This is a genomic window from Methylobacterium aquaticum (assembly GCF_016804325.1).
Lineage (GTDB): Bacteria > Pseudomonadota > Alphaproteobacteria > Rhizobiales > Beijerinckiaceae > Methylobacterium > Methylobacterium aquaticum_C.
This window is the reverse complement of sequence record NZ_CP043627.1, coordinates 6918406-6974980: the sequence shown is the minus strand read 5'-3', so window position 1 is coordinate 6974980 and position 56575 is coordinate 6918406. Positions and strand designations below refer to the sequence as shown.

Here is a 56575-nt window from a genome sequence, read left to right as displayed (position 1 = left end):
GGAGGGCTCCAGAAGTCTTCGCGATCGCTGAAGCCCTCCTTCGAGGTCAGTCGATTTTCAATCGACTGACACCTCAGGATGAGGTCGTGTGTGGGAGTAATACCAACGGTCGTTGGAAACGACCTTTGGTTCCGTTCTCGAATTTTCGTCAAGCCTCTGGGTTGGCATAGAAAATTCGAGATGGCTCAATGGCCCGATGCGTCAGCATCTTGGGCCATTGGTATAAGTGCTTGAGTCAATCAAACAGGCTCTCAGGTGTAGGGGCGGTGTCGCTTAAAGCTGGACGGTGCCTCCTGTCCCACCTCCGACTCCTCCCCGCACGGGCTTACGGCCGTCACGGACATGATTCTGTCTGCGTGAGCTGGGCGTCGTTGCGGATGGGCGGGGACGGCCGATGCGGGGTCGGGCTCGGGCGACGTCCGATCGGAGTCGCGTGGCCGTTCGAGCGGATGGCTGCCACGGGCAGCGCAGGGCCGAGCGCGGCGAGGCGGCAGCGAGGCCGGCATGGCGGCCGCCCACCGCGGCCGGTTCTCGCCCTGCATACGCCGCGCACTAGACCGCCCCCTCCTCCCCCGGCGGCGTCACCCGCGGACGCTCGTGGTAGAGCAGGTACAGCCCCGAGGCCGCCACGATCCCGCCGCCGATCACCGTCCAACGGTCCGGCAGATGGCCGAAGATCAGGAAACCCAGCAGCACCGCCCAGAGCAGGTGGGCATAGGCGAAGGGGGCCAGCGTCGAGGCTGGGGCCCGGCGGTGCGCCAGGATCAGGAGCCAGTGCCCGAGCGCGCCGAAGAAGCCGACCGAGGCGATGCCGATCCAGGTCGAGGGTTCGCCCGGCGTCTCCCACAGGAACGGCAGGACCGGCGCCGTCAGCACTGAGCCGACGAGGCCGGTATAGAACATCGTGGTCTCGGGCGGATCGTGGGCGGCGAGCATCCGCGTCACCACGATGTAGACGCCGTTGACGAGTGCCGTCACCACGGCGAGCAACGCCGCCGGATGCATCCCCGACACGCCGGGCCGGCTCACCACCAGCACGCCCGAGAAGCCGACCAGCACCGCGACCGTGCGCCGCCAGCCGACCCGCTCGCCGAGCAAGGGACCGGCGATCAGCGCCACCACGAGCGGCGAGGCGAAGGTGATCGAGGTCACCTGGGCCAGCGGCAGGTAGCGGAGCGCCACGAACGAGCACATCGTCGCCGTCACGAGGCAGAGCGAGCGCAGGACCTGCAGGCCCGGCCGGCGGGTGCGCATCAGCCCGACGATGTCGCGCCGCGCGGCGAGGAACGCCGCCACGATCACGAAGCTGACGAGGTAGCGCACGGCGACGATCAGCATCGGGCTCATCGTCCCGCTCAGGAACTTCGCCGAGGCGTCGATCGAGGCGAAGCCCGCCACCGCGCTCACCATCAGGGCGATGCCGATCAGGGTCTCGTGCTGGCCCGCGCCGCGCATGCCCGCTTCCTCTCCCGTCCACTCCCTTGACTTAGAACGGAACCGAGTTCAAATCCAGAACCGCGTTCCAGATTTACGAACGTGAATGCGAGCACGACAGATGGCCGGCTCCCTGCTGCGGCGCGTCCTGGACCTGGTGGAACTCCTCGCGAACCATCCGCGCGGGCTGCCCCTCCAGACCATCGCCGAGACGCTGGATATCCCCAAGAGCGGCGCGCACCGGCTGCTCGCCGAGCTCGCCGAGCATCATTACGTCGTGCAGGACGGCGAGACCGGCCGCTACCTCCTCACCACCAAATTCGCGACGCTCGGCCTCAAGCATCTCTCGCGCACCGGCGTCGTCGACATCGCCCAGTCGGTGCTCGACCGCCTGGCGGGGCTGAGCGGCGAGCTGGCGCGCCTCGCCGTGGTCGACTACCCGCGCCTGGTCTGGGTGGCGAAGGCGCAAGGCGCCCGCACGGGCCTGCGCTACGACGGCGACATGGGCACCGAGGCCCGGCTCTCCACCACCTCGACCGGCATCGCATGGCTCGCCAGCCTCTCGGACGAGGAGGGCTTGAGCCTCGTCATGCGCCAGGGTCTCGGCGCGCCGGAGGAATGCGGCCCCAACGCGCCGCGCACGGTCGCCGCCCTGATGGCCCTGGTGAACGAGGCCCGCGCCCGGGGCTATGCCTGGGTGCAGGACACCAACACGCCGGGCGCCGCCGCGATGGCGGCCAACATCGTGCATCCGCAGACCGGCCGGGCGATCGGCAATCTCAGCGTCGCCGGCCCGAGCCTGCGCCTCGGCGAGGCGCAACGCGACGCGATCGCGCCCGAGCTCATCGCGGCCGCCGCCGACCTGTCCTCGGTCGGCGCCTTCTCCGAGTATCTCGGGGCGCTCGGCGGCCGGGCCGCCGTCACGCCCGGATGACCGCCCGACATGGCTCGGCTCCCGGGACGATGGTAAGTCCCGTGGGCGCGTCGAACGACCGGGCCGCCCGAGCCACCGAGGATCAACCCTCGCACGACCCGCACGCTCCGAAAAGGAGCGCCCAGGAGGAGACGATGACCCACGCCGACAGCGAGTTCCTGCAACGGGACCGCTCGATCCACCCACCGGCCTTCACGCCGGACTACAAGACCAGCGTGCTGCGCTCGCCGCGTCGCGCCATGCTGTCGCTGCAATCCTCCCTGTCGGAGGTGACCGGCCCGACCTTCGGCCATTCCGAGCTCGGGGCCCTCGATAACGACCTGATCCTCAACTACGCCCGCGAGGGCGAGCCGATCGGCGAGCGGATCTTCGTCCACGGCCATGTCCGCGACGAGAACGGGCGCGGCATCCCCCACACCCTGGTCGAGTTCTGGCAGGCCAATGCGGGCGGGCGCTACCGCCACCGCAACGACCGCTACCTCGCGCCGATCGACCCGAATTTCGGCGGCTGCGGCCGCACGATCACCGACGAGCACGGCTTCTACTACTTCCGCACGATCAAGCCCGGGCCCTATCCCTGGCGCAACAACCTCAATTCCTGGCGCCCGGCGCATATCCACTTCTCGGTGTTCGGCTCGGGCTTCGCCCAGCGCCTCATCACCCAGATGTATTTCGAGGGCGACCCGCTGATCTGGCGCGACCCGATGGTGCTCGGCATCCCCGACCGCTCGGCCGCCGAGCGCCTGATCGCCCCCCTCGACCTCGGCGCCGCGGTGCCGCTCGACATGCTCGCCTACAAGTTCGACATCGTGCTGCGCGGCCGCCAGCAGACGCTGTTCGAGAACAAGCTTCAGGGGAACTGAGACCATGGTCCAGCCGCTTCCCGTCCGTCTCCAGGAGACGCCGTCCCAGACCGCCGGGCCCTACGTCCATATCGGGCTGATCCCGCACCAGGCCGGGTTCGACATCTTCGAGACCAACTTCACCAACGTTCTCGCCGGGCCCGACACCAAGGGCGAGCGCATCCGGATCGAGGGCCGGGTCTTCGACGGCGCCGGCTCGCTGGTGCGCGACGCCTTCCTGGAGATCTGGCAGGCCAATTCCGTGGGCCGCTACAACCACCCGGCCGACCGGCAGGAGGGCAAGCCTCTCGACGAGACGTTCCGAGGCTGGGGCCGCACCGGCTCGGACTTCGACACCGGTGTCTGGTTCTTCGACACGGTGAAGCCCGGCCCGGTCGAGGGCCGGAAGGGGCATCGCGCGATGGCGCCGCACGTCAACCTGTGGATCGCCGCCCGCGGCATCAATATCGGCCTCCAGACCCGGCTCTACTTCGCCGACGAGGCCGAGGCCAACGCCAACGACCCGGTCCTGAACCTCGTCGAGCGCGGGCCGTTGCGCGACACCCTGCTGGCGAAGCGCGAGGAGCGGGACGGCAAGGCGGTCTACGTCTTCGACATCCATCTGCAGGGGCCGAACGAGACCGTGTTCTTCGACGTGTGAGGCGTTCGGAAATACGAGAACGAAGCGCCAGGGTTTGAAGCCCTCCGGGTCATTCCGGGGCTCGCCGCAGGCGAGAGCCCGGAATCCCGAGCCGCGGGACGTTCAGGATGGAGCGGTGATCGTTCCGCTTTCTTCTGAAACACCTGAGTGTCTGGATTCCGGGCTCCGCTGCGCGGCCCCGGAATGACCCGGAGGGTGGAACGTCACGACAAGCAAATTCGAACAACCAAGGAGACCCCCATGAACCCCGTCGTCATCGCGGTCGCGATCACCGGCTCGGTCCCGCGCAAGAAGGACAACCCGGCGGTGCCTACCGCCGTCGCCGAGCAGATCGAATCGACGCACCAGGCCTTCGAGGCCGGCGCGACCCTCGTCCACATCCACGTCCGCAACGACGACGAGTCGCCCTCCTCCGACCCCGACAAGTTCGCGGCGGTGCAGGAGGGGGTTCGCAAGCACTGCCCCGGCATGATCGTGCAGTTCTCGACCGGCGGCCGCGGCCGTGACCCGAGCGCGCGCGGGCTGTCGCTGGTCCACAAGCCCGACATGGCCTCGCTCTCGACCGGCTCGGTCAATTTCCCGACCATCGTCTACGAGAACCACGCGACGCTCGTGAACGACCTCGCCGGCTCGATGCGCACGCACGGCATCCGGCCCGAGATCGAGATCTTCGACCTGTCGCACATCCACGGTGCCAAGCGGCTGATCGAGGAGGGGCTGATGGACGCCCATCCCCACGTGCAGTTCGTGATGGGCGTGAAGAACGCGATGCCGGCCGACGAGCACCTGCTCGACATCCTGCTCGCCGAGACCCGCCGGGTGATCCCGGGCGCGACCTGGACCGCCGCCGGCATCGGCCGCGAGCAGGCCCGCGTGATGGGCTGGGCGCTCGCCCGCGGGGCCGACGCGGTCCGCACCGGGCTCGAGGACAACGTCCGGGTGACCAAGGACCGGCTGGCGGCGAGCAATGCCGAGCTGGTCTCGCTGGCCGCCGAGATGGTGACCCGCCACAACCGCAAGGTCGCGACCCCGGCGGAGGCCCGCGCCGCGCTCCACCTGAAGCCCGTGGCCTGATCCGATGACACTCTCGGCCCTCGACTCCGCCCTGCTCGGGCCCCTCTTCGCCACGGACGCGATGCGCGCCGTCTTCGCCGACGAGGCCCGGGTGGCGGCGATGCTGCGGGCCGAGGCGGCCCTGGCGCGGGCGCAAGGCCAGGCCGGCCTTGTGCCGGCCTCGCTCAGCCCTGCCATCGAAGCGATCCCCCCGAAGGCGCTCGATCCGGCGGCTCTGGGCCGGCGCACCGCCGTGTCCGGCGTGCCGGTGATCCCGTTCGTCAAGGCGGTGCAGGGCGCGCTGCCCCCCGAACTGGAGCCCGCCTTCCACAAGGCGACCACCACCCAGGACATCGCCGATACCGCCCTGGTGCTCCAGGTCCGCGACGCCCTCGACCTCGTGGCGGCCGACCTGAAGGCGATCCTCGACGGGCTGTCCGCCATCGCCCGCCAGCACCGCGAGACGCCGTGCGTCGGCCGCACCTACGGCCAGCACGCCGCCCCCGTCACCTTCGGCTTCAAGGCGGCGATCTGGGCGCTCGGCATCGCCGAGGTGGCGGCCCTGCTGCCTTCCTTGCGCGATCGGGTGCTCACCGCCTCGCTCGGCGGTCCCGTCGGCACGCTTGCCGGCCTCGGCGAGACGGCAGAAGCGGTCGGCGACGGTTTCGCGGCGGCCCTCGGCCTCCATCCCGACCTCGCCCCCTGGCACACGCGCCGCGCCCGCATCGCCGAGACCGGCTCGTGGCTCGCCCTGCTGATGGGGGCGCTCGCCAAGTTCGCCACCGACGTCGCGCATCTCGCCACCACGGAAGTCGGTGAGGTGGCCGAGCCCTACGTGCCGGGCCGCGGCGGCTCCTCGGCGATGCCGCACAAGCGCAACCCCGTCTCCTCGACGGTGATCCTCTCCGCCTTCGGCGCCGCCAAGGGCACGAGCCTCACCCTGCTCGACGGGATGGCGGCGGCCCACGAGCGCCCGGCCGGCGCCTGGCACGCCGAGTGGCACGCCCTGCCGACCCTGTTCGGCCTCGCCTCCGGCGCGTTGCGCGAGGCCCGCGGCCTCGCCCAGGGGCTGGTGCCCGATCCCGATCGGATGCGCCGCAACCTCGACGTGACGCAAGGCCTCCTCTTCGCCGACGCCGCCGCGAGCCGGTTGAGCCCGGTGACCGGCGCCAAGGCCGCCCACGCCCTGGTGGAGGAGGCCGCCGGCGCGGTGCGCGACGGGCAGGGTTCGCTCCGGGAGGTCTTGCGTGCCCGGCCCGAGACGGCGGGCGCCGATCTCGACGCCGCCTTCGATCTAGGCCCCGCCATCCGCGCCGGAGCCCGCACCGCCGACCGGGCGCTGGCGGAAGTCTCGCGCCTCACCGCCTTTCTCCATTCCGCATAACCTGAGGTTTCCATGCCCCGGATCGAGGCCAACGGTACCCTTCTGAACTACGAGCTCTCCGGCCCGAGCGGTGCGCCGGTGGTGGTCTTTTCCAACTCGCTCGGCACGTCGCTGGCGATGTGGGACCCGCTGGTGCCGTACTTGCGCGGCCGCTACCGCGTGCTGCGCTACGACACACGCGGCCACGGCGCCTCGCAGGTGCGCGATGAGCGCATCGAGGTCGAGGACCTGGCCGAGGACCTGATCGGGCTCCTCGATGCGCTCGGCCTCCCCGCGCCCACGTCGTCGGCCTGTCGCTCGGCGGCATGACCGGCCAGGCGGCGGCGAGCCGTCACCCGGACCGGGTGATCAGCCTGACCCTGATGGCGACCGCCGCCTTCATGCCGAGCGAGGCGTCGTGGAACGAGCGCGCCGCTCTGGTGCGCGAGAAGGGCACGGCGGCGATCGTCGAGGCGACGATGACCCGCTGGTTCACGCCCGACTTCCCGTCCAGGGCCTCCGACGCGGTGGCGCCGGTGCGCGGGCAGTTCACGGGGACGGATTCCGCCGGCTACGCGGTGTGCTGCAACGCCATCGGCCGCATGGACCTGCGCCCGGTGCTCGACCGCATCACCGCGCCGACCCTGGTGATCGCCGGGCGCGACGACCCGGCGACGCCGCCCGCCATGGCGCAGGAGATCTGCGACGGCATCCGCCACGCCGAACTGGTGGTTTTGCCCAATGCCGCCCATCTCCTCTCCGTCGAGCAGCCGGCGGCCACCGCCGCCCATCTCCTCGGCTTCCTCGACCGGCACCGGGAGGCGCCCGAGGCGGCGACCGGCGCGGTGGCGTTCGAGACGGGACTTGCCAACCGCAAGAGCGTGCTCGGAGAGGCCCATGTCGAGCGCTCGCTCGCGGCGGCCGGGGGCTTCGCCGGGCCGTGGCAGGACTTCATCACCCGCACCGCCTGGGGCGAGGTCTGGGGCGACCCGCGCATCCCGTGGAAGACCCGCTCCTTCGTGACGCTCGCCATGATGGTGGCGCTCGGCCGCGAGGAGGAGTTCAAGCTCCACATCCGCCCGGCCTTGCGCAACGGCGTCACCGTGTCCGAGTTGCAGGCCCTGCTGATCCAGACCGCGATCTATGCCGGCGTGCCGGCGGCGAACGGGGCCTTCCGCTGGGCCCGCGAGGTGCTGGGCGACGAGTTGACCTAATACCAACGGTCGTTGGAAACGACCTTTGGTTTCGTTCTCGAATTTTCGTCAAGCCTCTGGCTTGGCGTAGACAATTCGAGATGGCTCAATGGCCCGATGCGTCAGCATCTTGGGCCATTGGTATAAGTCGGCGCGAAGACCTGTCTCGAGTCGATGCGCCGGGGCGGCCGGGATGGTAGATCACCGTACCGGCCGCCTCGGCCTTGCCCGCCGAACCGTTGGATCATGGACGCCGTCACGCCCCGCGCCTCTCCCCGCACCAAGGATCCCGAGCGGACCAAGGCCGACATCCTGGCGGTCGCGACCGAGGAATTCTCGGCCTTCGGGCTCAGCGGCGCGCGGGTCGATGCCATCGCCGAGCGCACCCGCACCTCGAAGCGGATGATCTACTATTACTTCGGCAGCAAGGAGGGCCTGTACCTCGCGGTGCTGGAGAAGGCCTATGCCGACATCCGGCAGGTCGAGGCCGATCTCGACCTCGGCAACCTGAGCCCGGCCGAGGCGATCCGCCGCCTCGTCGAGTTTACCTTCGAGTACGACGAGGCCCATCCGGATTTCATCCGCCTCGTCGCCATCGAGAACATCCACCGGGCCGAGCACCTGTCGGGATCGGAGACGATCCGCGGGCTCAATCTTGGGGTGATCCGCACCATCACCGACATCATCGTCCGCGGGCAGGCCGACGGCGTCTTCCGCGCCGACGTCGATCCCCTCGACGTCCACCTGATGATCAGCGCGCTCTGCTTCTTCCGGGTCTCGAACCGCCACACCTTCGGGGCGATCTTCTCCGTCGACCTCGACGCGCCGGCCCTGCGGGCCCGCCACAAGCGGATGGCCGGCGACGCGGTGATCGGCATGCTGTCGCTGCGCTGAGGCCTGACCGGGAACCGGATCAGAGGCCGGGCCATTACTCCGGCAAGACTGCCCGCCATCTTGTCGAGGAGAGCCCGATGACCAGGGGCACCAGCCGCCTCGTCCTGCTCGCCGTCCTGGCCGCCACGCCTGTCCTGGCGCAGGTCACGGACACGCCGCAACGCAGCCGTGAGCAGACCCCCAACATGCCCCCGCCCCACGAGACCCTGCCCGAGCGCGTCCGCCCCGGCGACACCGACGCGACCGGCACCGTGCGGTCGACCCCGCCGGCCCCGGATCCGAAGACCAGCGACGGGGTGCTGCGGCCGCAGAAGGGGTGAGGTGGCCGAAGGCTGGCGGCCTGCGAAACTGAAACACAGCAAGCGATACAATAGGTCGAGAAGTGCGGGAGCGACGGCTGCCGTGCCTGACCCCTCCCCCCTCTGCGGGGGAGGGTGGCCTGCGGCGAGTGCGCAGCACTCGTGCCAGGCCGGGAGAGGGGACGCCGCTTCCGGAGATGTCGCGACCGTGGTGACGGGCGCGAAATGAATCAGCGTCGCGCTGCCCCTCTCCCGGCCCCGGCTGACGCAGGGTCCACCCTCCCCCGCGGAGGGCAGGGCTGTCCGGGGAAAATTTGGGTCTGGGTGCATGCCCTGCCACGCCGGAGGTGATCCGGGAGTTGTCCGGTTGTCGAGACACGAACATCCGGGCAGGACATGCACCCCAGCGATACCCGCTTCGCCCAGCTGCTGGAAGGCCTCGATCGCCAGCAGATCGCCCAAAGCGTCGCGCGCCACGGCGCCGACGCCTACGACAAGTGCTTCTCCTCCTGGGATCACCTGCTGGCCCTGATCTTCGCCCAGCTCAGCCCCGCCGCCAGCTTGCGCGCCCTGGAGGTCGCCTGGAACGCTCACGCCGCGGCCCATCCCCAGCTCGGCACCGGGCGGCTGCATCGCTCGACCCTCTCGGATGCCAACCAGCGCCGCCCCCTGGCGGTGTTCACCGAGACCTTCGCCCGCCTGGTCGGCCAACTCGACCGTCGCCTGCGCCGCGACGGACGCACCTTGCTGCGCCTGATCGATGCCACCCCGATCCCGCTCGGCGCCCTGCACGGCTGGGCCCGCTCGAACGGCCGCATCCGCGGGATGAAGCTGCACCTGGCCTACACACCCGAAACCCACCAGCCCCGCCTGCTCGACCTCACCCCCGCCACCCGCAACGATGCCGAGATCGGCCGCCGGATCCCGCTGGAGCGCGGCGCCACATACGTCTTCGACAAGGGCTATTGCCACTACGGCTGGTGGAGCGCCATCGCCGAGGCCCAGGCGACGTTCGTCACCCGACCCAAGACCAACATGCGCCTGCGCGTGCGCACCGGCCGTCCCCTGCCGCCCGAGCCCGAGCGGGAGGGCGACGGCTTCACGCTGCTGGCCGATCACGAGGTCGCCCTGGCCAGCAAGGGCGACTCGCGCCTGGGCATGGGCCTGCGCCGGATCCAGTTGCGCCGCCACGAGGGCGGAGCACGCCTGACGCTGGTGACCAACGACCTGACCCGTCCCGCCACCCAGATCGCCGCCCTCTACAAGACGCGCTGGCAGATCGAGCTGTTGTTCCGCTGGCTCAAGCAGCACCTGGCGATCCGCCGCTTCCTGGGCCACAGCGAGGAAGCCGTGCGCCTGCAGTTGGTGGCGGCGATGATCACCTTCGCGCTGCTGCGCCTGGCGCTGCGCCGCCACTGCCCGCGCGTGCCGATCCTGCGCTTCGTCGACCTGCTGCGACAGGGCTTGTTCGAGCCGCAGACCTGGGCCGAGGTCCGGGCCCTGCTATCGCCAAGACCGACCGCAACCAGGCGCAGAAGGAGGACGGCCCATGCCTCCTAACTTCCCCGGACAGCCCTGCCTTGTGGGGAGGGGCTAGGGGTGGGGGTGGTGCCGGATAAACCTCGGCGGTGCCTCCTGCACCACCCCCACCCCCTTACCCCTCCCCACAAGGGGGAGGGGAGGCGCATCACCTTGAAAGGAGACATCGCTCAGACCGAGATGTGTGCATGCGATAGCCCGTCCAGGCGAGAGGGGGGGGACACCCGCGCGTCCCTGCTTTTCCGGCCAGCCCCCCCTGCGGGAGGATCCACCGCGCAAGCTCCGCACAATCCAGCGGGGGCACCGTCCATTCCTGCCGGCAGGAGGGACGAACGCATGCGCGACGACGCGCCGACGGAGGCGCGGGCGGCCGAGCGCTTGGCCCATCACCTCCTGGAGGAAGCCTATCGCGACCTCGCCGCCGTGCTGCGCGGCGTCGATGCCAGGGCGGCCGCGGGCCTGTTCCACGCCATCGAGGCGCGGACCGCGGACGCGCTTCGGGCGATCGTCGCGGAGGGGAGCGAGGGTACCGCCTCGACCCGCATCGCCCGCGATGCCGGCAACGCGCTCAGCGACCTGTTCGAGGACGCCCATCGCCAGGCCGGGATTCCGGCGCCGCGGCGGGTGGCCTGACGCTCGACAGCGCCGAATCGTTGCCTTACGCAAGGATAGAACGACGAAGGCAAGTCCCGGCGGTGCGGAATGCGCAGGCTCTCGAGCAGATTTCGCGACATCCGCAGCCGGTTTCGCAATGAAGCTCCGAAACGCGGCAGAAACATCAGCCGATCGAAGGTCGGCCTGCCGGCTCGCCTCTGCCTCGTCGTGGCGCTCCTCCTGTGCGCTGCAGAAGGCCGGGCCGCCGAGCGGCCGCTCTGGCTGCGGGAACCGGCCCTGTCGCCGGATGGCAGCCGGATCGCCTTCCGGTTCCGCGGCCGGCTCTGGACCGTGCCGGCGGGCGGCGGCGAGGCGCGGGCGCTGACCCCTGCCGGCCTCCATGCCGAGACGCCGCTCTGGTCGCCCGACGGGCAGACCATCGCCTTCGCCGCCGACCGGTCCGGCGCCCTCAACCTGTACAGCACCCCGACCGAGGGCGGCGAGGCGCGGCGCCTGACCTGGTCCTCCCTCGACGAGCGGCCGATGAGCGTCACGCCCGACGGGCGGGCGGTGTTGTTCGCCTCACGCCTCCTCGGCGACGCGACCCGCACCTTCGCGCCGCCGGGCCTCTCCGAATACGCGGCCCAGGTCTATGCCGTGCCGCTGGCGGGCGGGCGCGAGACCCTGGTCCTGCCGAATGCCGCCCGCGACGCCACCTGGGATCCGGAGGGGCGCCGCCTCCTCTATACCAGCCCCAACATCGAGCAGCGCTTCCGCCAGCACCAGGTCTCGCGGGCGGTGCGCCAGGTCTGGCTCTACGACGCCGCCACCGGCCGCCACGAGCGCCTGACCGAGGGCACCCGCGAGAACCGCGGCGCGGTCTGGCTGCCCGGCGGCGAGATCGCCTATCTCGGCGAGGCGTCCGGCTCGCTCAACGTCTGGCGCCTGTCCCTGGCGGACAGGGTGCCGCGCCAGGTCACGCATTTCGACGGCGCGCCCGTGCGCTTCCTCTCCGCCTCCCGCGACGGCGACCTCGCCTTCGCGCGAGAGGGGCGGATCTACCGCCTGCGCCGGGGCGCTGCGGCGCCGGAGCCCGTGCCGGTCGCGGTGACGGAGGCGACCTTTTCCGGCGAGGTGCCGGCCCGCATCTCCGACTTCTCCGACCTCGCCGCCTCGCCGGGCGGCCAGGAGATCGCCCTGGTGGCGCAGGGCGAGATCTACGTCGCCTCCCGGGACGGGAAGTCGGTCAAGCGGATCACCCGCACGGCCGGCGAGGAGCGCAGCCCCGTCTTCTCGCCCGACGGCCGCCGCCTCGTCTACGCGGCCGAGCGCGACGGGCATTGGGGCCTCTACGAGGCCACACCGGCGCAAGCCGACGAGCGCGGCTTCGCCCAGGCGACCCGGATCGTCGAGCGCGCGCTGCCGACCCCGCCGGGCGACGCCCTCCAGCCGACATGGTCGCCGGACGGACGCCGCATCGCCTATCTCCACGACCGTAGCGCGGTCCACGTCCTCGACCCGGCGACCGGCGCCGACCGCGAGGTGGTGCCCCCGGGCCTGTTCTATTCCTCCCACGACTGGTCGTGGTGGCTGTCCTGGTCGCCGGACGGGCGCTGGCTGGCGCTGCCGGTCCAGATCGACCGGGGCTTCGTCCGCAACGTCGCGGTGGTGCCGGCGGACGGCTCGCGGCCGCCTGAGCGGGTGGCGCCGGCCGGCGAGGGCCAGAGCGAGGCGCAGTGGAGCCCGGATGGCGGGATGCTGATCTGGCGCAGCGAGCCGGAGGACCTGCACTCGGCCTCCGGCGCCGCCGAGCCCGCCGACATCGACGCGGTCTTCGCCTCGCGCCGGGCCCGGGACGCCTTCGAGGCCCGCCTGCGCGCCCCGGTCCTGCCCGAGGCCCCCGGCGAGGCCGCCCGCGCGCCGGGATCGCCCGAGGCCGGATCCGCGCCGGCCCGGGCCGCGCCCGCCCACCCGGCCCCCGAGCCGCAGGCCTTCGATCCCGAGGGGCTGGAGGACCGCCGGCACCGGCTGTCCCAGGGCCATGTCGACGTGGTCCAGGCCCTGATGCTCCGCGACGGGACGAGCCTGCTCGTCGTCGAGCAGCGAGAGCGGCCGAAGGGTGAGGGCTCCGCGCTGACAGGCACGATCCGCGACCTGCGCCAGGGTACCCGCCGCACGGTCTTCTCGGACCTGCCCGCCTACCGCTACTCCCCGGTGCGGCTGAGCCGCGACCAGCGCACCCTGTCGTTCCTCTCCGCCAACGGCTTCACCGAGGTCGACCTGGCCAAGGGCACCTCGCGCCATGTCCGGGTCGAGGCGGAGGCCGGCCACGATCCGGCGGCGCGCCTCGCGGCCGGCTTCGCGCAGTACTGGCGCCTGACGCGGGAAAAATTCCTCGATCCGGGATGCACGGGGTCGATTGGGACGCGGTGCGGACCCGCTACGCCCGGTTCCTGCCGGCGCTCGCCGACGCCCGCGACCTCGCCGAGCTCCTGTCCGAGATGGCGGGCGAGCTCGACGCCTCGCATACCGGTGCGTCCCTCGGCCCCGGCGTTCCGCCGGGCGAGCAGACCGCCTCCCTCGGGCTCTACTACGACGAGACCTATCCCGGCCCGGGCATGCGGGTGGCGGCCATCCTGCCCGCCGGCCCGTTCGATGCCGGCGACATGCGGCTTTCCCCCGGCGACGTGATCACGGCGATCGACGGGGAGGCGGTGCCCGAGGCGGGCGGCCTCCGCCGCCTGCTGCGCGGCACCAGGGACCGGCGGATCGAGGTGGCGTTCGTCAAGCCGGACGGGACGGCGCTGCGCGAGCGGCGGGTGCCGGTGAGCCTGGAGCGCGAGCGCGACCTCGCCTTCGAGCGCTGGCGCCGGCAGCGCCGGGACGCGGTGGCGGCCCGCTCCTGCGGCCGCCTCGGCTACGTGCATGTGCGGGCGATGAACGCGGCCTCCTACCGCACCACCTTCGCGGACATCTTCGGGCGCTTCGGCCGGGCCGAAGGGCTGGTGGTCGACGTGCGCTTCAACGGCGGCGGCAACCTGCACAACCAGCTGCTGACGCTGCTGTCGGGCCGGCCCTACCTCACCTTCGCGCCCCGCTCCGGCCCGGTCCAGAGCGACCCGCGCGACCGCTGGATCCGCGCTTCGGCGGTGCTGATGAACGGCGCGAGCTATTCCGACGCCTCGATCTTCCCGCAGGGCTACCACGACCTCGGCATCGGCCCGCTCGTCGGCGAGCCGGCGGCCGGCACCGGCACCTTCGTCTGGTGGGTGCCCTCGCAGATCGTACCGCGCCTCACCTACGGGCTGCCGCAGGTCCCGCTCCATCGCACCGACGGCACGCGGCTCGAGAACACCGACGTGCTGCCGGACCTCGCGGTCCCGGCCGACCCCGCCGCCTGGGCCGAGGGCCGCGACCCGCAGCTCGACGCGGCGGTGGACCGGCTGCTCGGCGGGGCCTGCCGGCCGGAAGGGGCGTCGCCGCGGTGATCCGGCGGAAACCGGCTTTGCTCGAGCGTGCGACGCCTGCGGCTTCGCCGTGCGGGCCGGTGAGGTGACGTCCGGAATTCGTATCACGCCCTCGCCGGGATCGTCCGGCGATCAGGGCGCCTGCCGCCCGATCGCCACCGGATCCACCGACACCTCCTGCTTCAAGGTCCGCAGCGCGAAGACCGAGCGCGACTGGCGGATGCCGCGGATGCGGTAGAGCTTCTCTCGCAGGAAACGCTCGTAATGCGCGGTGCCGCTGACCGCGACCTTGATCATGTAATCGTACTCGCCGGTCACCAGGTGGACCTCGAGCACTTCGGGGATGCGCAGGATCTCGGTGCCGAAGGCCTCCAGCACCGCATCGTCGTGCTTGTCGAGGGTGACCTCGATGAAGACCACGTCTGGGATGCCGAGCGCCCGGTGGTCGAGGACCGCGACGTAGTCGCGGATCAGGCCCGCTTCCTCCAGGCGCCGCAGCCGGGTCCAGCACGGCGATTGCGACAGCCCGACCCGCTCGGCGAGGGCCGCGATCGTCAGCCGTCCGTCGGCCCGCAGGGCGCCGAGAATCTTGCGGTCGAGATCGTCGAGCCGGTGCGGCTCCGCGCCTTTCTGCGGCGCTTGCGCCCGCGCGGAACGTCTGTTCGGCGTTTCGCCCTTCAAGGCCATGCTGCGTTCTCCGGTCTCACGCTTTAGCCGCGAAAAACGGCGAGGACCATCCGGCCGGGCCGGGCTACAGTCGGGGGAAATCAAGCGTCGCGGGAGGGCGCAGATGGCTCTTGACCAAGGGCACGCGGTGGAGGTCCGGGCGCAGGTCCGCTCCGTCTTCGACGGCGTCGCGCGCCGGCTCGGCGAGGTCGAACGCGCGGGCGACAGTCTGCGACATCTCGCCCCCGCCGCCCCCTCCGCCGCCGTCACCCTGTCGATCCCGGTCCCCGACGGGACGGACCTCCCCGTCCTCGCCGCCCGCCTCTCACGCCATCCGTCCGCGATCGAGGCGCAGGTCGGCGCGCCGTCCTGACGCCCCCTCCCGCATCGTCCGCGACATCCTCCCCCGCGAAGGGCTTAACCCATGCCGCCAGACGCCCCGAGCCCCCACGCTCCCTTGAGCCTGCACGTCCCCGAGCCCGCCGTCCGCCCCGGCGGCAACCCGAGCTTTTCCGATCTCGACATTCCGGAGGCCGGCGCCGTCCGCCGGCCGGAGGTCGACGTGTCGGCCGCGGACATCCGCGACTTGGCCTACACGCTGATCCGGGTGCTCGATTCGGACGGGCGTGCGGTCGGTCCCTGGGCCGGCTCGCTCACCGACGACGAGTTGCTCGCCGGCCTTCGCGACATGATGAAGCTGCGCGCCTTCGATGCCCGCATGCTGATGGCCCAGCGCCAGGGCAAGACCTCGTTCTACATGCAGCATCTCGGCGAGGAGGCGGTGAGCACCGCCTTCCGCCGGGCGCTCGAACCCGGCGACATGAACTTCCCGACCTACCGCCAGGCGGGCCTGCTGATCGCCGGCGGCTATCCGCTGGTCGACATGATGTGCCAGATCTACTCGAACGAGAACGATCCGCTGCACGGCCGGCAGCTGCCGGTGATGTACTCCTCGAAGGACCACGGCTTCTTCTCGATCTCCGGCAACCTTGCGACGCAATACGTCCAGGCGGTCGGCTGGGCGATGGCCTCGGCGATCAAGAACGACACCAGGATCGCCGCCGCCTGGATTGGCGACGGCTCGACGGCCGAATCCGATTTCCACGCCGCCCTCGTCTTCGCCTCGACCTACCGGGCGCCGGTGGTGCTCAACGTCGTCAACAATCAGTGGGCAATCTCGACCTTCCAGGGCTTTGCGCGGGGCGGCTCCTCGACCTTCGCGGCCCGCGGCCACGGCTTCGGCATTCCGGCCTTGCGCGTCGACGGCAACGACTACCTCGCCGTCCACGCGGTGGCGAAATGGGCGACGGAGCGGGCCCGGCGCAATCTCGGGCCGACGATCGTCGAATACGTCACCTACCGGGCCGGCGCCCATTCGACCTCCGACGACCCCTCCGCCTACCGGCCGAAGACCGAGTTCGACGCCTGGCCGCTCGGCGACCCGGTCAGGCGGCTGAAGGATCATCTCATCGCCCGCGGCGCCTGGTCGGAGGAGCGCCACCGCCAGGGCGAGGCCGAGATCCTCGACGAGGTCGTGGCGGCGCAGCGCGAGGCCGAGACCCACGGCACCCTGCATGCCGGCGGCAAGCCGTCCCCGCGCGACATGTTCGAAGGAGTGTTTTCCGAGATGCCTCCTCACTTGCGCCGCCAGCGCCAGCAGGCGGGGTACTGACATGCCGCGCCGCACGATGATCGAGGCCATCCGCGACGCGATGGCCGTTTCGATGGAACGCGACGACGACGTGGTCGTGTTCGGGGAGGATGTCGGCTATTTCGGCGGCGTCTTCCGCTGTACCCAGGGGCTCCAGGCCCGCTTCGGCAAGAGCCGCTGCTTCGATGCGCCGATCAGCGAACTCGGCATCGTCGGCGCCGCCGTCGGCATGGCGGCCTACGGCCTGAAGCCCTGCATCGAGATCCAGTTCGCCGACTACATGTACCCGGCCTACGACCAGATCGTGTCCGAGGCCGCGCGCCTGCGCTACCGCTCGGGCGGCCAGTTCACCGCCCCGATGGTGGTGCGGATGCCCACCGGCGGCGGCATCTTCGGCGGCCAGACCCACAGCCAGAGCCCCGAGGCCCTGTTCACGCACGTGGCGGGCTTGAAGACCGTGGTGCCGTCGAACCCCTACGACGCCAAGGGCCTGCTGATCGCCGCGATCGAGGACCCCGACCCGGTGATTTTTTTGGAGCCCAAGCGCCTCTATAACGGCCCGTTCGACGGCCACCACGACCGGCCGGTGACGCCCTGGGCCCGCCACGACCTCGGCGAGGTGCCGGACGGGCACTACACCGTGCCCCTCGGCAAGGCGGCGATCCGGCGCGAGGGATCCGCCGTGACGGTGCTGGCCTACGGCACCATCGTGCACGTGGCGGAAGCCGCCGCCGCCGAGACGGGAATCGACGCGGAAATCATCGACCTGCGCACGCTGCTCCCCCTCGACATGGAGACGATCGAGGCCTCGGTGCGCAAGACCGGGCGCTGCGTCATCGCCCACGAGGCGACGCTGACCTCGGGCTTCGGCGCCGAACTCGCGGCTTTGGTGCAGGAATCCTGCTTCTACCATCTGGAGGCGCCGATCGTCCGGGTCGCCGGCTGGGACACGCCCTACCCGCACGCCCAGGAATGGGCCTATTTCCCGGGCCCGGAGCGCGTCGGCCGGGCCCTTCGCGCCGCGATGGAGGGCTGACCCATGGGCTTTCGCATCGTCAAGCTCCCGGATATCGGCGAGGGCGTGGCCGAGGCCGAGGTCTCGGCCTGGCACGTCAAGGTCGGCGACGTGGTCCGCGAGGACCAGCCGCTCGCCGACGTGATGACCGACAAGGCCACTGTCGAGATCCCCTCGCCGGTGAGCGGCACGGTCGCGGCGCTCGGCGCGGAGGCCGGCCAGATGCTGGCGGTCGGCGCCGAATTGGTGCGCCTGGAGGTCGAGGGCGGCGAGGCCGCTCCCGATGCCGGGATCGCGGTGGCACCCGAGGTGGCCAAGGCGCAGGACGCGGCCTCCGGCAAGCCCGCCGCCGCCCTGGTGCCGGCCGCGGACGGCCTGGAGCCGGCGCAGCCCGCCCCTCCCCCCGCAGCGGCACCCAAGCCCGCCCAGCCAACAAAGCCCGCCGAGCCGACAAAATCCGCAGAGCCACCGAAGCCAGTTCCAGCAAAACCCGCTTCCCCTGCCCCGCGCCCCGCGGCGGCAGCGCCCTCCTCCGGCCCGCCGCGCCCTCCCGGCGAGAAGCCGGTCGCGTCGCCGGCCGTGCGCCGGCGGGCGCTGGAGGCCGGCCTCGACCTGCGCCAGGTCCGCGGCTCCGGTCCGGCCGGCCGGATCGGCCATGACGACCTCGACGCCTTCCTGAACGCCCCGCCCGAGGACGCGGCCCCCGCTCCGGCCGGCCGCGTCGCCCGGACGGCGGTGGAGGCGATCAAGGTCATCGGCTTGCGCCGGCGCATCGCCCAGCGGATGGCCGATGCCAAGCGCCGCGTCGCCCACTTCTCCTATGTCGAGGAGGTGGACGTGACGGCGGTCGAGGAGCTGCGCGCCGCCCTCAACCAGCGCCACGGCGCGAGCCGGCCGAAGCTGACCCTAATCCCGTTCCTGGTCCAGGCCCTGGTGCGCGCCCTGCCGGACTTCCCGCAGATGAACGCGCATTACGACGACGAGGCGGAGGTGATCCACCGCCATGCCGGTATCCATGTCGGCATCGCCACCCAGACACCGTCGGGCCTGATGGTGCCGGTGCTTCGCCACGCCGAGACCCGCGACGTGTGGAACTCGGCGGCCGAGGTCCGCCGCCTGGCGGAGGCCGCCCGCAACGGGCTGGCCGCCCGCGACGAGCTCTCGGGCTCGACCATCACCATCACGTCGCTGGGCGCGCTCGGCGGCATCGTGACGACGCCGGTGATCAACCGGCCGGAAGTCGCGATCATCGGCGTCAACAAGCAGGTGATGCGGCCGGTCTGGCGCGATGGCGCCTTCGTGCCGCGCCTGACGATGAACCTCTCGGCATCCTTCGACCACCGGGTGGTCGACGGCTACGACGCCGCCCTGTTCGTGCAGGCGCTCAAAGGCCTGCTCGAGACGCCCGCGACCCTGTTCATGGAGGCCTGATGTGGGCGAGATCACCACCAAGCTCCTGGTGCTCGGCGGCGGCCCGGGCGGCTACGTCGCGGCGATCCGCGCCGGCCAGCACGGCATCGACACCGTGCTGGTCGAGGAGAACCGGTTGGGCGGCACCTGCCTCAACGTCGGGTGCATCCCCTCGAAGGCGATGATCCACGCGGCGGAGGCCTATCACGCGGCCGTGCTGCAATCCGCGGACGCCTCGCCCTTCGGCCTCTCGGCCGGTGCCCCGAGCCTCGACTTTGCCCGGACGGTCGCCTGGAAGGACGGTATCGTCGGCCGGCTCAATACCGGCGTGGCGTCCCTGCTCAAGCGCGGCGGGGTCAAGATCCTGCGCGGGCGCGGGACCATGGTCGACGGCAAGACCTGTGTCGTCGAGACCGATACCGGCCCCGAGCGGGTGCGCGCCGAGCACGTGGTGCTCAGCACCGGCTCGGTCCCGGCGGCGCTCCCCCACCTGCCCTTCGGCGGGCGGGTGATCTCCTCGACCGAGGCCCTGTCGCTGCCCGGCGTTCCGGCCACGATGGCGGTGGTGGGGGCGGGCTATATCGGCCTCGAACTCGGCACCGCCTTCGCCAAGCTCGGCGCCAAGGTCACGGTGGTCGAGATGGCCGCGCGGATCCTGCCGGCCTACGATGCCGAGCTGACCCGGCCGGTGGCGCGGCGCCTTTCGGCGCTCGGGATCGAGGTGCTGCTCGGCGCCAGGGCGACCGGGCTCTCGGGCGACGCGCTCGCCGTCGAGGTCGGCGGCGAATCCCGACGGATTCCCGCCGAGGTGATTCTCGTGGCGGTCGGCCGCAAGGCCCGCACGCACGATCTCGGGTTGGAGCGGCTCGACCTCGACATGAGCGGGCCGTTCATCCGCATCGACGAGCGCTGCGCCACCTCGATGCGCAACGTCTGGGCGGTCGGCGACGTCACCGGCGAGCCGATGCTGGCCCACCGCGCCATGGCGCAGGGCGAGATGGTGGCCGACCTCGTGGCGGGCCGCCGCCGCGCCTTCCACAAGGTGGGGATCCCCGCCGTCTGCTTCACCGACCCGGAGGTGGTCTCGGCCGGCCTCTCGCCGGACGAGGCCCGCGCGGCCGGCCACGAGATCCGCACCGGCCTGTTTCCCTTCGCCGCCAACGGCCGCGCCATGACGCTCGGGGCCGAGGACGGCTTCGTGCGGGTGACGGCGCGGGCCGACAACCACCTCATCCTCGGCATTCAGGCGGTCGGCGCGGGAGTCTCGGAACTGGCGGCGGGGTTCGGCCTGGCACTTGAGATGGGCGCCCGGCTGGAGGACATCGCCGGCACGATCCACGCCCACCCGACCCTCGGCGAGGCCTTCCACGAGGCGAATCTCCGGGCGCTCGGCGAGGCCCTGCACATCTGACGCGCGACCGCCGGGTAACGACGGTCAGGCGTGAGAGCCTGTTCGAGCTGCCCGACCGCGTTGACACCCTCGATCGCATCCCGGGGCCGCGAAGCGGAACCCGGGATCCATGACCGCCGACGACGCAGGATGAGGCGGAACGCCGGCCGCCTTGTCCGGACTCGTCAGCGGCCATGGATTCCGGGTTCTCGTCTTCGACGAGCTCCGGGATGACGCCGAAAGATGTCGGTGCATGTGCCGAACAGTCCGTCAGCGTGCCCTCGGCTTCGTCTCCGCGTTCTTCATGGCGATCGTGTCCGTGCAGCGGAGAAAAGCGCTGTAAGTCTTGCCCGATACCCGCCTTTTGATCCAGCTGTTCTTCCCGTTATGGCGCGTCTGGATCCCGACCGATTCAGCACATCTCTCGCGCTCTGCCATCGACTGCGCCCGAGCCGGCTGCGCGAAAAAACCAGACAATGACGCTGCCACCCCACAGAGCAGAACAAAGGCAGTCATGCTCGCTTTGTTTCTGATTTTATCCATGATTTCCGCTCCATTTCGGACTTGACTGCCTCAGCGTAAAAAATATCGGACATTGCCGTAGACTTCGTCAAGCGCAGACCGCGCACCTTCCTGGCGGTCGCGCGCGGTGAGACGGCATGTGCGTCCCGTCCTGGCCGAGGCACGACGGCCTCCGCTTGGACCGCACGGTGCGATCCCGGCTCGGTGGAGTCGGCAAAGCGTGGCAGGATATGCGAGAGGATCGCTCGTCCGGGCCGCGGAGGGACGAGGAGTGAGCGAGAAGAGGCGCCGGGCCACGGCCGCGGAGATCCGCGACCGGGCCTTCGGCGACGTGATCGAATGGCTGGAATACCGCGTCGCGGTGTGTCGCGACGGGCTGGAGCGCCACACCGCCGCCCACGGCGCCGACAGCCGCGCCGTGGCGATGGAGCGCGCCGCGGCGTTCGAGGCCGAGCTGATCCTGCGCGAGATCGGCAAGCTCGCCGGCGGGGCGCCGCGCTCGAAGGCGTTTCGCGAGGCCGCCGCGGCGCGCCGCCGCTTCGTCGCCGCGCAACGCGAGCGGGGGGACGTGCCGGACGAGGCCTAAGAGCAGGCTCCCGCAGTGCCATCCCGGATGCGAAGAATTTTCGTGGCCCGCATTGAATAGAACCGAGCTTGCGTGAAATACTCCGAAGTCGGTTCGCACCAGACGGGCCGGGATCCGGGGAGAATCGCCATGACGGGCCGAGGCCGCTTGCGCCTGGAGAGACTCGTTTCCGTGCTCGCCCTCTGCCTCGCGGCGCAAGGCGCGCGGGCCGAGGTGAAGACCGGGCCGGTGCTGATGCATTGGGGGCCATGCGAGGCCTCCGGCGCCGTCCCCTATCCGGCCGGCAGCTTCGGCGACCGCTTCCTGGTCGTCGACGACGAGGACAACACCCTGCGCCTCTACAAGGCCGACGAATCCGGCCCACCGCTCGCCCTGAAGGGCGGCGACCTCGACGCCGCGCTCGCGACCGGCGGCCGGGAGGAGCCCGCCAAGGCCGATCTCGAATCCCTCGCCTGGCTCGGCAACGACCTGGTTCTGATGGGCTCCCACGCCCGGGACAAGAACGGCCGCACCCGCGAGGCCTCGCGCCAGATGCTCGCCCTGTCGGTGGGCGGCGATGCCAAGGCGCCCCAAGTCAAGGCGCCGGAAGTGACGCCGAAGGGCAAGGCGTTCACCGGCCTCGCCAAGGCGATCGCCGACCTCGACCCGCGCCTGTCGGAGCGCATCGCCGTCGATCTCGCCGAGAAGGCGAGCCTGAGCCCGAAGCGGCGCGGCCTCGCCATCGAGGGCCTGAGCCCAATGCCCGATGGGCGCGGCCTGTTCGTCGGCCTGCGCAACCCGCTCAACGCCGACAACGACGCCCTGGTGGTGCCGTTCGAGAACGCCGCCGAGGCGCTGGCGAGCGGGGCCGCGCCGAAGCTGGCCAAGCCCATCGCCCTCGACCTCAAGGGCCGGGGCATCCGCGACATCGCCTACGTGCCGGGGATCAAGGCCTATTTCCTGATCGCCGGCGGCTCCGGCAGCGGCGGCGAGGCCGCCGATCTCTACCGCTGGTCTGGCACGGCCGGCGAGGCACCGACCCGGGTCGCCGGGGTGGCCGAGGCGCTGGCGGCGCTCCCCGATTTCCAGCCCGAAGGGCTGATCGTCTCCGCTGACGGCAAGACGGTGCAGGTGATCAGCGACGATGGCGATGTCTGCCCGGCGCGCAAGCCGCAAGGGTTCCGGAGCGTGGTGCTGGACCTCGAGTGAAGGGCGGTTCGACGGGCCGTCCCTTCGGATGATCCTGCGTTTCCGGCGTCGTCCCGTACTCGTCGATGACGGACGCTCGGGGCGACAGGGACGATGGCGTCGGACGGAGGGCCGCCCGCGTAAAGTCGAACGGGCGTCACATTGAACCTGGAGTGCGTCTCAGCGAAGCGGAAGCCGGCTCGTCGCGGACGACGCGAAGACGTCGAAAATCCTGGGCGGCATCCGATCGCAGCGCGATCGGCGGCTGCTCCCGCGTGACGGCTGGCGCGTTGTCGGGCGTGATTCCCTCCGCGACGCAACGAGGCTCCGCCATGCCCCTCCCCGCCCCGCTCGACCGAACCGAGGCCGTCGTCTTCGACGCCTACGGCACCCTGCTCGACGTCCATTCCGCCGTGCAGCGCCACGCCGCCGCGATCGGGCCGGAGGCGCAGAGGCTGTCCGAGACCTGGCGTCAGAAGCAGCTCGAATATTCCTGGGTCCTGTCGCTGTGCGGGCGCTACGAGCCGTTCTGGACGCTGACCGAGCGGGCCCTCGATCATGCGCTCGCCCGGCATCCGGGGGTCGATCGGGCGTTGCGGGCGGGCCTGCTCGATGCCTATCGCGCGCTCGACGCCTATCCGGAGGTGCCCGGCACGCTGGAGACCCTGCGCCGGGAGGGCCTGAAGACCGCGATCCTGTCGAACGGCGATCCCGCCATGCTCGACGCGGCGGTACGGGCGGCGGGGCTCGAAGGCCACCTCGATGCGGTGCTGTCGGTCGATCCGGCCGGCCTCTTCAAGACCTCGCCCCGCGCCTACGCCCTGGCGCCGGAGCGCCTCGGGGTCGCGCGGGAGCGGACCGTGTTCGTGTCCTCGAACCGCTGGGACATCGCCGGGGCGGCGGCCTACGGCTTCGCCCCGGTCTGGGTCAATCGGACCGATCTGCCCGACGAATACCCGGACCTCGCGCCGGTCCGGGTGATCCGTGCCCTCGACGGGCTCCTGGCCTGAAAGGCAGGGCCCGAGGAGGGTCTTGGCCCGACTACTCGCCGGCCACCGGGCGGACGCTGCCCGGGACCTCGGCGGCGGGCGCCCCGCGGCGGTAGATCAGCAGGGTCGCGACGAGGCCGCAGGCCCCCGCGAAGGCCATCCACAGGCCCGGCGCCGCCTTGTTGCCGAGCGCCTCGATCAGCCAGGTCGAGACGACTGGGGTGAAGCCGCCGAAGAGCGCGGTGGCGAGCGAGTAGGCGAGCGAGAAGCCGGTGGTGCGGACCTTGGCCGGGACGATCTCGGTCAGCGCCACCACCATCGCGCCGTTGTAGCTGCCATACAGGAAGGACAGCCACAGCAGCGTGATCAGCATGTTGGTGAACGAGATGTTGGAGGTCAGCCAGGCCAGGGCCGGGTAGGCGGTGAGCAGGGTCAGCGCCGAGAAGGCCAGCAGGATCGGCTTGCGGCCGATCTTGTCGGAGAGCGCGCCCATCACCGGCAGCCAGAACAGGTTCGACAGGGCGGTGAGGAAGGTGACGATCAGGCTGTCGGTCTCGGACAGCTTGAGCACGGTCTTGCCGAAGGTCGGGGTGTAGACCGTGATGGTGTAGAACGACACCGTGGTCATCACCACCAGCAACATGCCGAGCAGCACGATCTTCCAGTTCTGGCCGAGCGACGCGAAGACCTCGCTCAGCGACGGGCGCTCCTTGCGGTGCAGGAATTCCTGGGTCTCCTCCAGCGAGCGCCGGATGTAGAACAGGAACGGCACGATCAGGCAGCCGATGAAGAACGGGATGCGCCAGCCCCACTCGGACATCTGGGCCGGCATCAGGGCGCGGCTCAAGCCGAAGCCGATCAGCGCCGCCACCATCACGGCGACCTGCTGGCTGCCGGATTGCCAGGAGACGTAGAAGCCCTTGCGGCCGGGCGTCGCCATCTCGGCGAGGTAGACCGACACGCCGCCGAGCTCGACGCCGGCCGAGAAGCCCTGGAGCAGGCGGCCGATCAGCACCAGGAACGGCGCCGCGAGGCCGATGGTCTGGTAGGACGGAACGAAGGCGATCAGCACCGTGCCCGCCGCCATGATGCCGAGCGTCACGATGAGGCCCTGGCGCCGGCCGATCCGGTCGACATAGGCGCCGAGGAAGATCGCCCCGAGCGGCCGCATCAGGAAGCCGGCGCCGAAGGCCATGAAGGTGAACATCAGCGAGGCGAACTCGTTCTCGGCCGGGAAGAAGGCCTTCGAGATGTGGCTCGCGTAGATGCCGAACAGGAAGAAGTCGAACATTTCCAGGAAGTTGCCGCTCGTGACGCGCAGCACCGTGGCGACCTTCGACCCCTGCGGACCGTGGACCGGACCTGCCATGCTCATCCCCCTACCTTGGGCTCCCTTGACTGGGCCCTCTCTACAGCCATCGCCGACACGTTTGATACAAAAATTTCATCCCTCGGGATGTGGTGGAGCTTGCGCGGCGGCCGGGTTACCAACAGGGAAGGCGGCCTGGACATCTCCGTAAGGCAGTCCGGGGTGGAACCATGACGAGGAGCGGATCCATGACCACGACGACATCGCGCCCCTATTGCGGAGCACGCCGCCGCCTCGCTCGCATCGCCGCCGGGGTGGTGGCGGGGCTCGTCCTCGCCGCCCCGGCGAAGGCGGCGGATGTGCACGTGATGATCTCCGGCGGCTTCACCGCCGCCTACGAGGCCCTGGTGCCGGGCTTCGAGAAGAAAACCGGCGACAAGGTCGTCACCGCCTTCGGGCCTTCGATGGGCACGGCACCGGAGGCGATCCCCGTGCGCCTCGCCCGCGGCGAGCCGGCCGACGTGGTCATCATGGTCGGCTACGCCCTCGATACCCTCGACAAGGAGGGCAAGATCGAGCCGGGCAGCAAGGTGGCGCTCGCCGATTCCCGCATCGCGCTGGCGGTGAAGGCCGGGGCCAAGGTGCCGGATATCGCCACCCTCGACGCCTTCAAGAAGGCGCTGCTCGGCGCCACCTCGATCGCCTATTCGGACAGCGCCAGCGGCGTCTACATCGAGAAGGAGATGTACAAGAAGCTGGGGCTGGAGGGTGAACTGGCGCCGAAGAGCAAGATGATCGTCGCCGAGCGCGTCGGCAACGTCGTCGCCCGGGGCGATGCCGAGTTCGGCTTTCAGCAGATCGCCGAGCTGAAGCCGATCAAGGGCATCACCATCGTCGGGCCGATCCCGCCGGAGGTGCAGAAGGTCACGGTGTTCTCGGCCGGCATCCCGAAGGGCGCCAAGCACCCGGAGGCGGCCCGGGCCCTCATCGCCTGGCTGTCCTCGCCGGAGCACGCCGCCGCGATCGCCGAGACCGGCCTCGACCCGATCAAGGCCCGCTAACCCCCGATTCACGACAAGGGAGAATCCGAGGGATCGGATTCACCACCTCTTCACGCCGCCCAGGCCCTGATGGGACCCACACAACAGGTCTCGCGCCGCTCCCGACGGGGGCGGCCAAGCGGGCGGGGACGGCATCATGCGACAGGGTTGGACGCCCGGAGCAGCGGCGCGTGGTTCGGCGCCGCTGCTCCGGCAGGAAAAGAACGCGCATCAGCGCTACCTCGCGGCGCCGGGCTATCATCCGGGCGCCCTGGTGATCGCGACCGTCGGCCCGGCCCTGGGCGCGGCGATCGTGGCGGTGGTCGCGCTGGGCTTGCGGGTGGTGTCGTAGGCGGGGCCGGGGCGACCCGGTTCGACCCTCGCGGCGTGATGCCTCCCTCTGCGTCACGGCGTGTTCCCGGCCTGGTCGATCCGGGGTCGAGGACGGGAGCGGAACGGCTGCTCTCGGCGAGAGGCAAGCGGACATCGATCAGGCGGCCCGGGTCGGATCGGCGAAAGCGCAGCCTTCCCGCCCCGAGGCGCACGAGGCGGACGTGACGATGGACGACGAGAGCCAGGCCTGTCGGTGCGGGGACGGCTTCAGTCCGAAGGTCGGGCCGGGTGTGCTCGCCCGTCCCGGCGATATCGCGTCATAGACCGGAAAACCACGAGACACGGCGCCCCGCTTCCGTACAATCCCCCCGTCCGGCACGAAGACCGGACGGGAGGAGACGAGCGATGAACCGACGCGACATCCTCGCGGGCGCCGCTGCGCTTACGGCAAGCACGGTCGCGGCGCGGGCCGACAGGCTGCCCCTCGGCGACCTGCCGGGCACCCGCTATCCCGACCCGCGGGTCGAGGCGCTGGACAAGCGCTTCCGCTACAAGGTCGGCAACGCCGCCATCGAGCGCATCGCCACCGGCTTCCGCTGGGCGGAAGGCCCGGTCTATTTCCGGGATGGCGGCTACCTGTTGTGGAGCGACATTCCCAACAACCGGATCATGCGCTGGCTCGAGAACGGCCATGTCAGCGTCTACCGGGCGAACGCCAACTACTCGAACGGCAACACCCGCGACCGCCAGGGCCGGCTGATCACCTGCGAGCACGATACCCGGCGGGTCACCCGCACCGAGCCTGACGGCAAGATCACGGTGCTGATCGACAAGTTCGACGGCAAGCCACTCAACGCCCCCAACGACGTGGTGGTGGCCGCCGACAACGCGATCTGGTTCACCGATCCGGGCTACGGCATCGACGGGTTCTACGAGGGCCACAAGGACAGGGCGGAACTCCCGACCCGGGTCTATCGCCTCGATCCCTCGACCGGCCAGGCCAAGGTGGCCGCCGAGGGCATCGACCGGCCGAACGGGCTCGCCTTCTCGCCCGACGAAAAGATCCTCTACGTCGTCGATTCCGGTGCCACCCATGGCGGGCGGGCCAACATCCGGGCCTTCACCGTCGATGGCGACAAGCTCACCGGAGACCGGGTCTTCGCGGAGGGTTTCTCGCCGGGCTTCACCGACGGGGTGCGCACCGACGTCGACGGCAACGTCTGGTGCTCGATGGGCTGGGCCGACCCGAAGGAGGACGGGGTACGCTGCTATACGCCGTCCGGCGACCTGATCGGCAAGATCCACCTGCCGGAGACCTGCGCCAACCTGTGCTTCGGCGGGCCGAAGAAGAACCGGTTGTTCATGGCGGCGAGCACGTCGATCTACGCGGTGTATGTGGAGACGCAAGGGGCGATGGTGCCGTAGGGATACGGGTTCATCATCGGTACGACGCTGCCGCGCGTGAACCCTCCCCCCTTTGCGGGCTATCGGATTCACACTTCTCCTCTGAGAGCTAACCCTTTGTAAATGTGCGCGCTTTCCCCTCCCCCTTGTGGGGAGGGGTTAGGGGTGGGGGTGGTGCAGGAGGGACCGCTGCGCTCTATCCGGCACCACCCCCACCTCCAACTCCTCCCCACAAGCTTGAGCGATCTCGGGCAAGCCCGAGATCGCCTGGGGAGGAGAGGCGCGCTACCTTTGAATGGGAAAGAACTCGGGCTGAGATGTGTGAATGCGCTAACCTCTGCGGGGGAGGGTCGAGCGCGCGGTTCCCGAAGTCTCTCTCGCAAGAACCTCTAGAAATTCACCCGATCGCCGCCCTTCAGCGCAAGAATCTCCCGCGCATCGTCCGGCGTCGCCACGTCGAGGCCTAGCCCCTCGATGATCTGGCGCACCTTCAGGACCTGCTGCGCGTTCGACTCGGCCATCCTACCCGCCCCGATCCACAGCGAATCCTCCAGGCCGACCCGGACGTTGCCGCCGAGCGCGATCGCCTGGGCGGCGATGGTCATCTGGTTGCGGCCCGCCCCCAGCACCGACCAGCGGTAATCGTCGCCGAACAGCCGGTCGGCGGTGCGCTTCATGTGCTGCACGTCCTCCGGGTGCTGGCCGATGCCGCCGAGGATGCCGAACACGCTCTGCACGAAGAAGGGCGGCTTGATCACGCCGCGATCGGCGAAGTGCGACAGCGTGTAGAGATGGCCGATATCGTAGCACTCGACCTCGAACCGGGTTCCGTTCTCGGCGCAGGTCGTCAGGATGTGCTCGATGTCCGCGAACGTGTTCTTGAAGATCCGGTCCCGCGAGCCCTCCAGGTAGGGCTGCTCCCAGTCGTGCTGGAAGGTCTTGAACCGCGACAGCATCGGGTAGAGGCCGAAATTCATCGACCCCATGTTGAGCGAGGCGACCTCCGGCTTGAAGTGGGCTGCCGGGCCCAACCGCTCGTCGATCCCCATCGTCGGGGCGCCGCCGGTGGTGAGGTTCACCACGCAGTTCGAGCGCTGCTTGATGACCTTCAGGAACGGCTCGAAGGCTTCCGGCGACTGGTCGGGCTTGCCGGTCTTCGGATCGCGGGCGTGCAGGTGGACGATCGCCGCGCCGGCTTCCGCCGCGCCGATCGCGGCCTCGGCGATCTCGTCGGGCGTCACCGGCAGGTGCGGCGACATCGAGGGGGTGTGGATCGCCCCGGTGACGGCGCAGGTGATGACGACTTTTCTCTTGGCCATGGGACTGTCCTCCTGAACTCTTACGATTGGGCGCGCTTGTGCGCCATCAGCGCCGAAAGGCGCGCGTCGCGCCGGCGGCTGCGCTCGGCCGGCGGGGCGGTGTCGGGCCCGCCATCCCAGGCGGCGACGATGCGGGCGGTGCTCTCCGGCGACCAGACCGAGGCGGGAGCCGGATCGGCGGCGAGCCGGCCGTAGAAGCCGCCGTAGCGCGTGGCGTAATCGGCCACGCCCCCCGGCGCGTTGAGGTCGATGGTGGCGAAGGGCCCGAGGAACGACCAGCGCAGGCCCAACCCCTCGGCCACGGTCTTGTCGAGGTCGGCCGGGCTCACCACGCCGTCGGCGACGAGGCGGAAGGCCTCCGACAGCAGGGCGCCCTGGAGACGGTTGAGCACGAAGCCCTCGACCTCGCGGTTAACGGTCACCGGCGCCTGGCCGGCCGCCTCGTAGAGGGCGCGGGCGCGCTCCACCACCGCCGGATCGGTCCAGGGCGCGCCGCAGAGTTCGACCACCGGCACCAGATGGGGCGGGTTGACTGGGTGGCCGACGAGGCAGCGGGCCCGCCCCGCGAGGTCTTCGGTGAACAGCGAGGCGACGATGGCCGAGGTCGAGGAGGCGAGGATCGTATCCGGCTCGCACAGGGCGTCGAGTTCGGCAAACAGCGCGCGCTTGGCCTCGACGGTCTCCGGCCCGTTCTCCTGGACGAGATCGACGCCGTCCACCGCCTCGGCGAGGGTCGGGCGGGTCCGGATCCGGGCGAGGATCGCCGGGATGTCCGCCACGAGGCCGTGGGCCTCGAGCTGGCGCAGGGCCTCGGCGATGTGCCCCGGCGCGGCGTCGAGCGCCGCTACGTGGATGTCGGTGAGGCGGACGTCGAACCCGGACCGGGCGAAGACCACGGCCCAGGACCGGCCGATCAGCCCGGCCCCGACGACGGCGACTTTTGGCATCGGTGGCGAATCTCCCCCGGAGTGGATCATACTGTAAGAACTCACAGCCACAGCACCTGACGGCGCAAGGCGAGGTCGTCGCGCAGGGCCTGCGAGGGCCCGGCATGCATCACCCGCCCGCGCTCCAGCGCCACGGTACGGTCGGACAGTGCCAGCGCGAGATCGAGGTTGTGGTCGACGATGACGATCGAGACCTCGCGGCGAAGGGCGTCGAAGGTCTCGAACAGGCTCTCGACCACCGCCGGCGCCAGGCCCTCGAACGGCTCGTCGAGGAGCAGCACCCTCACGTCGCCCGACAGCGCGCGGGCCACCGCCACCATCTGCTGCTCGCCGCCCGACAGGTAATCGGCGGGCGTCCGCCAGCGCTCGCGCAGGCGCGGGAAGTAGGACAGCACCCGCTCCTCGTCCCAATGCACGCCGTTGCCGGTGCGGCGCTTGAGCCGGCCGAGTTCCAGGTTCTCGGCGACGCTCATCCCGGCGAAGAGCCCGCGCCCCTGCGGCACGTAGCCGATGCCGGCGCGCGCGATGGACGCCGCCGAGCGGCCGTCGAGCACCTCGTCGCCGAGGCGGATATGGCCGGCGGCGTGGGGCGCGAGCCCGGTGATGGTCTTGAGGCAGGTCGACTTGCCGGCGCCGTTGCGGCCGAGCAGCGCCACGATCTCGTGGGCATGCACGTCGAAGGTGACGCCCGAGAGGATGTGGCTCTTGCCGTAGTAGGTGTCGACACCTTGCAGCGAGAGCAGGACCTGCGTCTCGGCGGCGCTCGGGCGGGGACGCGCCGCCATCGCGGCGGTGCCGGAGCCGATATAGACCTCCTGCACCTTGGCGCTGGTGCGGGCATCCTCGACCGTGCCGTTGACCAGCACCGTGCCCTCGTTCATCACCGTCACGGCGTCGGCGATCTGGAACACCCGGTCGATGTCGTGCTCGACCATCAGCACCGGCACCTCGGTCGAGACCCGCTTGATGATGTCGCCGATGCGGGTGCGCTCGGCCGCCGCCAGGCCCGCCAGCGGCTCGTCGAGGAGCAGCACCCGGGGCTTGGTCGCCAGCGCCACCCCCATGTCGAGGAGTCGCTGGCCGCCATAGGAGAGCGAGCCGGCTTCCGCCCGCTCGAGTCCGGCGAGGCCGAGCCAGCGCAGGATCTCGGCGGTCTCGGCCGCGGCCTCCCGGTCGCGGCTCGCCTTGCGCCACGGGTCGAACCGGCCGGGGCGGCGTCCCTGCACGGCCAGCCGGATGTTGTCCTCGACGGTCAGCGCCGGAAACAGGTTGGTGATCTGGAACGAGCGGCCGATGCCGGCCTCGCAGATCCGCTCCGGCGCGAATCCGGCGATCGAGCGGTCGGCCAGGGTCACGGTGCCGGTATCGGGCTTGTACATCCCGGAGATCAGGTTGAAGGCGGTGGTCTTGCCCGCACCGTTGGGGCCGATCAGGGCATGCAGCGTCCGGTCTCGCACCGCGATGGTGACGCCGTCGACCGCCTTCAGCCCGCCGAAGCGCTTGGCGATGCCGCGGGCCGCCAGGATCACCCCGTCGACCACGCCGTCGGGCCGCAGGAAGGCGGGCAGGTTTTCAGGCGCGCCGGCCCGGCGGCCGGCCATGGCGGCGTCCTCGGTCGCGGGCGGGCGTACCATGCGCCACACGCGCCGGCCGATGCCGACGAGCCCGTCCGGCGAGAACAGGATGAAGCCGACGAAGAGCAGGCCGAACCAGAACAGCCAGTTGGCGGTCCAGATCGACAGCATCTCGCGGAACAGGATAAAGAACAAAGCCCCGATCGCCGGCCCGGCAAAGCCCCGCATCCCGCCGATCACCACCATGGCGAGCAATTCGCCCGAGAAGGCGGTGCCGAGCGGCTCGGCCGAGGCGAAGCGGTGGGTGAAGACGCTCAAGGTTCCGGCGAGCCCGGTCACGGTGGCCGAGACCGTGAAGGCCAGGAGCTTGTAGCGGTTGGTCGGATAGCCGAGGAAGCGCGCCCGCTGCTCGTTCTCGCGGATCGCCTCCAGTACCGTGCCGACCGGCGAGCGGCGGAAGCGCGCGAGCCCGACCACGACCGCGAAGCCGATGACGGCAACGAGCCCGTACCAGGTCCAGGCGGCGTCGAGGTCGAGCCCGAGGAAGCGCGTGCGCTCGACGCCGCCATAGCCGCTCTCGCCGCCGGTGAGTGCCGTCCAGCGGAAGGCGACCGTGAAGGAGAGGGCCGAGAGAGCGAGCGTCAGCAGCGAAAAATAGACCCCGCGGCGCCGCAGGATCAGCAGGCCGAGGAGCAGGGCGACCCCAGCCACGACGGCGAGGGCGAACAGGATCGGCGGCAGCAGGGTGCCGGGGAAGAACGTCCGCTGGCCGATCGCCGCCGCATAGGCGCCGATCCCGAAGAAGGCGCCGTGGCCGAAGGAGACGAGGCCGGTCTGCCCGACCAGGATGTTGAGCCCCATGCAGGCCACCGCGAACACCACGACATCGGTGGCCGAGGTGAGGGTGAGCCCGAGGGCCGACAGGCCGAACGGCAGGGCCACGAGGGCCAGGCCCATGAACGGCAGGGTGAATCTCTCGCTGCGGTCGGTCATGGTCGTCACTCGAACCGCAGGATGCGCTCGCCGAGCAGGCCGCGGGGCCGCACGAGCAGGATGATCGCCATCAGGGCGTAGATCGCGGCCTCGGCGAAGCCCGGATAGACCAGCACCATCAGGCCGCGGACGATTCCGACGATGAGGGCGGCGAGCACCACGCCCCAGAACGAGCCGAGCCCGCCGATCACCACCACCACGAAGGCGCCGGTGAGCACTTCCGCGCCCATGGCCGGATGGACGCCGGAGATCGGCGCCAGCATCACGCCGGCGAGCGCCGCGAGGCCGACGCTCAGGCCCACCACGGTCGCCATGTAGGGTTTCAGCGAGATGCCCAAAGCCGCGACCATGTCGGGATTCTGGACGCCGGCCCGGACTACGCGCCCGAAGGTGGTGCGCTGGAGGAGGAACCAGACCCCGGCCACCGCCACGACCACCGCCGCCAGGATGGTGAGCCGGTAGCGCGACAGCACGAAATCGCCGACGAAGATCTGCCCGCGTAGGCCCTGCGGGATCGCATAGGGCAAGGGCGGGGCCCCGAAGAGCATCCGCAAGGCCTGCTCGGCCACCATGGCGAGGCCGAAGGTGAGGAGCAGCGAGAGGATCGGGTCGGCGCGGTAGAAGCGGCGAAACAGGAACCGCTCGACCACGAGGCCGATCGCCGCGACGAGGACGGGAGCTGCGACGAGGGAGCCGCCGAAGCCGAGGGCGGGCGAGAGCTGTATCGTCAGGTAGGCACCGATCGCGTAGAACGCGCCGTGGGCCAGGTTGACGATGCCGCCCAAGCTGAAGATCAGCGACAGGCCGAGCGCGATCAGGAGATAGATCGCACCGAGGAACAGGCCGTTCACGACCTGCTCGACGGCAAGGGTGAGGAAGAGCACGGGTTAGTTCCGATTCAAAAGGACTAGAGCACTTCACGATCGCGTTGCAATCGCGAAGCTCTCTAGGTCGTTGATTTTGCCGCATTTTCTGCGACGAACCGGTATCCACTTCGTCGGAAAATGCTCTAGCGTCATTTTCAGATCGCCACCCGCTTCAATAGAAATCGCGGGATCCCCTCTCCCGTGTGGGAGAGGGGTAGGGGTGAGGGTGACACGCTTCAGGATCAAGCACTGGGCATTACGCTGCCAGCACCACACTCAGCGTCTCACACGGAAGCGTGTCACCCTCACCCCCGACCCCTCTCCCACACGGGAGAGGGGAGGCATGCCCCACGTTCCGGGGCCGGAGCACCGGTGACGGCTACCCCTCCATCCGGCACGCCGCCTCCTCCGCCGTCGGCGCCAGCACCTCCATGTCCTCGTTCGGACCGGGAATCGCCGGGGTCGAGGTGAAGAGGTCCCATTTGTCCTTGACCTTGTCGGCCGGGAGCGCCGTGATCGCGTACATCTCGCTGATGAACTGGTGGTCGCGGGCGCGGAAATAGCCCGGACGGGGCTTCTGCACGTCGAACTTCGCGCCGCCCTCCAGATACGAGACCAGCTTCGGCCCCTCGGTCGATTTCGTGTCGGCCATCGCCTTGGCGACGATCTTGACCGCGTTGTAGTCGCCCCAGGCCTGGTTCTCCGGCGGCTTGCCGTATTTCTTGGTGAAGGCGGCGACGAAGGCCTTGGACGACGGCGTGTCGACCTTGTGGTGCCACAGGCACGGCCAGGTGCCGGCGAAGTTGCCGGGTCCGGCACCCCAGGCGAGCGCGGTGTCGAAGCCGAAGCCGGCGACCGGGAAGGGCAAGCCGTATTCGGCGTATTGCTTGAGGAAGTTGGTGATCTGGTTGCCGGCGAGGTTCGAGATCACGAGATCCGGCTTCGCCTGCCGAATCTTGATCAGGTAGGCCGAGAAGTCGGTGGCGTCGGTCGGCACCAGTTCGTCGGCCGCGAAGGTGCCGCCCTGCCCCTGCATGAACCCCTTGGCGACCCGCAGGAGGTCGTGGCCGAAGGCGTAGTCGGCGGTCAGCGAGTACCAGCGCTTGCCCTTGACCAGCCCCTGCTCGGTCAGGGAGCGGCCGACCGCCTTGACGTACATCGAGTTCGCGCCCTCGACGTGGAACATGTAGCGCTTGCAATCCTGGCCGCGCAGGGCATCGGAATTGGCGCCGGTATTGAGGAAGATCGTCTTTCCTCTTTGCGCCACCTGCCCGATGGCGAGCGCCGAGGCGGAAGAAATCTCGCCGACGATCGCCGCGACCTTGTCGCGCTCGATGTAGCGCTCGGCCTTGCCCGACGCGGTCTGCGGGTTGACCGAATCCTCGGTCAGAAGCTCGACCTTGCGGCCGTCGATGCCGCCGGCGGCGTTGATCTCCTCGGCGGCGAGCTGGGCCGCCATCACGGCGTATTCGCCGAGCGGCCCGAGGAAGCCGGTGCGCGGCGTGAGGTGGCCGATGCGGATGGGGTGCGTGCCTTGAGCCCGTACGAGGCCCGGCATCGCGAGCGCGGCGCCGGCCGCGAGACCGCCCTGCACGAGGCGGCGGCGCGTGAAGGGGTGGCGCGTGGGGGTGAAGCCCTGCGTCATGGTGCGTATCCTGCCCGAGATCGCATCACGGTCGTTCGGGTTGCCGTGATCTGTGATCACACTTAGGCTGGCATCAAACGGCGCGCCTGTCGAGACGGTCCAAACCGTCCGTCCGTGCTGAGGGGGAAACGTGAGGGGAGGTCCGTCGCTTGGAGAGGCGGGACTTGCATGCGCCTGGGCGCAAGCCGCCGGCAGGCAGCCGGGAGCCGCCGGCAGGCAACAGCGGGCCGCCGGCAGGCAACGGCGAGCCGCCGGCGGGCGACCGGCCGGAGCCGGCGGGCGCGCTCGCACGGATCACCCTCGGCACCCAGGTCTACGATGCCCTGCGCGACCTGCTGATCGCCGGCGAGCTGGCGCCCGGGGAGCGGCTGTCCCTGCGCACCGTGGCGGAGCGGCTCGGCACCTCGATGATGCCGGCGCGGGAGGCGGTGTCGCGCCTCGTCGCCGACGAGGCCCTGGAGGTGCTGCCCAACCGCGCCGTCCGGGTGCCGGTCATCACGCTGGGCAAGTTCCGCGAGCTGACCCGGGTGCGGATCGCGGTCGAGGGATTCGCGGCGGCGGAGGCCGCGCGGGCGGCGACGCCGGGCGCCCTGGCGACCATCGCCGAGCACGATGCGGTCTTCCGGAACGAGGTGCGGGCGCCCGAGCCCGACCTGGAACGGGCGATGCGGGCCAACCGCGACCTACATTTCGCGGTCTACGAGGCCGCCGGCCTGCCCTCGCTGATCGCGATCATCGAGGGCCTGTGGCTGCGCATCGGCCCGGTGCTCAACCTCGACATGCGCTCCTCGCCGCGCCGCCTCGCCGAGGGCGGGGCCGAGGCGCATCACGCCGCCCTGGTGGCGGCGCTCCGATCCGGCGATGCCGAGGGCGCCCGCGCGGCGCTCGGTGCCGACATCGCCGGCAGCGCCGCCTTCATCGAGACGACGGGGCGGCTCGCGCCCTGAAACAGGAGTGACGTCATGGATATGGGATTGAGCGGCCTGAAGGTTCTGGTCACCGCGGGCGCGGGCGGCATCGGCCTCGAAGTGGCCCGGGCCTTCACGGAAGAAGGCGCGCGCGTCCATGTCTGCGACGTCGACCGCGAGGCGCTGGCCGCCCTCCCCGCCGGGATCACCGGCACCCATGCCGACGTGGCTTCGCGCGACGACGTCGCCCGGCTGTTCGCGGAGGCGGACCGCGCGCTCGGCGGGCTCGATTGCCTGATCAACAACGCGGGCATCGCCGGGCCGACGGGCCGCGTCGAGGAGATCAACCCGGAGGACTGGGACCGCACGCTCGACATCTGCATCACCGGCCAGTTCAACTGCGTGCGCCTGGCGGTGCCGCTTTTGCGCGGGAGCGCCAACCCGTCGATCGTCAACCTGTCTTCGGCGGCGGGCCGCTTCGGCTTCCCGCTGCGCACGCCCTACGCGGCGGCGAAGTGGGCGGTGATCGGCTTCACCAAGTCGTTGTCGCGGGAGCTCGGGCCGGACGGCATCCGGGTCAACGCGGTGCTCCCCGGCATCGTCGCCGGCGACCGGCAGCGCCGGGTGCTGGAGGCCAAGGCGCAGCAGCGCGGAATCGGCTTCTCGGAGATGGAGCAGGCGGCCTTCGCGGCGGCCTCGATCAAGGACTACGTCACCGCCCGCCAGCTGGCGGACCAGATTCTCTTCCTGGCGTCGGAGCGGGGCAAGACCATCTCGGGCCAGGCGCTGGCGGTGGACGGCGACCTGCAGATGCTGACGTAGGACATTCTCCGAACGGCCTTCGGCCCCATCGTCGTCCCGGGGCCGCGAAAGCGGAACCCGGGACGGCTTCGAGGATGTCAGGGCGATCGGCGACCCGGGCCAATCAATCGGGGATTTGCCCGCTCACCCCCGATACGTCTCGCCATCCAACCCGTATGGGCGCCCCGCCGCCAGCAGGGTCTCCCAGACCGGATCGGGCAGCGGCACGCCCTCCGCGAGGCGCTTTTCGCGGGTTCGCCGCTCGGGTTCTCCCGGCAGCAGCACCTCGCCTCCCGGCACCGGCCGGGCGTCCTTGAAGAAATCGAGATAGGCGCGGGTCTCGCGCACCATCGCGTCCTCGGAGCCGAAGGCCTCCGGGGTCATGTAGAGCGACAGCATCCCGTTGCAGAACCGCCGCGCGCCCGGGCCCGCGGTGCCCGATCCGGTGAGCGCGCCGGCGAGCAGCTCGCACATCAGCGCCAGCCCCGAGCCCTTGTGCTCGCCGAAGGCCCGGATCGCGCCGGCGCCCTTGAGGTTGTCGCGCTCCGGGCCGTCGAGGGGGCCGTACAGCGTCGCGGGGTCGCTCGACAGCCGCCCGTCCGGCTCGATCAGCACGCCGTCCGGCAGCGCCTTGCCGCCCTGCGAGGCGACCAGCACCTTGCCCTCGGCCACCGCCGAGGTGGCGAAATCGAGGATCACCGGCTCGGCGCCCGCCACGGGGAATCCCGCCGCGAAGGGCGCGGTCGAGAAGCGCCGGTCGACCGAGCCGAACGGCGCGACGAGGAGGCTGCCCGCCACGTTGACGAAATGCACCGAGACGAGGCCCGCGGCGGCCGCCTGCTCGGCCCATTCGCCGATGCGGCCGAGATGGCCGGCATGCCGCAGGGCCACGATGGCGACGCCGTTCTCGCGCGCCTTGCGGATGCCGAGCTCCGTGGCGAAGGGACCGGCGGTCTGGCCGAAGCCGTAATGGGCATCGACCAGCGCGAAGGCCGGGCCGTCGGTCACGATCTCGGGGGTCTTGTCGGCCTCGACCTCGCCCTCCTTCAGCCACGAGACGTAGCGCGGCACCCGGATCACGCCGTGGCTGTCATGCCCGGTCAGGTTGGCGGCGACGAGGTAACGACCGATCCGCTCGGCTTCCGCGTCCGAGCAGCCGGCGCGCGAGAAGATGTCCCGCACGTAGGCGGTCAGGCCGCTGGCTGAGATCTGCATGAAAAATCCTCCCGGTTTCTTGATTCTGGCGCGGCGGAGAATGGCCGCCCCGCGGCCGCAGGTCGAGGGTGCCGGGCGCAGATCTGCCCGGGCAATTTTTAATCCCCGAGGGTTGGAGTTGGGGTGGACATGGCAGCGCTGCCGGTGTCTCATCCCGCCCAAGGCCGGGCCACGGAGCACCGGTCACGTCTCGGGAGGAGAGTGCCGATGAGGACGACGCGCCGCGTTTTCCTGAAGAGTGCGGCCACGGTCGCGGCTGCCGGCGTCGTCGCGCCGTCGATCATTCGACCGGCGAGCGCGCAGGGCGGTACGGTGCGGATCGGCATGGTGCTGCCGGTCACCGGGCCCGGCGCCGATGCCGGCCGGTTCGCGCTGAACGGCGCCAAGATCGCCTTGGAGGCCGTCAACAAGGCCGGCGGCGTCCTCGGCAAGCCGATGGAACTCGTCACCGAGGACGACCAGACCACCAATCCGGGCGCGGTGCTGGCCTTCTCCAAGCTCGCCTCGCAGCCCGATCTCGTGGCGTTCCTCGGCTCGATCCGCTCGACCCAGAACCACGCCATGGCCCCCGACATCCTCAAGACCGGAAAGCCGGTGGCCTTCGGCGGCACCGATCCGGTGCTGACCCAGCTCGGCAACCCCTGGCTGTTCCGCTTCCGCCCGAACGACAGCTTCTCGGCCCGGGTCATCGCCGAATACGGCGTGACCACGCTCGCCAAGAAGAAGTGGGCGATCATCCACTCGACCGACGCCTTCGGCACCAGCGGCGCCAAGGCGCTGACGGAGGCTCTGGGCAAGGCCGGCGCCACGGTGGCGCTCGACCAGGGCTACACCAACCAGAGCCAGGACTTCACGCCGGTGGTTCTGGCGATCCGCCAGTCCGGCGCCGACGTGATCGGCTCCTACTTCACCTTCGAGAACGATCTCGGCATCTTCGCCCGGCAATTGCGCCAGCTCGGCGTGCAGGCGCCCTGGGTCGGCTCGGCCTCGATCGTCAACGTGACGGCGCTCAAGCTCGCCGGGCCGTCGCTCTACAACACCTACGGGGTGGCCGATTACGCCGAGGAATCGAGCGACGCGGCGCGCAATTTCGGCAAGGCCTACCGGGCGGTGATGAAGATTCCGCCGGACAACCAGTCCTCCTGGACCTTCGACGCCGTGACGGTGCTGGCGAAGGCCATCAACGCCGCCGGCAAGACCGACCCGAAGGCGATCCGCGAGGCCCTGCTCGCCATCCGCGGCCACGAGGGGGCGGAAGGCACCTACAACTTCGACCAGAACGGCGACGGCCTGCACGGCTACAACGTGGTGCGCAACGACAAGGGCAACATCGTCTTCGACAAGCGCATCGACTTCTACAAGTCCTGACCATCGAAGAAACCTGATCGGGACGGCGCCTCGCCGTCCCGATGCCGTTCTCGGCCGCTGCAAGAGTCTTTGCAAGACGTGATTCTCTGCAAGACTTGCGGCGGCACGAGCCTTGTCATCCGATCGGGACGGGCCCGCATGGACCTCATCCTCCAGCTTCTGTTCACGGGAATCGGCATCGGCGCCGTCTACGCGCTCGTCGCGCTCGGCTTCGTGCTGATCTTCCGCGCCACCAACGTGGTGAACTTCGCGCAAGGCGAGTTCTCGATGGTCGCCGCCTTCCTGATGGTGGTCTTCGCCGTCGACCTGCAATGGCCGTACTGGCTGTCCTTCCTGCTCGCCATCGGCGGGATGGCGGCTCTGGGCGCCCTGTTCAACCTCGGCGTCTACTACCCCTTGCGCCACCGCACCTACCTGCCGGTGATCATCTCGACCATCGGCGCCTCGATCTTCCTGGCCAACACCACGCTCGCCCTCTACGGGCCGCAGCCGCAGGTGCTACCGCCGGTCTTCGAGACGCAAGGCTTCCTGGTCGGCCCGGTCTATCTCGACACCCAGTACCTCCTGATCATCGCCGTCACCGCGGTGCTGGTGGCGTTCCAGTACTGGTTCTTCGAGCACACGCTCATCGGCAAGAAGCTGCAGGCGACCTCGCAGGACAAGGAGATGGCGGCGCTCCTCGGCATTCCCGTCGCCGGGATGATCATGCTGACCTTCGTCTACAGCGCGGTTCTCGGCGGCATCGCCGGCATCCTGGTGGCGCCGGTCCTGTTCGTGTCGATCCAGATGGGCGCCACCATCGCGCTCAAGGCCTTCGCCGCCACCATCATCGGCGGGTTCGGCGACGTGACCGGCGCGATCATCGGCGGGCTGGCGCTCGGCATCATCGAGACCTTCGGCGCCGCCTACATCTCGGTGCCCTACAAGGACGCCTTCGCCTTCATCGTCCTCGTCGCCTTCCTGGCCTTCCGCCCGCAGGGCATCTTCGGCGAACGCATCGCGGAGAAAGCATGACCGGCTCCCCTCGCCCCGTCGCGGCGGACCCGGTGTCCGCCCCCGCCGCCCGCCGCTTCCCCGTCGGCACCCTCGCCTACGTCGCCCTGGTCGCGGTCGCGGTCTTCCTCGCCGCCACGACGCCGTTCAGCGGCTACGTGCTCAACATCCTCATGCAGGCCGCGACCTACGCCATCGCGGTCATCGGGCTCACCGTCGTGCTGGGCCTGTGCGGGCAGATCAACCTGGCCCAGGCCGCCTTCTTCGGCATCGGCGCCTACGCGGTCGGCCTCGGCACGGTCGATCTCGGGATCAGCTTCTGGCTCTGCCTGCCGATCGGCCTCGTCCTGGCGCTGATCCTCGGTGCGGTCCTGGGTGCCTCGACGCTCCGCTTGGGCGGCCACTACCTCGCCATGGTGACGATCTCGTTCCAGCAGATCCTGACGCTGATCATGATCAACTGGATCCCGGTCACCCACGGGCCGGACGGCGTGCCGAACATCAAGCGCCCGGGCCTGTTCACCGATGGCCAGAGCTACCTCGCGCTCTGCGTCTTCATGCTGGCGGCGGTGGCCTACGCGGTGTGGCGAATGCCGAAGACCCGGCTCGGCCGCGCCATGCGGGCGGTGCGCGACAACGAGCTGGCGGCCGGCGTCACCGGCATCGACATCTACCGCACCAAGGTGGCGGCCTTCGCCATCGGGGCGCTGCTCGCGGGCTTAGGGGGCGGGCTGTTTGCCGGCAGCTTCACCTATATCAGCCCGGACCAGTTCTCGTTCGCCGAATCGGTGGTGTTCCTCACCATGGCGCTGCTCGGCGGCGTCGGCTCGCCGGTCGGCGCGGTGATCGGCACCGGGCTGCTGATCCTGATCCCGGAATGGCTGCGGTTCCTCAAGGAGATCCCGGGCCTCTATCTCGCGATCTACGGGCTCGCCGTGATCCTGATCGTGGTGTTCATGCCGGAGGGCATCTGGGGCTTCCTCGGCGACCAGGTGAAGCGCCTGCGGCCGCGCAAACCCGCTCCGCCGCGGGCCCAGGACCTGACCCTGACGCAGGCGGCCGGTACGTCCGCGCCGGTGCTCGAGGTCGAGGGCCTGTCCAAGCATTTCGGCGGCCTGAGGGCTGTCGACGAGGTCAGCTTCACGGTGGCTCGCGGCGGCATCCACGCGCTGATCGGCCCGAACGGGTCGGGCAAGACCACGACCCTCAACGTGCTGTCGGGCCTCTACACCCCGACCGGCGGCCGGGTGCGGCTCAACGGGCAGGACATCACCCGCTTCGCGCCGCACCAGCGCGCGGCCTCGGGCCTCGGGCGGACGTTCCAGAACATCCGCCTGTTCCGCTCGATGAGCGCGCTCGAGAACGTGGTGATCGGCGCCGAGCGGCCGGGCAACGCCATCGTCACCCATGACAGGGCCTCACTGGAGGCGCGGGCGCGGGCGGCTCTCGCCTTCGTCGGGCTGGAGGGCCGGGCCGACGAGCCGATCTCGTCCTTCTCCTACGGCCACCAGCGCCTCGTCGAGATCGCCCGGGCGCTCGCCGGCAACCCGGTGCTGCTCCTCCTCGACGAGCCGGCGGCGGGCCTCAACTCGACCGAGAAGAACGCGCTGACCGTGCTCCTGCGCCGGATGGCCGCCAAGGGCCTGACCATCCTGATCATCGACCACGACATGACGCTGGTGAGCGACGTGGCGAGCCACATCACGGTGCTGAATTTCGGCAAACGCATCGCCGACGGGGTGACGGCCACGGTCCTGCGCGAGCCGGCGGTGATCGAGGCCTATCTCGGCCAGGAAGCGTCCGACGGGCCGACTGTCGGCCTCAAGACCGACCTCGCCACGGCCTGAACGGGAGAGATCGATGGCACTCCTGGAAATCCGCGACCTGACCGTGCGCTACGGCGAGATCGAGGCCGTGCGCGGCATCTCGTTCTCGGTCGAGGCCGGCGAGGTCGTGACCTTGCTCGGCTCCAACGGGGCCGGCAAGTCGACGACGCTCAAGACCATCTCGGGGCTGGTGAAGCCGGCCGGCGGCGAGGTCCTGTTCGAGGGCCAGTCGCTGCTTGGCCTCAACCCCGAGGAGATCGTGCGCCGCGGCGTGGCGCATGTCCCGGAGGGGCGCCGGGTCTTCCCGGGCCTCACGGTGCGCGAGAACATCATGCTCGGTGCCTCGAACCGGAAGGGGCTCTCGACCCGCCAGATCAAGGACGAGGCGGAGGGCATGTTCGAGCTCTTCCCCGACATCCGCCGCTTCGGCGACGCGCTGGGCTGGACGCTCTCGGGAGGCCAGCTCCAGATGGTGGCGCTCGCCCGCGGGCTGATGGCGAAACCCCGCATCCTGCTCCTCGACGAGCCCTCGCTGGGCCTCGCCCCGGTGATCGTCCAGGCGGTGTTCGCGATCATCGCCGAGGTGCGCCGCCGCGGCACCACCGTGCTCCTCGTCGAGCAGAATGCCCGCATGGGCCTGTCTGTCGCCGATCGCGGCTACGTGCTGGAGACCGGGCAGCTGGTGCTCAGCGGCGCGCCGCAGGACCTGTGGGCCAACGACGACATCCGGGCGGCGTATCTCGGCGGGCGGGCCAAGGCGGAGGCTTTGGCGCATTGACCATCTTACCGGCCAGCAGGTTTCGATTCCCGCCCACCACCTCATCCTGAGGTGTTAGTCGATCGAAGATCGACTGACCTCGAAGGAGGGTTCCAGATCCCTCTGCGGTCCCTGGAGCCCTCCTTCGAGGCTCACTTCGTTCGCACCTCAGGATGAGGTCGCGGGTGGGGTGACACCGACACCATTCCAGACCGCTCCAAGCGGCCGTATCATTCAAAGACGTTTCCCCAAAAGGTCCCACCCATGTCCGCCCCCACCCCGCTCCACCCCACCAATCCCCGCATCGTGCGCCTTGCCCACGAGGACAACGTCGTGGTGGCGGTGGACCCGATCGTGCCCGGCGCCGCCGTCGAGGGCGTGACCGCCTCGGCCCGCGTGCCGCGGGGCCACAAATTCGCGGTGGTGCCGATCGCCGAGGGCGCGCCGATCCGCAAGTTCGGCCAGATCATCGGCTTCGCCAGCCGGGCCATCGCGCCGGGCGAGTGGGTCCACGAGCACAATGTCGGCCTCGGCGAGGCCAAGGGCGATTTTGCCCGCGACTACCGCTTCTGCGAGGAAGCGCGTCCCGTCGCGATGGTGCCCGACGCCCAGCGCGCCACCTTCGAGGGCTACCGCCGGGCCGACGGCAAGGTCGGCACCCGCAACTATGTCGGCGTGCTCACCTCGGTGAACTGCTCGGCGACCGTCGCCCGCTTCATCGCCGAGGAAGCCCGCCGCTCCGGCCTGCTCGACGAATTCCCGGGCATCGACGGCATCATCCCGCTCACCCACGGCACCGGCTGCGGCTACGACATCCAGGGCGAGGGTGCCGACATCCTCAAGCGCACGCTGTGGGGCTACGCCGCCAACCCGAACATGGGCGGCGTCATCATGGTGGGCCTGGGCTGCGAGGGCCTGCAGATCGACCGCTGGAAGCGCGCCTACGGCATCGAGGAGAGCGAGACCTTCCGCAGCTTCACCATCCAGGACAGCGGCGGCACGCGCCGCACCATCGAGGCCGGCGTCGCGGCGCTGCGCGAGATGCTGCCCTCCGTCTCGAAGGCCAGGCGCGAGACCGTGCCGGCCTCCGAGCTGATGCTGGCCCTGCAATGCGGCGGCTCGGACGGCTATTCGGGCATCACGGCGAACCCGGCGCTCGGGGCGGCGGTCGACCGGCTGGTGGCCGAGGGCGGCACCGCGATCCTGTCCGAGACGCCGGAGATCTACGGTGCCGAGCACCTGCTGACGGCGCGGGCCGCCACGCCGGAGATCGGCCACAAGCTCGTCGAGATGATCCACTGGTGGGAGGCCTACACCGCCCGCAACGGCGGCGAGATGAACAACAACCCCTCCCCCGGCAACAAGGCCGGCGGCCTGACCACCATCCTGGAGAAGTCGCTGGGGGCTACCGCCAAGGGCGGCTCGACGACGCTGACCGGCGTCTACCGCTACGCCGAGCCGGTGACGGCGAAGGGCTTCGTCTACATGGACACCCCCGGCTTCGACCCGGTGGCCGCCACCGGCCAGGTCGCGGGCGGCGCCAACGTCTTGTGCTTCACCACCGGCCGCGGCTCGGCCTATGGCTGCAAGCCGACCCCGTCGATCAAGCTCGCCACCAACAGCGAGATGTACCGGCGGATGCAGGACGACATGGACATCGATTGCGGCGACGTGCTCGACGGCGTCTCGATCGAGGAGAAGGGCCGCCAGATCTTCGAGACGATCCTGCGCGTGGCGTCGGGCGAGCGCACCAAGTCGGAAGGGTTCGGCTACGGCGATGCCGAGTTCGTGCCCTGGCAGATCGGCGCGGTGATGTAGCCGGCGCGATATGGCGGCGACGGCCGAACCGTTCTAAGGGGCGCTCCGGGGCACACCAACAAGAACGCCCCGGAGGACACCACGATGACACCCGATGTGAGCGGCGGGCACGATCTCACCCGCCGCCAATGGACAATGACGCTGCTCGCGAGCCTCGGCGGCGGGCTCGAATACTACGACTTCATCGTCTACGGGATCTTCGCCAAGGACATCGCCGCCGCCTTCTTCCCGGCGAGCGATCCGGTGGCGGCGCTCACCCTGTCGCTGGCGGTGTTCGCGGTCGGCTACCTCGCCCGGCCGCTCGGCGGGCTGGTCCTGAGCCATTTCGGCGACCGCTACGGCCGCAAGACCGTGTTCGTGGTCACCGTCTTCACCATGTCGGCCTGCACGCTCGGCATGGGCCTGGTGCCGGCCTACGCCTCCTGGGGCGTGTGGGCGACCCTGCTCCTCGTGCTCCTTCGCTTCGTACAGGGGCTGTGCATCGGCGGAGAACTCCCGGGCGCCATCACCTTCGTGGTCGAGACCGCCTCGCGCCGGCCGGGGCTCGCCTGCGGCATCGTCTTCTGCCTGGTCAATGGCGGCGTGCTGCTCGCCGCGATGGTCAACCTCGCCCTGCAATCCTGGCTGCCGCCCGCCATGATGGCGGAATACGGCTGGCGCATCGCCTTCCTGTTCGGCGGCGTGGTCGGGCTCGTGAGCTTCGTGCTGCGGCGTAGCCTGGAGGAAACACCGGAATTCCTGCGCCTCCAGAACCGCGCCTCCCGCCGGCCGATCGGCGAGGTGCTGCGCGATCACCGCCGCCCGGTGCTCCTCGGCATCGGCATCGTCGCGCTGACCGCGGGCTTCAACGGCATCCTGTTCGCCCACATGCCGGCCTACCTGATCCAGGTGCTCAAGTACCCGCCCAAGACCGTGGCGATGGCGATGAACGTCGCGCTCTTCGCCATGTCGGCCTCGCTGCTCTTCGCCTCGTTCTTCGCCGACAAGGTGCCGCCGCGCCGGCTGATGCAGGCCTCCGCGCTCGTCGTCCTGATCGGGGTGATCCCGGCCTACCAGGTGCTGGCGCGGGGCGACGCCGACCTGTTCCTGGTGCTGCCGCTCCTCACCATGGCGGTGGCCGGCGCCAATGGCAGCTTCGCCTACCTGCTCGCCGGGCTGTTTCCCACCCGGGTGCGGTTCAGCGGCGTCGCGCTCTCGCTCAATCTCGGCTTCACGCTGCTCAGCGGCCTCGGGCCGCTCGCCGCCAACGCCCTGATCGGCGCCACCGGCTGGGCGGCGGCGCCGGGCCTGATCATCGCGGCCTCGGCGCTGATCGGCCTCGTGGTGGCGAGCCGCCTCTCCGACCGGCCGACGACCCTCGACCAGACGGTGCCGGCCTCGGGCTGAGCCGGGACTTGGACCGTCCGGCGAGGGCCGGGCGGTCCGGCCAGGCCCTCATCCCTCCGGATGACGCTCGCGCCAGCGCGGGCCGGGGCCGCGCATGTAGTGCAGCTCGGGCCGGTAGGGATCCATGATCTCCGCGACGAGGTCCCGCCAGCGCTGGGTGAGGCGTCCGACGAAAGCCATCAGCATGGAACCGTCCTCCTGCGCGCGAATCGTCCCGCTCCCGGGCCGGACTGGGATCGTGCCGGCCGTTGGTTGCGAAACTCTTGCCGAAAACTCTTGCCAAAACTCCTGCGAGGAAACCTGATCCCGGGCTTTGGCGAGAGTGCGACGGCAGCGTGGACGGCGTGAGGCAGGATTCCGTCAGGGTAAGATCGCGTTACGGCAGGATCCCGGCGAGCTTCAGCCCGCCCGCGGCGATCACCGTCAGCACCACCCCCCAGAGGTCCAGGGGCATCGCGGCCCACCAGGCGGTGCTCTCGGCGCGCGGCAGCGGCGCACCCCGCGCCCGTGCGATGTCGTGCATGGTCGTCTCCTCGGATCGTATCCTCCGGGAGCCCGTCTCGTGCGGGCCGCCCTGCCCGACGGTACAGCAAGGCGCCCCGCCTCGCAGCAGAATGGACGGAAACCGATCACCGGCCGGCGCTCAAAGATGCGCCGCCTGCATCAGGTGCCGCTCGCGCGTGCAGCCTGTCCGGGGCGGGCCGGACCGAGGAACGGCGGGGCGCCTGTGGGTGCAAGGATCGCGCCCGTCCCGATGACGAAGCCGTGTGTTCGTCACGGGCTTGGCTTGCGCGTCCCATCGCCTCACCTTACATGCACAGCGAGCGTTACAAGGCCATCAGCGCGCCCGGCATCTCGGCCGAGCACCCGTACGGCCGGGCGCGTCGCGATCAGATCCTGACAATGTGCTCCCGGTGGCGCCGACCGCGACGGCGACCCGGGTGGAGAGTGTGAATGGCGAAAGAAGAGTTGATGCAGTTCGACGGTCTCGTGCTCGAGATCCTGCCGGACGCGCGTTACCGCGTGCAGCTCGACCAGGGCCACGAGATCGTGGCCTACACGGCCGGCAAGATGAAGAAGAACCGCATCAAGACTCTGGCCGGCGACCGGGTCACCGTCGAGATGTCGCCCTACGACCTGGAGAAGGGCCGTCTGGTGTTCCGCCACAAGGACGAGCGGTCCTCCGGCCCGCGTCCGCCGTTCCGCGGCGGCAGCCAGTTCCGCCGGCGCTGATCCGTCCGAACAAGACCTGTGTCTGCGCGGGGCTGGGGTGAGAACCCTGGCCTTTTGCGCATCTGCGCCCCCGATGCTGCGAGGCAAGCCATGACCCGTCCCCTGGTGATCGCCCCCTCGATCCTCTCGGCCGATTTCTCCCGGCTCGGCGAGGAGGTCCGCGACGTGGTCGCGGCCGGGGCCGACTGGGTTCATATCGACGTGATGGACGGGCATTTCGTGCCCAACCTCACCTTCGGCCCCGTGGTGGTGAAGGCCTTGCGCCCGCACACCACGGCGATCTTCGACGTCCACCTGATGATCGCGCCGGCCGACCCCTACCTCGCGGCCTTCGCCGAGGCCGGGGCCGACATCATCACGGTCCATGCCGAGGCGGGTCCCCACCTGCACCGCTCGCTCCAGACCATCCGGGCGCTCGGCAAGAAGGCTGGTGTCGCGATCAATCCGGGCTCGCCGGCGAGCCTCGTCGAGCCCGTGCTCGACATGGTCGACCTCGTGCTCTGCATGACCGTCAATCCCGGCTTCGGCGGACAGAGCTTCATCGGCTCGGTCTGCGAGACGGTGTCGCGGGTGCGCGCCATGACCGCCGGGCGCGACATCGACATCGAGGTCGATGGCGGCGTGACCCCGGAGACGGCGCCGGCGGTGGTGAAGGCGGGGGCCAACGCTCTCGTGGCTGGCTCCGCCACCTTCAAGGGCGGGCGCGAGGCCTACGCGCCCAACATCGCGGCGATCCGCCGGGCGGCGGAGGGGGCGATGGGGCAGTGGGTGTAGGGCAGCGGGGCTAGTCCGCCCGCACTCGTCTTCGTTGCCAACGCTGGGCTAGGACGGCGGAGAGGGGTGGGCCGAGCAGCATGGCCGCCCCCATGGCTCCGCCCTCCCATAGCAGGGCTGATGCCCCGTCCCGCTGCAATTCCTCACGCCATTCCCAGACCGCCCCGAACGCGATCATTCCCCAGACCAGCGTCAGCGGCCAGAGCAGCAATGCCCGACGCCAGCCGCTCGTGGCCGCCAGCGCGGTGAACAGGAGAAGGACAGCGGAGACGGTGACGTGATGCGCTCGCGCGTCCTCGACCTTGTCGGCGATCTCAGCGAGTGCCGTGCTGGCTGGAACGATGGTGGTGAAGATAGTCCATAGCAGAGGATGGTATAACGTCCATACGGACCGGATTGCAGACCGTTCCACATCAGACATCGACTCCTCCGGCGGCTCCGCCTTCAACTCAATGGCTGTTAGAGCGGTTGCGTCAATCGATTCAACTCGTACGCCGCTTGCTCTCGACGTCATCCCGGGGCTCGGCGAAGCCGAGAACCCGGGATCCATAACCGCTGACAGTGCCGAAAGAGGCGGCCAGCCTTCCGATTCATCCTGTATCGTCAGCGGTTATGGATCCCGGGTTCCGCTGTCGCGGCCCCGGGATGACATCGAGGATTTCAACTCGGTCGACCCGCTCGAACAGGCGCTCAGGATGAGGTCGAGCGAGCGGGCCCCGGTCACGGGCGGCCGGCTTTGGGATAGCCACGCGGCGCCATCGCCCCGGTGCCGCCGCGATGGCCGACCCACTTCGCCAGGTCGTCGCCGGCCTCGCTCCGGGTGCGCCCGGCGCTGTCGGGCCAGGTCAGGCCGTCGGCGAGGCGGAAGACCACGATCGAATCGAGGGTGGCGTCGCGGTATTTCTGCAGCCGCACGCCCTTGCCGCGGACCATCTCGGGAATCTCCGCGAGCGGGAACACCGTCAGCAGGCGGTTGGTGCCGCAGACCGCGACGTGGTCGCCCTCCCCCACCTCCATGACGAGGCTGGCGGTGGCCGGATCGTCGAGGCCGATCACCTGCTTGCCCTTGCGGGTATTGGCGACGAGCCCGTCCGCCGGGGTGATGAAGCCGCGGCCGTCGGTGGTGGCGAGGAGCAGCTTCACGCCGGGCTTGTGGGCCCAGACGGTGACGATCTCCGAGCCCTCGTCCATGTCGACCATCAGGCGGATCGGGTCGCCGAAGCCGCGCCCGCCCGGGAGCTTGGCGGCCTCCAACGTGAAGACCTTGCCGTTCGAGGCCAGCACCAGGATCTTGGCCGTCGTCTCGGTCGGGAAGCTCACTTTCAGGGTGTCGTCGCCCTTGAACTGCACGGCCGAGAGATCGGCGACGTGGCCCTTCAGCGCCCGGATCCAGCCTTTCTGCGAGACGATCACGGTGATCGGCTCGCGCTCGACCATCGCCTCGGAAAAGTCGATGCCGGAGGTGTCGGGCGGGTTCTCGAGCGTGGTGCGGCGGCGGCCGAGCGGGGTCTCGGGGCCGTAGGTCTTGCGCACCGTCCGGATCTGGGTCGCGATCGACTTCCACTGCCTGTCGTCGGAGGCCATCAGACCGTCGAGATCGGCCTTCTCCTTGGTGAGCGCGTCGTGCTCGCGCTTCAGCTCCATCTCCTCCAGCTTGCGCAAGCTGCGCAGGCGCGTGTCGAGGATGGCGTTGGCCTGCAATTCGGTCAGCTCGAAGACCCGCATCAGCTCGGCCTTCGGCTCGTCCTCCTCGCGGATGATCTGGATCACCCGGTCGAGGTCGAGATAGACGATGAGCAGGCCGCCGAGGATCTCGAGCCGGCGCTCGATCTGGGCGAGGCGGTGGCGCGAGCGGCGCTGCAGCACGACCCGGCGATGGTCGAGCCATTCGCGCAGGGCCTCGGCGAGGCCGATCACCCGCGGGACCGTGCCGCCGACGAGCACGTTCATGTTGAGCGAGATGCGGCTCTCGAGTTCCGTGAGCCGGAACAGCGATTCCATCATCACCACGGGATCGACGGTCCGCGAGCGCGGCTCCAGCACCACCCGCACGTCCTCGGCCGATTCGTCGCGCACGTCGGCGAGCAGCGGGAGCTTCTTCTCCTGGAGAAGCTCGGCCATCTTCTCGATCAGCCGGGCCTTCGGCACGCCGTAGGGAATTTCGGTGACGACCACCGCCCAGGTACCGCGGCCGAGATCCTCCTTCTGCCACCGCGCCCGCACGCGAAAGCCGCCGCGCCCGGTGCGGTAGGCCTCGGCGATCGAGGCCGCGGAGTCGGTGATGATGCCGCCGGTCGGGAAGTCCGGGCCCTTGACGAAGGTGGTCAGCTGCTCGGAGGTCGCGGCAGGGTGGGTGATGAGGTAGAGCGCCGCCTCGCACAGCTCCGCCACGTTGTGGGGCGGGATCGAGGTCGCCATGCCGACGGCGATGCCCTGCGAGCCGTTGGCGAGCAGGTTCGGGAAGGCCGCCGGCAGGACGACCGGCTCCTCCTCCTGCCCGTCGTAGTTCGGGCGGAAATCGACCGCGTCCTCGTCCATCCCCTCGAGCAGGAGGCGGGCGACCTCGGTCATGCGGCACTCGGTGTACCGCTGGGCCGCCGGGTTGTCGCCGTCGATGTTGCCGAAATTGCCCTGGCCGTCGACCAGCGGGTAGCGCTGGGCGAAGTCCTGGGCGAGGCGCACGAGCGCATCGTAGACCGCGACGTCGCCGTGGGGGTGGTACTTACCGATCACGTCGCCGACGACGCGGGCGCATTTCTTGTAGGCGCTGCCGGGATCGAGGCGCAAAAGCCGCATCGCGTGCAGGATGCGCCGATGCACCGGCTTGAGGCCGTCGCGGGCATCGGGCAGCGCCCGGTGCATGATGGTCGAGAGCGCGTAGGCGAGGTAGCGCTCCTCCAGCGCCGCCTTCAGGTCGACGTTCTCGATCCCGTCGCGGTCGGAGGGTGGCTCGAAGGGCTTTCCCATGGGCGGACGTCAACTCACGATTTCGGCGGTCTCAAGACCAGAACATAACACGAACATCGGCCGATTGCCAGGAAGGCGAGACAACCCTTCCGTGCTCTCGGCCGAGGCTCAACCCGCATCGGCGGTGCCGAGCGCCACGAACCGCACCCGCTCCTCCGGCTCGGCCACGTCGCGCGGCCCCCAGATGTGCTGGTCGAGGAAATAACCCGTTAAGGTAAAGCCTTGCTTGATCTCCCGGGAGGTCGGCACGTTGAGGCCGCGGCGGTCGGCCCGCTCGACCAGAAAGTCGGGCAGCGCCAGCAGCCGGTCGCGCCAGGGCTCGCCGGCCGCCGCGCTCACCGCCCGCCCGCTCTTCGGCGAGACGTAGGCGAGGTATTCGTTGGTGCCGGTGGCGGCGCAGGCCGAGAGGTCGAGGCCGAAGCCGAGCTCGGCCAGCATCGCCAGCTCGAACCGCACCATCAGGGCAGGCGCGATCTCGGGCTCGTGCAGGTGCTCGATCAGCACCTTGGCCACCGCGAACAGGGCCGGATGCGGATCGCGCTCGGGCAGGAGCCGCAGCAGCCCCGCGGCATAGCCGATGCCGTAGAGGGCCAGCCGCGAGCCGATCAGCCGGGCGCTGGCGCTCTCGATCGGCTCGACCGCGTAGGCGCCCAGTCCCTCGTCGAGCCGAGCCCGCCACACCGCCCGCACCAGGTTGCCGGGCTGGAGCACCGGCTGCATCCGCCGCGAGCGCCCGCCATGGACGAGGCCGAGATGGCGGCCGTGCTCGGCCGTCATCAGTTCGAGGACGACGCCGGTCTCGCCGTGCCGTCGCGCCCCGAGAACCAGCCCGTCATCCGTCCATTGCATGGGAGTCAGATAATGCGTGAGGCGCCGGAACTGAACCGCCGATCACGCCGCCGGCAGCGTCACGGAAAACCAGATCCGGGTGCCGCGCCCCGGCTCGCTCGCGACGCCGATCTGGCCGCCCATCAGCTCGACGAGGTGGCGGCAGATCACGAGGCCGAGCCCGCTGCCGCCGAAGCGCCGCCGGATCGATTCGTCGCCCTGGCCGAAGGGCACGAACAGCCGCTCCTGCTGCGCCGCCGACATGCCGATGCCGGTATCGCTCACCGTGAACAGCAGCCGGCCCTCGCCGCCGCGGGCGACGTCCGGGCTCACCGCCAGGGCGACCCGCCCGGCCGGCGTGAACTTGACCGCGTTGGTGAGGAGGTTGAGCAGGACCTGGCGCAGGCGCCCGACGTCGCCCAGCACCAGGGCGGGGGTGGCGGGATCGCGCAGGACCTCCACCGCCACTCCCTTGCGGGAGGCCGCCCCCCGGGCGACCTCGGCGGTGCCGGCCAGAAGGTCGGCGAGCAGGAAGGGCTCGGGATCGAGGGCGACCTGGCCCGCCTCGATCTGCGCCACGTCGAGCACGTCGTCGACGACCCGCATCAGGATCTCGCCGGCTTCCTGGACGGCGGCGAGGTGGCGCAGGGTCTCGGGCTCGCGCGAGCGGCTCAGCATGTGCTCGGTATAGCCCAGGACCGCGTTGAGGGGATTGCGGATCTCGTGGCTCATCATCGCCAGGAAGTCCGACTTGGCGCGGCTGGCCTGCTCGGCCCCGTCCTTGGCGTGGGACAGGGCCTGCTCGGCGCGCTTGCGGGCGGTGATGTCGAGGGTCAGGCCGACGATGCGCCCGCTCAGGCCGTGCGCGTCGTCGAGGACGCGCCCGAGGCTCTGGATCCACCGGACGACGCCGTGCTCAGCGGTGACCCGCACGTCGACCGAGAACGGGGTGCGGGTGGTGACGGCCTTGGTCACCGCATCCCACAGCATGGCGCGGTCGTCGGCATGGACGAGGCCGGTCCAGGCCGAGGAGGTGATGATGCAGGCCTGGGCCGAGAGGCCGTGCAGGCGCGCGCCCTCCGCCGAGAGCGAGAGCGCGCCGGTGCGCATGTTCCAGTCCCACAGGCCGACGCCGGCGGCCTTGTGGGTCAGGAGCAGCAGGTTGGTGGTGGCCTCGAGCGCCTGGTTGTCGGCCACGACGTCGTCGACGTCGGCGGCTGTCATCATCCAGCCGGTGATGCTTGCGCCCTCGCGGATCGGCACCACGTCGGTCTGGTGCCAGTGCCAGCGCCCGCTGGTGTCGCGCAGGCGGATCGTCAGGTCGTAGGGCTGGCCCGACCGGATCGCGGAGCTGCGCGCCGCCGCCGCCCGGGTGCGGTCCTTCGGGTGGATCACGCTGTCCCAGGCGTCGGGCTCGCCGAGGCTGGTACCGATCTCCCGCGCGGCCCGGTTGGCGAAGCGGACCACCCCGTCGCGGTCGAGCATCCAGATTTTCTGCGGCAACGCATCGAGGATCAGGCGCGACGGCAGCCCGCTCATCCCCGGCTCGCTCTCCGGCAGCGCACGGCCGAGGGCATCGTCCGGTCTGTCCACCGGGATGCCCGCGATCGGATGCGCGGTCCGCGCCGTCATCAGCTCTCCTGGCGATCGCGCCGAGCATGAGGTGGCCGGCATCCGCGAGGCCGACCGGCGCGACCCCCGTCGCGCCCCGACCACCCGTACCCAGCCGAATCGGGTAAAACCCCGAGTCCTGCCTCTGCTAACCTAAGGACGCGTTTTGTCCAAGAGCCGGGCGCCCACTTCGAAAGCTTTCCCGGGCAAAATCGCCATCGGATCATGATCTGTCAGGGCGTCATGGAAATCATCCCGGCACTTAGCCTCGCCGGAAATCGAATAGGGTGGCGCCGCGAGCGGAGGCGGGGATCCACAGTCCCAGGTAGTACCCCCGCGGGGAAGAGCACCTTTAGATCAAGTAAATCGTACAATCGTCGGTCGACCGGTCTCCCGATGCACCCGGTCAGCGCGGGCGCTCCGGACAGGCCGCCGCCTCGATGCGGGCGGCGATGCGGTCCCGCGTCGCAGGGTCGAGGCCGAGATGGACCCCGTCGGGCGAGCGGCTCGAGGCGGCCGGGTCGCGCAGATCCGCATAGGCATCGACGAAGCGGCAGCCGGCCCGGGCGCATTCCTCCGACAGGATCGCCGAATAGGCCGGCGCGGCCTCGACGTCGTAGAACTTCGCCACGCCGGGCCGGCCGGCATCGAAGGGCGGCACCGCGGTGACGACGACGCGCCGGGCCCGGGGCACCAGCTCGGCGAACAGGGCGCGGGCCTCCGCCCGGAACTGCGCCGTGGCCGCATCGGGATCGCCGGAGCGCTGGCGCCGGGTGAGGTCGTTGGTGCCGATGGTCACCACGATCTCCTCCGGTGGCCGCGGCAGGTCGAGCCAGCCCGCCACCGCGCGCAGGCCGGAGATCCGCGTTCCCGCGATGGCGGCGTTGATCGCCGGATGACCGCACAGGGCCGGCAGATGGAGCCGCTCCATCTGCGAATCGCCGATCAGGAGGCCGTAGGGACCGTCGACCTGCTTGAGTTCGCCGGAGACCGCGAAGGCGCGGGCCTCGCGGAAGGCCGCCACGCCCTGCCCGCCTCCCGGCTTGTGCCGGATCGCCAGGAAGGCCGCGAGCCCGGCCGCAAGGAGGGCCGCGGCCAGGCCCAGTTCGATTGTCGTTCTCGTCTGCACGCAACCTCGCGTCCGGTCCCGACGCCCCTGGACTGTAGAAGCTCCGCGGCCCGCCGCGAGTCAATTGTCGGCGCCGCCGATCCCGAGGGTGACAAGCCCGAGTTATCCACAGGTCGCCGGTTTTCCCCCGACATCTTCACGCCTGATTCGGCGGTTCTGATCATGGTTGAGGGCAGGTAAGTCGGAGAGCCCGCACCATGATGCCAGTGGAGATCGATCCGTCCGAGGTGCGCCGGCCGCGCGGGGACCCGCGCGAGGGTCTCCGTGCGTACCTCCCCGCGCGCCTCGGCCGCCCGGCGATGCTGGCGGCCTTGGGGCTGGTCGGTGCCGGCGGCTTTGCCGGGCTCGCCGCGGCGGCCTATCCGACGATCAGCGACATGCTGCGGCCGCGCCCGCCGCAGGTGCATTTCGGCCGCGTCGCCGAGATGCCGGAGATCAAGGACGGGGTCCCGGCCCTGCGCGCCACGCCGGTGCGTCAGGTGCCGCTGCCCCAGGCGCCGGGGAACCCCGGCCCGGTCCTGCAAGCCGCCGCGACGTCCGAGGCGGTCCCGCCCCTGGCGCCGCCGGTCGCCCCTGCCGCCCTCCTCGATCCGAAGCCGGGCGTGCTGACGCAGGGCGCCCCGGCGCGGGGGTTCTCGATGCAGGGCACTCCGGTTCAAGGCTCTCCCGTCCAAGGCAATCCGGTGCGGAATTCCGAGTCGCCGGCCTCCGACGTGGCCGCGACCGGCACCGCCGCCGGGTTCCAGCCCGTTCCCGCCGTCCCGAAGGCGCGGGAGACGCCGCGCCCGGTCGCCGCGCCCCGCGAGGCCGTCACGCCGCGCGAGGCCCCTGCGCCCCGCGCCGTCGCGGCGTCGCGAGGGCCCGTGCCGCTGCCGCCGGCCCGCGAAAGGACCACCGAGCCGAAGGCTACGCCGCGGCCCGCGCCGACCCGGGAGGCGAAGGCCGAGGTTAGGCCCGCACCGGTCAGGCACGCGGCCGAAAAATCCGTCGCCGAGAAGCGCCCGCCGGAGAAGCCGGTCGCGGAGAAGCCGGTCGCCCGGCGCGAGAAGAACGAGACGCACCAGCGCAGCGCCGCCGTCCAGCCCGCCGCGGCGCCCGCGGCGGAGGAGCCGACCCGCTTCCTCGGCGTGCCGATGCCCGACCTCGCCCCGGCCGGCCGCGCCATCCGGGAGACGGTCGACGCGGTGATCTCGCTGCCGAGCCGGCTGTGACCGCGCGTCGGAACGTGTCACTGCCGCGTCGTCGAAGACTACCCTAACCCGCCCTCGCCGCCCCGCCCAGCACTTCGAGCACCAGCGCGTCGCGGTGCGGGCGGCCGTACTCGTCGGTCACCTCGACGGTGAGGCGGTGGGTGCCGGCCGCGAGGTCGCGCGGCAGCCGCGCGACCCAGAGATGCGAGCAGGGCTCCGCCTTCACCCAGGGTTTCTTGCTCGCGGCGTTGCGGGCGTAGAGCGCGGCGACGAACGGGTCCGGCCGGCGCACCCGCGTCATGGCGACGGGTGGACGATCGCCGACGCGGAACGACACCCGGCTGCGCGGCCCGCCATCGAACAGGTTGACCACCACGTTCGTCGAACCGGCGCTCTCGGCCGGGATCGTGGCGCCGAGCAATTCGTAGAGCCGCGTATCGGGCAGGCGGGCGAGGTCGTCGGCGTGGAACTGGCTCTCCAGCACGATCCGCATCTGGCGGCCCGCATCGTCGCTCGCCGGAACGTAGCGGGTGGTGTAATGCCGCCCGCCCGTGATGCCGAGCACGTGAAAGCCGTGCGGCGTGCCGTCGCGGCTGTCGGCGGTGGCGATGCCGCGCCGGTCCGGCGGGCCGCTCCACCACGAGCCAGAGACCGCGGTGAGGACGTGGTGGT

51 protein-coding genes and 2 pseudogenes (1 of these 53 cut by a window edge) are annotated in these 56575 nt (G+C 70.4%); 35 read left to right on the top strand and 18 right to left on the bottom strand.

Annotation, left to right across the window (positions count from 1 at the left end; translation table 11 throughout):
- Nucleotides 1–552 precede the first annotated feature (552 nt).
- On the bottom strand, nucleotides 553–1455 hold the full coding sequence (locus F1D61_RS32280; RefSeq protein WP_203155967.1) for a DMT family transporter: 903 nt from the start codon (nucleotides 1453–1455) through the stop codon (nucleotides 553–555).
- A gap of 100 nt (nucleotides 1456–1555) precedes the next feature.
- On the opposite strand from F1D61_RS32280, the gene F1D61_RS32275 reads away from it, so the two are divergent.
- From F1D61_RS32275 to F1D61_RS34630, 13 genes and pseudogenes are all read left to right on the top strand, one after another.
- On the top strand, nucleotides 1556–2368 hold the full coding sequence (locus F1D61_RS32275) for an IclR family transcriptional regulator (protein ID WP_203155966.1): 813 nt from the start codon (nucleotides 1556–1558) through the stop codon (nucleotides 2366–2368).
- A gap of 134 nt (nucleotides 2369–2502) precedes the next feature.
- Complete coding sequence (gene pcaH, locus F1D61_RS32270) at nucleotides 2503–3231, top strand: protocatechuate 3,4-dioxygenase subunit beta (protein ID WP_203155965.1); 729 nt, start codon at nucleotides 2503–2505, stop codon at nucleotides 3229–3231.
- 4 nt (nucleotides 3232–3235) lie between these two features.
- Nucleotides 3236–3871 (top strand): protocatechuate 3,4-dioxygenase subunit alpha, encoded by a 636-nt coding sequence (gene pcaG / locus F1D61_RS32265; RefSeq protein WP_203155964.1) that lies wholly within the window; start codon nucleotides 3236–3238, stop codon nucleotides 3869–3871.
- A gap of 240 nt (nucleotides 3872–4111) precedes the next feature.
- Nucleotides 4112–4945 (top strand): 3-keto-5-aminohexanoate cleavage protein, encoded by an 834-nt coding sequence (locus F1D61_RS32260; RefSeq protein WP_203155963.1) that lies wholly within the window; start codon nucleotides 4112–4114, stop codon nucleotides 4943–4945.
- A 4-nt stretch (nucleotides 4946–4949) separates the two neighbouring features.
- Nucleotides 4950–6308, top strand: a complete 1359-nt coding sequence (locus F1D61_RS32255; protein ID WP_203155962.1) for a class-II fumarase/aspartase family protein — start codon at nucleotides 4950–4952, stop codon at nucleotides 6306–6308.
- Between the two features lie 12 nt (nucleotides 6309–6320).
- Nucleotides 6321–7033: pseudogene (gene pcaD, locus F1D61_RS35520) on the top strand (3-oxoadipate enol-lactonase); the annotation flags it as partial.
- Nucleotides 7016–7501, top strand: a complete 486-nt coding sequence (locus F1D61_RS35515) for a carboxymuconolactone decarboxylase family protein (RefSeq protein WP_432443333.1) — start codon at nucleotides 7016–7018, stop codon at nucleotides 7499–7501. The pseudogene pcaD and the gene F1D61_RS35515, both read left to right, overlap by 18 nt.
- Before the next feature lie 225 nt (nucleotides 7502–7726).
- Nucleotides 7727–8374, top strand: a complete 648-nt coding sequence (locus F1D61_RS32245; RefSeq protein ID WP_203155961.1) for a TetR/AcrR family transcriptional regulator — start codon at nucleotides 7727–7729, stop codon at nucleotides 8372–8374.
- Nucleotides 8375–8451: 77 nt separating this feature from the next.
- Nucleotides 8452–8694 (top strand): hypothetical protein, encoded by a 243-nt coding sequence (locus tag F1D61_RS32240; protein WP_203159393.1) that lies wholly within the window; start codon nucleotides 8452–8454, stop codon nucleotides 8692–8694.
- A gap of 375 nt (nucleotides 8695–9069) precedes the next feature.
- Nucleotides 9070–10233 (top strand): IS4 family transposase, encoded by a 1164-nt coding sequence (locus F1D61_RS32235; RefSeq protein WP_203153609.1) that lies wholly within the window; start codon nucleotides 9070–9072, stop codon nucleotides 10231–10233.
- 315 nt (nucleotides 10234–10548) lie between these two features.
- Nucleotides 10549–10845 carry a hypothetical protein gene (locus F1D61_RS32230; protein WP_203155960.1) on the top strand — a complete coding sequence of 99 codons (297 nt, stop codon included), beginning with the start codon at nucleotides 10549–10551 and terminating at the stop codon, nucleotides 10843–10845.
- Nucleotides 10846–13211: 2366 nt separating this feature from the next.
- A pseudogene (locus tag F1D61_RS34635) lies at nucleotides 13212–13268 on the top strand (hypothetical protein); the annotation flags it as partial.
- Nucleotides 13269–13472: 204 nt separating this feature from the next.
- Nucleotides 13473–14294: a S41 family peptidase gene (locus tag F1D61_RS34630; RefSeq protein WP_246776024.1), complete on the top strand. Its 822-nt coding sequence runs from the start codon at nucleotides 13473–13475 to the stop codon at nucleotides 14292–14294.
- Between the two features lie 111 nt (nucleotides 14295–14405).
- Here the strand turns inward: F1D61_RS34630 and F1D61_RS32220 are convergent, their stop codons facing one another.
- Entirely contained in the window at nucleotides 14406–14960 is a 555-nt protein-coding gene (locus F1D61_RS32220; RefSeq protein WP_203155959.1) for an Lrp/AsnC family transcriptional regulator, read from the bottom strand.
- A 103-nt stretch (nucleotides 14961–15063) separates the two neighbouring features.
- On the opposite strand from F1D61_RS32220, the gene F1D61_RS32215 reads away from it, so the two are divergent.
- From F1D61_RS32215 to lpdA, 5 genes are read left to right on the top strand one after another with little or no spacing between them, the layout of a single operon-like run.
- Nucleotides 15064–15312 carry a hypothetical protein gene (locus F1D61_RS32215; RefSeq protein WP_203155958.1) on the top strand — a complete coding sequence of 83 codons (249 nt, stop codon included), beginning with the start codon at nucleotides 15064–15066 and terminating at the stop codon, nucleotides 15310–15312.
- A 51-nt stretch (nucleotides 15313–15363) separates the two neighbouring features.
- Nucleotides 15364–16611, top strand: coding sequence for a 3-methyl-2-oxobutanoate dehydrogenase (2-methylpropanoyl-transferring) subunit alpha (locus tag F1D61_RS32210; RefSeq protein ID WP_203155957.1), 1248 nt, complete (start codon nucleotides 15364–15366; stop codon nucleotides 16609–16611).
- Between the two features lies 1 nt (nucleotide 16612).
- Nucleotides 16613–17626 carry an alpha-ketoacid dehydrogenase subunit beta gene (locus F1D61_RS32205; protein ID WP_203155956.1) on the top strand — a complete coding sequence of 338 codons (1014 nt, stop codon included), beginning with the start codon at nucleotides 16613–16615 and terminating at the stop codon, nucleotides 17624–17626.
- A gap of 3 nt (nucleotides 17627–17629) precedes the next feature.
- Nucleotides 17630–19036, top strand: coding sequence for a dihydrolipoamide acetyltransferase family protein (locus F1D61_RS32200; RefSeq protein WP_203155955.1), 1407 nt, complete (start codon nucleotides 17630–17632; stop codon nucleotides 19034–19036).
- Nucleotide 19037: 1 nt separating this feature from the next.
- On the top strand, nucleotides 19038–20426 hold the full coding sequence (lpdA, locus tag F1D61_RS32195) for a dihydrolipoyl dehydrogenase (protein ID WP_203155954.1): 1389 nt from the start codon (nucleotides 19038–19040) through the stop codon (nucleotides 20424–20426).
- Between the two features lie 249 nt (nucleotides 20427–20675).
- On the opposite strand, the gene F1D61_RS32190 is transcribed toward lpdA, so the two are convergent.
- Entirely contained in the window at nucleotides 20676–20948 is a 273-nt protein-coding gene (locus F1D61_RS32190) for a hypothetical protein (protein ID WP_203155953.1), read from the bottom strand.
- A gap of 250 nt (nucleotides 20949–21198) precedes the next feature.
- Here F1D61_RS32190 and F1D61_RS32185 point away from each other — a divergent pair, with 250 nt between their 5' ends.
- The 3 genes from F1D61_RS32185 to F1D61_RS32175 all read left to right on the top strand — a co-directional run bounded on the left by F1D61_RS32185 (nucleotide 21199) and on the right by F1D61_RS32175 (nucleotide 23690).
- A complete protein-coding gene (locus F1D61_RS32185; RefSeq protein ID WP_203155952.1) occupies nucleotides 21199–21513 on the top strand; it encodes a hypothetical protein in 315 nt (104 codons plus the stop codon).
- A gap of 171 nt (nucleotides 21514–21684) precedes the next feature.
- A complete protein-coding gene (locus tag F1D61_RS32180) occupies nucleotides 21685–22701 on the top strand; it encodes a DUF3616 domain-containing protein (protein WP_246775639.1) in 1017 nt (338 codons plus the stop codon).
- Nucleotides 22702–23012: 311 nt separating this feature from the next.
- Nucleotides 23013–23690 carry a haloacid dehalogenase type II gene (locus F1D61_RS32175; RefSeq protein ID WP_203155950.1) on the top strand — a complete coding sequence of 226 codons (678 nt, stop codon included), beginning with the start codon at nucleotides 23013–23015 and terminating at the stop codon, nucleotides 23688–23690.
- A 31-nt stretch (nucleotides 23691–23721) separates the two neighbouring features.
- On the opposite strand, the gene F1D61_RS32170 is transcribed toward F1D61_RS32175, so the two are convergent.
- Nucleotides 23722–25038: an MFS transporter gene (locus F1D61_RS32170; RefSeq protein WP_203155949.1), complete on the bottom strand. Its 1317-nt coding sequence runs from the start codon at nucleotides 25036–25038 to the stop codon at nucleotides 23722–23724.
- A gap of 188 nt (nucleotides 25039–25226) precedes the next feature.
- Between F1D61_RS32170 and F1D61_RS32165 the strand changes: the two genes are divergently transcribed.
- From F1D61_RS32165 to F1D61_RS32155, 3 genes are all read left to right on the top strand, one after another.
- On the top strand, nucleotides 25227–26039 hold the full coding sequence (locus F1D61_RS32165) for a molybdate ABC transporter substrate-binding protein (RefSeq protein WP_203155948.1): 813 nt from the start codon (nucleotides 25227–25229) through the stop codon (nucleotides 26037–26039).
- A 136-nt stretch (nucleotides 26040–26175) separates the two neighbouring features.
- Entirely contained in the window at nucleotides 26176–26370 is a 195-nt protein-coding gene (locus tag F1D61_RS32160; RefSeq protein WP_203155947.1) for a hypothetical protein, read from the top strand.
- 386 nt (nucleotides 26371–26756) lie between these two features.
- On the top strand, nucleotides 26757–27776 hold the full coding sequence (locus F1D61_RS32155; RefSeq protein WP_203155946.1) for an SMP-30/gluconolactonase/LRE family protein: 1020 nt from the start codon (nucleotides 26757–26759) through the stop codon (nucleotides 27774–27776).
- Nucleotides 27777–28144: 368 nt separating this feature from the next.
- On the opposite strand, the gene F1D61_RS32150 is transcribed toward F1D61_RS32155, so the two are convergent.
- From F1D61_RS32150 to F1D61_RS32130, 5 genes are all read right to left on the bottom strand, one after another.
- On the bottom strand, nucleotides 28145–29074 hold the full coding sequence (locus F1D61_RS32150) for a 3-keto-5-aminohexanoate cleavage protein (protein ID WP_203155945.1): 930 nt from the start codon (nucleotides 29072–29074) through the stop codon (nucleotides 28145–28147).
- Nucleotides 29075–29094: 20 nt separating this feature from the next.
- Nucleotides 29095–30021, bottom strand: a complete 927-nt coding sequence (locus F1D61_RS32145; protein ID WP_203155944.1) for a 3-hydroxyacyl-CoA dehydrogenase — start codon at nucleotides 30019–30021, stop codon at nucleotides 29095–29097.
- A 41-nt stretch (nucleotides 30022–30062) separates the two neighbouring features.
- Entirely contained in the window at nucleotides 30063–32588 is a 2526-nt protein-coding gene (locus F1D61_RS32140) for a branched-chain amino acid ABC transporter ATP-binding protein/permease (RefSeq protein ID WP_203155943.1), read from the bottom strand.
- Between the two features lie 5 nt (nucleotides 32589–32593).
- Nucleotides 32594–33472 carry a branched-chain amino acid ABC transporter permease gene (locus tag F1D61_RS32135; protein ID WP_203155942.1) on the bottom strand — a complete coding sequence of 293 codons (879 nt, stop codon included), beginning with the start codon at nucleotides 33470–33472 and terminating at the stop codon, nucleotides 32594–32596.
- Nucleotides 33473–33833: 361 nt separating this feature from the next.
- A complete protein-coding gene (locus F1D61_RS32130) occupies nucleotides 33834–35099 on the bottom strand; it encodes an ABC transporter substrate-binding protein (RefSeq protein WP_203155941.1) in 1266 nt (421 codons plus the stop codon).
- A gap of 164 nt (nucleotides 35100–35263) precedes the next feature.
- On the opposite strand from F1D61_RS32130, the gene F1D61_RS32125 reads away from it, so the two are divergent.
- Both F1D61_RS32125 and F1D61_RS32120 read left to right on the top strand, forming a co-directional pair.
- Nucleotides 35264–36046 (top strand): GntR family transcriptional regulator, encoded by a 783-nt coding sequence (locus F1D61_RS32125; RefSeq protein ID WP_348649408.1) that lies wholly within the window; start codon nucleotides 35264–35266, stop codon nucleotides 36044–36046.
- A gap of 15 nt (nucleotides 36047–36061) precedes the next feature.
- The gene (locus F1D61_RS32120) at nucleotides 36062–36829 is read left to right on the top strand and encodes an SDR family oxidoreductase (protein ID WP_203155940.1); all 768 of its coding nucleotides are present in this window, start codon (nucleotides 36062–36064) and stop codon (nucleotides 36827–36829) included.
- A gap of 123 nt (nucleotides 36830–36952) precedes the next feature.
- On the opposite strand, the gene F1D61_RS32115 is transcribed toward F1D61_RS32120, so the two are convergent.
- Nucleotides 36953–38023: a malate/lactate/ureidoglycolate dehydrogenase gene (locus F1D61_RS32115; protein WP_203155939.1), complete on the bottom strand. Its 1071-nt coding sequence runs from the start codon at nucleotides 38021–38023 to the stop codon at nucleotides 36953–36955.
- A 207-nt stretch (nucleotides 38024–38230) separates the two neighbouring features.
- Between F1D61_RS32115 and F1D61_RS32110 the strand changes: the two genes are divergently transcribed.
- The 6 genes from F1D61_RS32110 to F1D61_RS32085 all read left to right on the top strand — a co-directional run bounded on the left by F1D61_RS32110 (nucleotide 38231) and on the right by F1D61_RS32085 (nucleotide 46171).
- On the top strand, nucleotides 38231–39391 hold the full coding sequence (locus tag F1D61_RS32110; protein WP_203155938.1) for an ABC transporter substrate-binding protein: 1161 nt from the start codon (nucleotides 38231–38233) through the stop codon (nucleotides 39389–39391).
- A 138-nt stretch (nucleotides 39392–39529) separates the two neighbouring features.
- Entirely contained in the window at nucleotides 39530–40405 is an 876-nt protein-coding gene (locus F1D61_RS32105) for a branched-chain amino acid ABC transporter permease (protein WP_203155937.1), read from the top strand.
- Nucleotides 40402–42231: a branched-chain amino acid ABC transporter ATP-binding protein/permease gene (locus F1D61_RS32100; RefSeq protein ID WP_203155936.1), complete on the top strand. Its 1830-nt coding sequence runs from the start codon at nucleotides 40402–40404 to the stop codon at nucleotides 42229–42231. Before F1D61_RS32105 ends, F1D61_RS32100 begins: the two co-directional genes overlap by 4 nt.
- A gap of 13 nt (nucleotides 42232–42244) precedes the next feature.
- Complete coding sequence (locus F1D61_RS32095) at nucleotides 42245–42988, top strand: ABC transporter ATP-binding protein (protein WP_203155935.1); 744 nt, start codon at nucleotides 42245–42247, stop codon at nucleotides 42986–42988.
- Nucleotides 42989–43231: 243 nt separating this feature from the next.
- Complete coding sequence (locus tag F1D61_RS32090) at nucleotides 43232–44785, top strand: UxaA family hydrolase (protein ID WP_203155934.1); 1554 nt, start codon at nucleotides 43232–43234, stop codon at nucleotides 44783–44785.
- An 84-nt stretch (nucleotides 44786–44869) separates the two neighbouring features.
- Nucleotides 44870–46171, top strand: coding sequence for an MFS transporter (locus tag F1D61_RS32085; protein ID WP_203155933.1), 1302 nt, complete (start codon nucleotides 44870–44872; stop codon nucleotides 46169–46171).
- A 48-nt stretch (nucleotides 46172–46219) separates the two neighbouring features.
- Here the strand turns inward: F1D61_RS32085 and F1D61_RS32080 are convergent, their stop codons facing one another.
- Nucleotides 46220–46357 (bottom strand): hypothetical protein, encoded by a 138-nt coding sequence (locus F1D61_RS32080; protein ID WP_203155932.1) that lies wholly within the window; start codon nucleotides 46355–46357, stop codon nucleotides 46220–46222.
- A gap of 190 nt (nucleotides 46358–46547) precedes the next feature.
- Nucleotides 46548–46694, bottom strand: a complete 147-nt coding sequence (locus tag F1D61_RS32075; protein ID WP_203155931.1) for a hypothetical protein — start codon at nucleotides 46692–46694, stop codon at nucleotides 46548–46550.
- Between the two features lie 431 nt (nucleotides 46695–47125).
- Here F1D61_RS32075 and infA point away from each other — a divergent pair, with 431 nt between their 5' ends.
- Nucleotides 47126–47404: a translation initiation factor IF-1 gene (infA, locus tag F1D61_RS32070; RefSeq protein ID WP_048429304.1), complete on the top strand. Its 279-nt coding sequence runs from the start codon at nucleotides 47126–47128 to the stop codon at nucleotides 47402–47404.
- A gap of 90 nt (nucleotides 47405–47494) precedes the next feature.
- Nucleotides 47495–48178, top strand: a complete 684-nt coding sequence (gene rpe, locus F1D61_RS32065; protein WP_203155930.1) for a ribulose-phosphate 3-epimerase — start codon at nucleotides 47495–47497, stop codon at nucleotides 48176–48178.
- Nucleotides 48179–48188: 10 nt separating this feature from the next.
- On the opposite strand, the gene F1D61_RS32060 is transcribed toward rpe, so the two are convergent.
- From F1D61_RS32060 to F1D61_RS32040, 5 genes are all read right to left on the bottom strand, one after another.
- Nucleotides 48189–48599, bottom strand: a complete 411-nt coding sequence (locus tag F1D61_RS32060; RefSeq protein WP_203155929.1) for a hypothetical protein — start codon at nucleotides 48597–48599, stop codon at nucleotides 48189–48191.
- 299 nt (nucleotides 48600–48898) lie between these two features.
- A complete protein-coding gene (parC, locus tag F1D61_RS32055) occupies nucleotides 48899–51145 on the bottom strand; it encodes a DNA topoisomerase IV subunit A (RefSeq protein ID WP_203155928.1) in 2247 nt (748 codons plus the stop codon).
- Between the two features lie 108 nt (nucleotides 51146–51253).
- Complete coding sequence (gene recO, locus F1D61_RS32050; protein ID WP_203155927.1) at nucleotides 51254–51994, bottom strand: DNA repair protein RecO; 741 nt, start codon at nucleotides 51992–51994, stop codon at nucleotides 51254–51256.
- A 42-nt stretch (nucleotides 51995–52036) separates the two neighbouring features.
- A complete protein-coding gene (locus F1D61_RS32045; RefSeq protein WP_203155926.1) occupies nucleotides 52037–53605 on the bottom strand; it encodes a PAS domain-containing sensor histidine kinase in 1569 nt (522 codons plus the stop codon).
- A gap of 385 nt (nucleotides 53606–53990) precedes the next feature.
- Nucleotides 53991–54713, bottom strand: coding sequence for an SGNH/GDSL hydrolase family protein (locus tag F1D61_RS32040; protein WP_203155925.1), 723 nt, complete (start codon nucleotides 54711–54713; stop codon nucleotides 53991–53993).
- Between the two features lie 197 nt (nucleotides 54714–54910).
- Between F1D61_RS32040 and F1D61_RS32035 the strand changes: the two genes are divergently transcribed.
- Entirely contained in the window at nucleotides 54911–55924 is a 1014-nt protein-coding gene (locus tag F1D61_RS32035) for a chemotaxis protein CheA (protein ID WP_203155924.1), read from the top strand.
- A 43-nt stretch (nucleotides 55925–55967) separates the two neighbouring features.
- Here F1D61_RS32035 and F1D61_RS32030 read toward each other — a convergent pair whose 3' ends face one another.
- A protein-coding gene (locus F1D61_RS32030) for a calcineurin-like phosphoesterase C-terminal domain-containing protein (protein WP_203155923.1) crosses the window boundary here: on the bottom strand, nucleotides 55968–56575 show its 3' end. It continues 1126 nt past the right edge of the window; only the last 608 of its 1734 coding nucleotides appear in the window; its start codon lies beyond the right edge, outside the window; the stop codon is at nucleotides 55968–55970.

Coding starts and splice junctions, on each gene's coding strand:
- F1D61_RS32230 (WP_203155960.1), top strand. CDS start 10,549: ATGCGCGACGACGCGCCGACGGAGGCGCGGGCGGCCGAGCGCTTGGCC.
- F1D61_RS32145 (WP_203155944.1), bottom strand. CDS start 30,021: ATGCCAAAAGTCGCCGTCGTCGGGGCCGGGCTGATCGGCCGGTCCTGG.
- pcaH (WP_203155965.1), top strand. CDS start 2,503: ATGACCCACGCCGACAGCGAGTTCCTGCAACGGGACCGCTCGATCCAC.
- F1D61_RS32200 (WP_203155955.1), top strand. CDS start 17,630: ATGGGCTTTCGCATCGTCAAGCTCCCGGATATCGGCGAGGGCGTGGCC.
- F1D61_RS32080 (WP_203155932.1), bottom strand. CDS start 46,357: ATGCTGATGGCTTTCGTCGGACGCCTCACCCAGCGCTGGCGGGACCTC.
- F1D61_RS32100 (WP_203155936.1), top strand. CDS start 40,402: ATGACCGGCTCCCCTCGCCCCGTCGCGGCGGACCCGGTGTCCGCCCCC.
- F1D61_RS32165 (WP_203155948.1), top strand. CDS start 25,227: ATGACCACGACGACATCGCGCCCCTATTGCGGAGCACGCCGCCGCCTC.
- F1D61_RS32220 (WP_203155959.1), bottom strand. CDS start 14,960: ATGGCCTTGAAGGGCGAAACGCCGAACAGACGTTCCGCGCGGGCGCAA.
- F1D61_RS32130 (WP_203155941.1), bottom strand. CDS start 35,099: ATGACGCAGGGCTTCACCCCCACGCGCCACCCCTTCACGCGCCGCCGC.
- F1D61_RS32075 (WP_203155931.1), bottom strand. CDS start 46,694: ATGCACGACATCGCACGGGCGCGGGGTGCGCCGCTGCCGCGCGCCGAG.
- parC (WP_203155928.1), bottom strand. CDS start 51,145: ATGGGAAAGCCCTTCGAGCCACCCTCCGACCGCGACGGGATCGAGAAC.
- F1D61_RS32210 (WP_203155957.1), top strand. CDS start 15,364: ATGCCGCCAGACGCCCCGAGCCCCCACGCTCCCTTGAGCCTGCACGTC.
- infA (WP_048429304.1), top strand. CDS start 47,126: ATGGCGAAAGAAGAGTTGATGCAGTTCGACGGTCTCGTGCTCGAGATC.
- F1D61_RS32155 (WP_203155946.1), top strand. CDS start 26,757: ATGAACCGACGCGACATCCTCGCGGGCGCCGCTGCGCTTACGGCAAGC.
- F1D61_RS32105 (WP_203155937.1), top strand. CDS start 39,530: ATGGACCTCATCCTCCAGCTTCTGTTCACGGGAATCGGCATCGGCGCC.
- F1D61_RS32170 (WP_203155949.1), bottom strand. CDS start 25,038: ATGGCAGGTCCGGTCCACGGTCCGCAGGGGTCGAAGGTCGCCACGGTG.
- F1D61_RS32255 (WP_203155962.1), top strand. CDS start 4,950: ATGACACTCTCGGCCCTCGACTCCGCCCTGCTCGGGCCCCTCTTCGCC.
- F1D61_RS32060 (WP_203155929.1), bottom strand. CDS start 48,599: ATGTCTGATGTGGAACGGTCTGCAATCCGGTCCGTATGGACGTTATAC.
- F1D61_RS32160 (WP_203155947.1), top strand. CDS start 26,176: ATGCGACAGGGTTGGACGCCCGGAGCAGCGGCGCGTGGTTCGGCGCCG.
- recO (WP_203155927.1), bottom strand. CDS start 51,994: ATGCAATGGACGGATGACGGGCTGGTTCTCGGGGCGCGACGGCACGGC.
- F1D61_RS32215 (WP_203155958.1), top strand. CDS start 15,064: ATGGCTCTTGACCAAGGGCACGCGGTGGAGGTCCGGGCGCAGGTCCGC.
- F1D61_RS32115 (WP_203155939.1), bottom strand. CDS start 38,023: ATGCAGATCTCAGCCAGCGGCCTGACCGCCTACGTGCGGGACATCTTC.
- F1D61_RS32110 (WP_203155938.1), top strand. CDS start 38,231: ATGAGGACGACGCGCCGCGTTTTCCTGAAGAGTGCGGCCACGGTCGCG.
- F1D61_RS32260 (WP_203155963.1), top strand. CDS start 4,112: ATGAACCCCGTCGTCATCGCGGTCGCGATCACCGGCTCGGTCCCGCGC.
- F1D61_RS32240 (WP_203159393.1), top strand. CDS start 8,452: ATGACCAGGGGCACCAGCCGCCTCGTCCTGCTCGCCGTCCTGGCCGCC.
- F1D61_RS32140 (WP_203155943.1), bottom strand. CDS start 32,588: ATGACCGACCGCAGCGAGAGATTCACCCTGCCGTTCATGGGCCTGGCC.
- F1D61_RS32090 (WP_203155934.1), top strand. CDS start 43,232: ATGTCCGCCCCCACCCCGCTCCACCCCACCAATCCCCGCATCGTGCGC.
- F1D61_RS32205 (WP_203155956.1), top strand. CDS start 16,613: ATGCCGCGCCGCACGATGATCGAGGCCATCCGCGACGCGATGGCCGTT.
- F1D61_RS32245 (WP_203155961.1), top strand. CDS start 7,727: ATGGACGCCGTCACGCCCCGCGCCTCTCCCCGCACCAAGGATCCCGAG.
- F1D61_RS34630 (WP_246776024.1), top strand. CDS start 13,473: ATGCGGCTTTCCCCCGGCGACGTGATCACGGCGATCGACGGGGAGGCG.
- F1D61_RS32045 (WP_203155926.1), bottom strand. CDS start 53,605: ATGACGGCGCGGACCGCGCATCCGATCGCGGGCATCCCGGTGGACAGA.
- rpe (WP_203155930.1), top strand. CDS start 47,495: ATGACCCGTCCCCTGGTGATCGCCCCCTCGATCCTCTCGGCCGATTTC.
- F1D61_RS32190 (WP_203155953.1), bottom strand. CDS start 20,948: ATGGATAAAATCAGAAACAAAGCGAGCATGACTGCCTTTGTTCTGCTC.
- F1D61_RS32150 (WP_203155945.1), bottom strand. CDS start 29,074: ATGGCCAAGAGAAAAGTCGTCATCACCTGCGCCGTCACCGGGGCGATC.
- F1D61_RS32275 (WP_203155966.1), top strand. CDS start 1,556: ATGGCCGGCTCCCTGCTGCGGCGCGTCCTGGACCTGGTGGAACTCCTC.
- pcaG (WP_203155964.1), top strand. CDS start 3,236: ATGGTCCAGCCGCTTCCCGTCCGTCTCCAGGAGACGCCGTCCCAGACC.
- F1D61_RS32175 (WP_203155950.1), top strand. CDS start 23,013: ATGCCCCTCCCCGCCCCGCTCGACCGAACCGAGGCCGTCGTCTTCGAC.
- F1D61_RS32035 (WP_203155924.1), top strand. CDS start 54,911: ATGATGCCAGTGGAGATCGATCCGTCCGAGGTGCGCCGGCCGCGCGGG.
- F1D61_RS32095 (WP_203155935.1), top strand. CDS start 42,245: ATGGCACTCCTGGAAATCCGCGACCTGACCGTGCGCTACGGCGAGATC.
- F1D61_RS32120 (WP_203155940.1), top strand. CDS start 36,062: ATGGATATGGGATTGAGCGGCCTGAAGGTTCTGGTCACCGCGGGCGCG.
- F1D61_RS32235 (WP_203153609.1), top strand. CDS start 9,070: ATGCACCCCAGCGATACCCGCTTCGCCCAGCTGCTGGAAGGCCTCGAT.
- F1D61_RS32280 (WP_203155967.1), bottom strand. CDS start 1,455: ATGCGCGGCGCGGGCCAGCACGAGACCCTGATCGGCATCGCCCTGATG.
- F1D61_RS32085 (WP_203155933.1), top strand. CDS start 44,870: ATGACACCCGATGTGAGCGGCGGGCACGATCTCACCCGCCGCCAATGG.